43 protein-coding genes and 1 tRNA gene (2 of these 44 running past the window's edge) are annotated in these 57,671 nt (G+C 35.1%); 14 read left to right on the top strand and 30 right to left on the bottom strand.

What is annotated here, in order from left to right; genetic code table 11:
* Together EV197_RS03520 and EV197_RS03525 are read right to left on the bottom strand one after the other, a co-directional pair.
* On the bottom strand, nt 1–110 hold the 5' portion of the coding sequence (locus EV197_RS03520; RefSeq protein ID WP_130285348.1) for a UDP-2,3-diacylglucosamine diphosphatase. Its footprint begins 646 nt before the window's first position; 110 of the gene's 756 nt are visible here — the first part of the coding sequence; it begins with the start codon at nt 108–110; the stop codon falls past the left edge of the window.
* Nucleotides 111–157: 47 nt separating this feature from the next.
* Complete coding sequence (locus EV197_RS03525; protein ID WP_130285349.1) at nt 158–607, bottom strand: 6-pyruvoyl trahydropterin synthase family protein; 450 nt, start codon at nt 605–607, stop codon at nt 158–160.
* Nucleotides 608–796: 189 nt separating this feature from the next.
* On the opposite strand from EV197_RS03525, the gene EV197_RS03530 reads away from it, so the two are divergent.
* Entirely contained in the window at nt 797–1,447 is a 651-nt protein-coding gene (locus tag EV197_RS03530; protein ID WP_130285350.1) for a 2OG-Fe(II) oxygenase, read from the top strand.
* A gap of 30 nt (nt 1,448–1,477) precedes the next feature.
* Here EV197_RS03530 and EV197_RS03535 read toward each other — a convergent pair whose 3' ends face one another.
* Nucleotides 1,478–2,797, bottom strand: coding sequence for an MATE family efflux transporter (locus EV197_RS03535; RefSeq protein WP_130285351.1), 1,320 nt, complete (start codon nt 2,795–2,797; stop codon nt 1,478–1,480).
* Nucleotides 2,797–3,333 (bottom strand): GNAT family N-acetyltransferase, encoded by a 537-nt coding sequence (locus EV197_RS03540; protein WP_130285352.1) that lies wholly within the window; start codon nt 3,331–3,333, stop codon nt 2,797–2,799. The genes EV197_RS03535 and EV197_RS03540 overlap by 1 nt, the downstream gene beginning before the upstream one ends.
* A gap of 161 nt (nt 3,334–3,494) precedes the next feature.
* Here EV197_RS03540 and EV197_RS03545 point away from each other — a divergent pair, with 161 nt between their 5' ends.
* Together EV197_RS03545 and EV197_RS03550 are read left to right on the top strand one after the other, a co-directional pair.
* Nucleotides 3,495–4,295, top strand: coding sequence for a universal stress protein (locus EV197_RS03545; RefSeq protein ID WP_130285353.1), 801 nt, complete (start codon nt 3,495–3,497; stop codon nt 4,293–4,295).
* 75 nt (nt 4,296–4,370) lie between these two features.
* A tRNA-Ala gene (locus EV197_RS03550) sits at nt 4,371–4,444 on the top strand.
* A 1,671-nt stretch (nt 4,445–6,115) separates the two neighbouring features.
* Here the strand turns inward: EV197_RS03550 and EV197_RS03555 are convergent.
* The 7 genes from EV197_RS03555 to EV197_RS03580 form a co-directional block, all read right to left on the bottom strand.
* Nucleotides 6,116–6,655: a type 1 periplasmic binding fold superfamily protein gene (locus tag EV197_RS03555; RefSeq protein WP_130285354.1), complete on the bottom strand. Its 540-nt coding sequence runs from the start codon at nt 6,653–6,655 to the stop codon at nt 6,116–6,118.
* 5 nt (nt 6,656–6,660) lie between these two features.
* A complete protein-coding gene (locus tag EV197_RS03560; RefSeq protein WP_130285355.1) occupies nt 6,661–9,063 on the bottom strand; it encodes a TonB-dependent receptor in 2,403 nt (800 codons plus the stop codon).
* 428 nt (nt 9,064–9,491) lie between these two features.
* Nucleotides 9,492–10,160, bottom strand: a complete 669-nt coding sequence (locus EV197_RS03565) for an alpha/beta hydrolase family protein (RefSeq protein ID WP_341273015.1) — start codon at nt 10,158–10,160, stop codon at nt 9,492–9,494.
* 42 nt (nt 10,161–10,202) lie between these two features.
* Complete coding sequence (locus EV197_RS17255) at nt 10,203–10,337, bottom strand: hypothetical protein (protein WP_341273010.1); 135 nt, start codon at nt 10,335–10,337, stop codon at nt 10,203–10,205.
* Nucleotides 10,338–10,339: 2 nt separating this feature from the next.
* Entirely contained in the window at nt 10,340–13,087 is a 2,748-nt protein-coding gene (locus EV197_RS03570; protein ID WP_130285356.1) for a PD-(D/E)XK nuclease family protein, read from the bottom strand.
* An 89-nt stretch (nt 13,088–13,176) separates the two neighbouring features.
* Complete coding sequence (locus tag EV197_RS03575) at nt 13,177–14,574, bottom strand: OmpA family protein (protein ID WP_130285357.1); 1,398 nt, start codon at nt 14,572–14,574, stop codon at nt 13,177–13,179.
* Nucleotides 14,575–14,855: 281 nt separating this feature from the next.
* Nucleotides 14,856–18,002, bottom strand: coding sequence for a UvrD-helicase domain-containing protein (locus tag EV197_RS03580; protein WP_165388993.1), 3,147 nt, complete (start codon nt 18,000–18,002; stop codon nt 14,856–14,858).
* 185 nt (nt 18,003–18,187) lie between these two features.
* On the opposite strand from EV197_RS03580, the gene EV197_RS03585 reads away from it, so the two are divergent.
* Nucleotides 18,188–18,796 carry a superoxide dismutase gene (locus EV197_RS03585; protein WP_130285359.1) on the top strand — a complete coding sequence of 203 codons (609 nt, stop codon included), beginning with the start codon at nt 18,188–18,190 and terminating at the stop codon, nt 18,794–18,796.
* Between the two features lie 268 nt (nt 18,797–19,064).
* Here EV197_RS03585 and EV197_RS03590 read toward each other — a convergent pair whose 3' ends face one another.
* Nucleotides 19,065–20,963 carry an amidophosphoribosyltransferase gene (locus EV197_RS03590; protein WP_130285360.1) on the bottom strand — a complete coding sequence of 633 codons (1,899 nt, stop codon included), beginning with the start codon at nt 20,961–20,963 and terminating at the stop codon, nt 19,065–19,067.
* A gap of 78 nt (nt 20,964–21,041) precedes the next feature.
* Nucleotides 21,042–21,971: a PfkB family carbohydrate kinase gene (locus tag EV197_RS03595; RefSeq protein WP_130285361.1), complete on the bottom strand. Its 930-nt coding sequence runs from the start codon at nt 21,969–21,971 to the stop codon at nt 21,042–21,044.
* A 275-nt stretch (nt 21,972–22,246) separates the two neighbouring features.
* Here EV197_RS03595 and EV197_RS03600 point away from each other — a divergent pair, with 275 nt between their 5' ends.
* Nucleotides 22,247–23,320: a matrixin family metalloprotease gene (locus EV197_RS03600; protein ID WP_130285362.1), complete on the top strand. Its 1,074-nt coding sequence runs from the start codon at nt 22,247–22,249 to the stop codon at nt 23,318–23,320.
* Nucleotides 23,321–23,372: 52 nt separating this feature from the next.
* Here EV197_RS03600 and EV197_RS03605 read toward each other — a convergent pair whose 3' ends face one another.
* Both EV197_RS03605 and purN read right to left on the bottom strand, forming a co-directional pair.
* Nucleotides 23,373–24,008 carry a ribonuclease H1 domain-containing protein gene (locus tag EV197_RS03605; protein WP_130285363.1) on the bottom strand — a complete coding sequence of 212 codons (636 nt, stop codon included), beginning with the start codon at nt 24,006–24,008 and terminating at the stop codon, nt 23,373–23,375.
* Nucleotides 24,009–24,035: 27 nt separating this feature from the next.
* Nucleotides 24,036–24,611 carry a phosphoribosylglycinamide formyltransferase gene (gene purN / locus EV197_RS03610; protein WP_130285364.1) on the bottom strand — a complete coding sequence of 192 codons (576 nt, stop codon included), beginning with the start codon at nt 24,609–24,611 and terminating at the stop codon, nt 24,036–24,038.
* A gap of 184 nt (nt 24,612–24,795) precedes the next feature.
* Here purN and EV197_RS03615 point away from each other — a divergent pair, with 184 nt between their 5' ends.
* The 5 genes from EV197_RS03615 (at nt 24,796) to pyk (ending at nt 29,122) form a co-directional block, all read left to right on the top strand.
* The gene (locus tag EV197_RS03615) at nt 24,796–25,029 is read left to right on the top strand and encodes an acyl carrier protein (protein ID WP_024768509.1); all 234 of its coding nucleotides are present in this window, start codon (nt 24,796–24,798) and stop codon (nt 25,027–25,029) included.
* A 17-nt stretch (nt 25,030–25,046) separates the two neighbouring features.
* A complete protein-coding gene (gene fabF / locus EV197_RS03620; protein ID WP_130285365.1) occupies nt 25,047–26,300 on the top strand; it encodes a beta-ketoacyl-ACP synthase II in 1,254 nt (417 codons plus the stop codon).
* Nucleotides 26,300–27,034 carry a ribonuclease III gene (gene rnc / locus EV197_RS03625; protein ID WP_130285366.1) on the top strand — a complete coding sequence of 245 codons (735 nt, stop codon included), beginning with the start codon at nt 26,300–26,302 and terminating at the stop codon, nt 27,032–27,034. Before fabF ends, rnc begins: the two co-directional genes overlap by 1 nt.
* A gap of 169 nt (nt 27,035–27,203) precedes the next feature.
* Nucleotides 27,204–27,695, top strand: coding sequence for an IPExxxVDY family protein (locus EV197_RS03630; RefSeq protein WP_130285367.1), 492 nt, complete (start codon nt 27,204–27,206; stop codon nt 27,693–27,695).
* Nucleotides 27,695–29,122 carry a pyruvate kinase gene (gene pyk, locus EV197_RS03635; RefSeq protein WP_130286183.1) on the top strand — a complete coding sequence of 476 codons (1,428 nt, stop codon included), beginning with the start codon at nt 27,695–27,697 and terminating at the stop codon, nt 29,120–29,122. Before EV197_RS03630 ends, pyk begins: the two co-directional genes overlap by 1 nt.
* Nucleotides 29,123–29,144: 22 nt before the next feature.
* On the opposite strand, the gene EV197_RS03640 is transcribed toward pyk, so the two are convergent.
* The 15 genes from EV197_RS03640 to EV197_RS03705 form a co-directional block, all read right to left on the bottom strand.
* A complete protein-coding gene (locus EV197_RS03640) occupies nt 29,145–29,537 on the bottom strand; it encodes a DUF2721 domain-containing protein (protein ID WP_130285368.1) in 393 nt (130 codons plus the stop codon).
* 40 nt (nt 29,538–29,577) lie between these two features.
* Nucleotides 29,578–31,497 (bottom strand): T9SS type A sorting domain-containing protein, encoded by a 1,920-nt coding sequence (locus EV197_RS03645; protein WP_130285369.1) that lies wholly within the window; start codon nt 31,495–31,497, stop codon nt 29,578–29,580.
* A gap of 158 nt (nt 31,498–31,655) precedes the next feature.
* A complete protein-coding gene (locus tag EV197_RS03650; RefSeq protein ID WP_130285370.1) occupies nt 31,656–32,339 on the bottom strand; it encodes a hypothetical protein in 684 nt (227 codons plus the stop codon).
* A 310-nt stretch (nt 32,340–32,649) separates the two neighbouring features.
* Nucleotides 32,650–33,222 (bottom strand): collagen-like protein, encoded by a 573-nt coding sequence (locus EV197_RS03655; RefSeq protein ID WP_130285371.1) that lies wholly within the window; start codon nt 33,220–33,222, stop codon nt 32,650–32,652.
* 198 nt (nt 33,223–33,420) lie between these two features.
* Complete coding sequence (locus tag EV197_RS03660; protein WP_130285372.1) at nt 33,421–33,576, bottom strand: ComC/BlpC family leader-containing pheromone/bacteriocin; 156 nt, start codon at nt 33,574–33,576, stop codon at nt 33,421–33,423.
* 106 nt (nt 33,577–33,682) lie between these two features.
* On the bottom strand, nt 33,683–34,294 hold the full coding sequence (locus EV197_RS03665) for a hypothetical protein (RefSeq protein WP_130285373.1): 612 nt from the start codon (nt 34,292–34,294) through the stop codon (nt 33,683–33,685).
* Between the two features lie 2 nt (nt 34,295–34,296).
* Nucleotides 34,297–34,911 carry an SIMPL domain-containing protein gene (locus EV197_RS03670; RefSeq protein ID WP_130285374.1) on the bottom strand — a complete coding sequence of 205 codons (615 nt, stop codon included), beginning with the start codon at nt 34,909–34,911 and terminating at the stop codon, nt 34,297–34,299.
* Nucleotides 34,912–34,935: 24 nt separating this feature from the next.
* Nucleotides 34,936–35,076 (bottom strand): hypothetical protein, encoded by a 141-nt coding sequence (locus tag EV197_RS17000; protein ID WP_165388994.1) that lies wholly within the window; start codon nt 35,074–35,076, stop codon nt 34,936–34,938.
* A gap of 117 nt (nt 35,077–35,193) precedes the next feature.
* Nucleotides 35,194–35,400, bottom strand: a complete 207-nt coding sequence (locus EV197_RS03675) for a hypothetical protein (protein ID WP_130285375.1) — start codon at nt 35,398–35,400, stop codon at nt 35,194–35,196.
* 91 nt (nt 35,401–35,491) lie between these two features.
* Nucleotides 35,492–36,502 carry a DUF6242 domain-containing protein gene (locus EV197_RS03680; RefSeq protein WP_130285376.1) on the bottom strand — a complete coding sequence of 337 codons (1,011 nt, stop codon included), beginning with the start codon at nt 36,500–36,502 and terminating at the stop codon, nt 35,492–35,494.
* 149 nt (nt 36,503–36,651) lie between these two features.
* Complete coding sequence (locus tag EV197_RS03685; protein WP_130285377.1) at nt 36,652–37,140, bottom strand: hypothetical protein; 489 nt, start codon at nt 37,138–37,140, stop codon at nt 36,652–36,654.
* Between the two features lie 216 nt (nt 37,141–37,356).
* Nucleotides 37,357–38,967, bottom strand: a complete 1,611-nt coding sequence (locus EV197_RS03690) for a fibronectin type III domain-containing protein (protein ID WP_130285378.1) — start codon at nt 38,965–38,967, stop codon at nt 37,357–37,359.
* Between the two features lie 146 nt (nt 38,968–39,113).
* Complete coding sequence (locus tag EV197_RS03695; RefSeq protein ID WP_130285379.1) at nt 39,114–40,373, bottom strand: helix-turn-helix domain-containing protein; 1,260 nt, start codon at nt 40,371–40,373, stop codon at nt 39,114–39,116.
* 188 nt (nt 40,374–40,561) lie between these two features.
* A complete protein-coding gene (locus EV197_RS03700; RefSeq protein ID WP_130285380.1) occupies nt 40,562–44,512 on the bottom strand; it encodes a hybrid sensor histidine kinase/response regulator in 3,951 nt (1,316 codons plus the stop codon).
* A gap of 76 nt (nt 44,513–44,588) precedes the next feature.
* Nucleotides 44,589–47,438 (bottom strand): VPS10 domain-containing protein, encoded by a 2,850-nt coding sequence (locus tag EV197_RS03705; RefSeq protein ID WP_130285381.1) that lies wholly within the window; start codon nt 47,436–47,438, stop codon nt 44,589–44,591.
* Between the two features lie 126 nt (nt 47,439–47,564).
* On the opposite strand from EV197_RS03705, the gene EV197_RS03710 reads away from it, so the two are divergent.
* From EV197_RS03710 to EV197_RS03725, 4 genes are all read left to right on the top strand, one after another.
* Entirely contained in the window at nt 47,565–48,857 is a 1,293-nt protein-coding gene (locus tag EV197_RS03710) for an aminopeptidase P family protein (RefSeq protein WP_130285382.1), read from the top strand.
* Between the two features lie 406 nt (nt 48,858–49,263).
* Nucleotides 49,264–52,758 (top strand): hypothetical protein, encoded by a 3,495-nt coding sequence (locus EV197_RS03715; protein ID WP_130285383.1) that lies wholly within the window; start codon nt 49,264–49,266, stop codon nt 52,756–52,758.
* 12 nt (nt 52,759–52,770) lie between these two features.
* Nucleotides 52,771–56,283 (top strand): DUF6443 domain-containing protein, encoded by a 3,513-nt coding sequence (locus tag EV197_RS03720; RefSeq protein ID WP_130285384.1) that lies wholly within the window; start codon nt 52,771–52,773, stop codon nt 56,281–56,283.
* Nucleotides 56,284–56,306: 23 nt separating this feature from the next.
* Nucleotides 56,307–57,671: the 5' portion of an RHS repeat domain-containing protein gene (locus EV197_RS03725; protein WP_165388996.1), read on the top strand. It continues 105 nt past the right edge of the window; the window shows 1,365 of its 1,470 coding nt (coding positions 1–1,365); its start codon is at nt 56,307–56,309; its stop codon lies off the right edge, out of view.

The following is a 57,671-nucleotide window of genomic DNA, read 5'->3' on the forward strand; positions in this document are numbered from 1 at the left end:
TCCAGCCATTGAACGAACTTTAACTCTCTGGGAAAGCTCTTTTCTTTAGTAGGAGCACCTAGATGGTTATCACTGGCAAAATATATTTTTTTTCCTTCAGGAAGCTGCATTTTAGTCATGTATAGCGTGGTAAATATAGCATAAAGCTACAAATTGATTAATTATCCGCGGCAAACCACTCGGCATAGGAGGTTTCTGTCTCCTGTAATTTAAGTGAATAAAGTGCTATTTCTTTAGGGAGTCGGGCTTTAATTTTTTCAGCAAAATCAATGACCATATTTTCGCTGGTTGGTTGGTAATCTACTAAGATCACATTATGTCCTCTTGTTTCTAACTCTTTTGCCAATTCGATATGAGGCGTGTTTTTATTAAAAACAGTAGCGTGATCAAAAACATCCTCAACTTCTTCTTTGACAATTTTTTTGAGGTCACTAAAGTCGATCACCATACCTAATTTTACATGGTTGGTATCAGTAATGGGGGTTCCAATTACCGTAACACTTAATTTATAACTATGTCCGTGTACATTACGGCATTTTCCATCGTATCCGTATAATGCATGACCGGTTTCAAATGAAAACTGCTTAGTAATTCTTATCTTACTCATTCTCACTACTTATTTTTGCAAAGGTACATAAGAAAAATACGGACCGCACAGCTTTTTTTAAAATTTAGTGCTAAGGAAGCACTGAATCGTATCCTCTTTTCTTAATCCACGGTATAGAAGAAATAAATTTTTAGGTGTACAACCTATGCTTTTCTTGACTATATTCGCAGGCTTTTTTATTGGCGATAAATGATTAAAACAGAGTTATTTGAGCAGGTTGATTTTCAAGAAAATCCGCTCTACGAAAAGATCATCGATGATCTTCTTACTAAACAATATAGCATTGTGGATTCTTTTTTTAGTGCTACTGAGGTAGAGGTATTAAGGTCTTCTTTGCTGCAAAAATACAATGATGAGGAGTTTAAGAAAGCTGCGATAGGTAACCGCACCAACGAAACCATCATAAAGTCTATTCGTGGGGATTTTATCCATTGGATTAACGAGAAGGAAGCCAATACCGCTGAGTGTCTATTTTTTGGAATAATGAATACTCTTGTGGACTATCTTAATAGAACTTGTTTTTTGGGTATTTTGTTTAAAGAGTTTCATTATGCGATATACCCTAAAGGTACTTTTTACAAAAGGCACCTAGATACCTTTATGAATGATGATAGAAGAAAGCTATCTTTTGTATGTTATCTCAATGATGAAAACTGGGATAATGCAAACGGAGGTGAACTGGTAATCTATCTTAATAAAGATGGACAGGAAGTTTCTGAAGTTATTTATCCATTACCAGGGAGGGTAGTAATTTTTGAGAGTCAACTTTTAGAACATGAGGTTAAACCGGTGCTTGCCAATGAACGCTATAGTATCACAGGTTGGTTAAAAACTCGATAATAACCTGAATCTAAGTGACGAAACTTTTTTTTAGAGGTATTTATTTTTAAACTTAATCACTAAGGTTAAAGAACGTATCAGCATCCAAACCATAAATGCGATCCAGATGCCATAGAGTTTTAAACCAAAATAGTCTGAGAGTAAAAGTGTAGGTACAAAACCTAAAAAAGTAGCTATTAGCAGCACATTGCGTAAATATTTTGCTTCGCCAAGTCCTTTAAAAATACCATCAAACATAAAAGCAATTGCGTTTATAGGCTGCATCAAAAGAACCATCCAAAATACAGAACTAAACAGGCTAAGTACGGCTGCTTCTTTATTAAATAATAAGCCGATTTGATTATATAAAAGTCCACAGATTGACATTAAAATCAAGGCAATGACGATGGCATACTTACTGATATCTTTGCTTAATAACCATAGCTTACGATAGTCTTGTGCACCCAATAGTTTACCAGATATAGCATTACCTGCATTAGCGTAACCATCAATAAAAAAAGAAAAGAACAACCATATATTCATCAGTATGCTTTGTGCTGCGATATAATTATTTCCGTAATCTGTAGCGTAGGCATTTGCCATATAGATGGCAAAGTTTAAAGCAGCGGTACGTACAAACAGATTGAGACTCATGCCTATTAGGCGTTTCATTTGTGGGTTGATGTGAAAGCTTATTTTTAGGGAAAAAGGGGTTTTTGTAAAAAAGTAATAAAAAGCCATAATCAACATTGTCAGTTGTGCGGCGACACTAGCCCAGGCAGCTCCGCTGAGGTGCATAGCTGGGATAAAACCTTCAATACCATAGACAAGGGTGTAGTCTAATATAATATTAACCATAGCACCGGTCAAACTACATTTCATGGCCCATAATGTATTTTGCATACCTCTAAAAATTCCGAAAATGGCAAATGTTACTAAAGTTAGTGGATATCCGATCGCTCTGATTTGATAGTAACTTTCTGTATATTGTAGTAATACTCCTTCTGCATTATATAAGTTAAAAATACCTTTAGCAAGGAAGTAGGTAGAAAAATAGATAATTAAACTTAATACAAAATTAAGCAGAATCGCTTGGGGCACTAAGGTTTTAACTGCGTGAAGCCTCTTCGCTCCGTAATGTTGCGATACAATAGCAGATATTGCAGTTTTAGTTTGTGCTACTATCCAGATGATCGCGGATAAAAAGGAGCCAACGATACCTGCAGCAGCTAAGGATTCTACAGGATTTTCTTCAACATTACCTATGACCGCTATATCCGTAAGTGAAATAAGGGGTTCCGCAATACCTGCTATTATTGCTGGTATCGCTAATTGGTTAATTTCCTTAAAACTTATTTTAGAATTGGACATTAGGTGTTATTGGATTTAGCATCTTGTCGCTGAGCAACAAGAGGAAGCTCATAACAATAAAAAGGAAACTTACTTTGTTTAGGGAAATATATTTCTTCAAGACGTTGGTATCCTCTTTGCTCATAAAAAGAGATATTTCGTTGATTTTGACTAAACGTATCTAATCGTACTGATTTGAATTCTTGTTTACTAGCAAATTCTTCTGCAAAGCTCATGAGTCGTTGACCAATTCCTATACCCCAGCTTGCTGGATGTACTGCTAATCGATGAATATATAAATTGTTTTGATTTGGCGTTAACCAAGATACCGGATAGTATTCATCGTCCATCTTTTCGGTAAGTACTATGATTCCTTTTATCTTTTTTTGCTCGTAATACATATACAGTTCTTCGGCTTTAATATCTTGTTCCAAGCGTTTTTTGCCTGGATATTTATCGTTCCACTGATAGATACCTAATTTGATCATCGCTTGGGCACAGGCTTGAGTTAATGTAAGTATTTCTTCCAGGTGATATGAGGCAGCTTTAAGAATCATAGTTTTAAAAAGTTTAAAAATACTAACTTTTTGTACTTCATAAAGTGATAATAAGAAGCTGTTAACAATTGTGTAGTCAATTTTTGCTTTTATTACCATTTGAAATAAATTGTAGTCAATAACAATATTGTATTTTTGCGGACATAAACACAAATCTAAACATGAAGAATATATTAGTCCCATTAGGACTTTCAGAGGATAATGTTTCTAGATCGAGATTGCAATACTGTATTCAATTGATAAAGGAAACAGGCGGTAAGATTTTTGTGGTTAAGGAATTTAAACAGTTACCCAGAACAGGAAGTTTACCTACAGCAAACAAAACCCTAAGAGAGATCACCATTGCAGAAATTCAAAAGGAAATTGCTAAAGTTGAAGCTTATGGAGTAACGATAGAGGCCTTACCGATTGAAGGGGAGCTGCTGGAGGAAATACCGGCATTTAATCTAGAAAATTCCATAGATATGTTAGTACTGGGGGCTGAATCTACAGATATTTCTAATCCTTATTTTTTAAATGAAACAGCTGGCAGTTTGGTTAAAATGACAGAAATACCAGTATTAATTGTGCCTGAAAATTATGAGTATAAGAAAATTGATAAGGTTTTAATGGCGGTAAAATCTGGAGTGATAAAAAAGAATAACGCCTTATCACCAGTACAAGAAATTTTGAGTACATTTGGAGCAGATTTAAAACTTTTATTGGTAAAGACAAATAGCTATTTACCCGAGTATTCTAAAATAGACGAGGAGTTAAAAGAAGTAGTTGACACCTATAAAAGCACTGAAAACGCAACCTTATTTCAGGGGTTATTAGAACATTTAAATGAAAATAATCCTGATTTAGTGTGTGTCTTTAGAAGAAAAAGAGGTTTTTTTGAAAAGCTATGGGAAGATAATACCGTGCTAAAAAAGGATTTCGAAAGTAGAGTCCCTCTATTAGTATTAAGAGGTTCTGATTAACATAAATGGGGATGTAGCTTCCTCCTTTGCTTCGCTTCGGCGGACAGGCGCTTCGCTACATTTAAATTATATTTCGGGGATGTAGCTCAGCTGGCTAGAGTGCTTGACTGGCAGTCAAGAGGTCGTGGGTTCGAGTCCCATCTTCTCCACAGATGAATGAAAGCCTGTACAGATGCGTACGGGCTTTTTGTTTGCGAAAAAACATAAAACAATAGTTTTTTTGTTTTGAAGCGTACAAAAAGAAGGTGAAATTTAAATCTTTAGGAGATTCATTCTCTAAATGTGGTCTATGTGACCAACGGAGTTAATCCCATCTTCTCCACAGATGCGTACGGGCTTTTTGTTTATAATATTGCTAACCTAATAGTTTACACTTTTGGAGCAAACAAAAGTATTTAACTATTAAAACCTAAACTGTTTGTTCTATTTAAACGACTAAATCGACTACATCAAGTTCAACATGTAGGTATACATTAAAATGTGATCTAGTATTACGTAGCGCTATTTTTTGAACTGCTTGGGATAATTTACTTCTTTTGAGGTCTTCGGTTACCGTAAAAACTTAAAAATTTTTATAGAGTACAATTAATTGAAAATGAGTTGATTGTATTATTTAATTTAAAAATTAAAGTATAATTTTTTAAAAAAATTCATTTTTTAAAAGGAGTTTTGAGCTTGAGGTTGTTTTTATAATAGAAGCGGATGTTAAACTTTATAAATAACAAGCTATGCAAAAGGTTAGAAGATATTTGGAAGATAAAATGTTACTAGGCGGAGTGTCTATCATTTTGTATTGTATAGCTGTTACACTGGTATTGATCCAGAAATATCCGATCGTTTAAATTTAGAACAAAAAAGGGAAATTTTGTTATATAGTCTATTTTAAGGGAACTAAATAGAGTTCGTTATTAACACTTGAAAAAGCCTCCGTAAAGGAGGCTTTTTTATTTGCGCATAGTTTATAATTTCAACTATAGGAATATGATTTTCAAAAGCTTGTCATTTTTTTAAAAAAAGTGAACTTTTTTAAAGGAGTTTTGAGCTTGAGGTTGTTTTTATAATAGAAGCGGATGTCAAACTTTATATATAACAAGCTATGCAAAAAGTTGGAAGATTTATGAAAGATAAGATGATACTAGGCGGAATGTTCATCATTCTGTATTGTATAGCTGTTACACTGGTATTGATCCAGAAATATCCGATCGTTTAAATTTAGAACAAAAAAGGGAAATTTTGTTATATAGTCTATTTTAAGGGAACTAAATAGAGTTCGTTATTAACACTTGAAAAAGCCTCCGCTAAGGAGGCTTTTTTATGTATATACATAACTAAATATTTATAGAAAAGTATAAAAAAAGCAACCCTGGGTTAACTACTCCCAGGGTCTGAATTGAAACTTAATTGTATTTAACACAAACTCAACTTATACTAATTATGAAAGCTTCAATTTTATTGTTTGTTTTCTATTATGGTATCAAATTATGCTGCGAATATAATAGCTAAACTCGAATTAAATAAACATTTTTCTTATGGTAATTAAGATTTAATAATGTCATAATATCCTCTTAATTATTTTGGATTTAACCCACTGTTTATCAGTTATTGTATAACATTTTAAAGTTTAATCGCTTCTTTTGTTATCAAATTCTCAGTCTATTTTTATACTATAGCTGTATTTTTTAAAAATTCATTAATGTCAAACATTGATTTTAACACTTTTAAAAGTTTTTTTTAGAACTTCCCTTACCCTATAGTAAGGGAAGTTTTGGACTAAATTAAATACAAACTCAACTTATTATTTTACCCCAGTCCTTAAGATTTTATTGAACAGTAGTGGTAAACTCAACCTCGATATCCGTTTCTCCTCCAAAATCAGCTCTGCTGTCTCCGGTTTTTGTGGTTGGCTCGTGTATTAAGTAAGCTCTGATAATACCTGTTCCTGCACTTCCTGTAGTCCAGTCTGTCGAAACATTTATAGATATATCGTTGCTATCTTGTGTATCGTCAGCAGCACTTTGGAAAACAAGACCAGTTACGGTATTTTCATAAAAAACATAGTGCTCATCTGCTTCTGCGATTACCTCTGCAGTAATGTCTTCTACATCATCAGGGTTAGATTCGTCAAGGAATTCAATAGTAAAATTATAAGTTGTATTGGCTTGTAAGGTAATAGGGTCTTGACTATCCTCTGTCCAGGTGTATTCGGTACTGGTTGTACTACCAGACTCCGTTACGGTTAATTTTACGGTTGTAATGGTTTCTTCTTCATTGATCACTGCAGGATCATCGTCGTCTGAACATGATAGCACAGTGATGGATAAAAATAAAATGGTTAAATACTTTAATGTTACATTTTTCATAGTAATTAAAATTTAAAATTGAAATTAAGTGTAAAGTTTCGTCCTATATTATCAGCAAAGAATCGTTGCCGATTGAGGTAATCTCTATAGGAAGTATTAAAAATATTAGTGATTGTTAAGCCTAGGCTTAAGTCTTCTGTATTCCATAATGAGAATTTGTAAGTACCAGCCAGGTCAAAAAGAGTATACCCTTTTGGTGGTGTAGAAACATCCACAAAAACCGTTTGGATAGCACCATCCTCGATAAAATCATCGGTAAAATTATTATCGGGAAATCTATTTTGCTGTAAAACCGTGGTGTTTACCAATTTAAGATTCCAAAGCTCTTGATCAAAAATAAGTTCAGATCTGAAGCTTGGAGCAGGCATATTGATAATAGGTTCATTATTCTCAATATCCTGGCCATAGATGTATGAGAATCCGGTGTTAAAACCGACATTCTCTGTTAAGTCAACTCCGTAATTAATATCAACTCCCCATAAGATTGCATCGGTTTGCCGGTATTCCCAGCGTGGAAAATCACCACGTGTAGTTAATTCCACACTACCTGAGGGTTCTAAAAATATATAGTTGTTGATGAAATTTACATATGGCGATATGGTTATGTAATCGTTTCCTAACAATTTGTGACTTTCATTGGACAATGAAAGTTTAAGTGCATTTTCTTGTTTAGTACGTAAATCACCTATTTCAATAATTGCTGCACTATGATGTAGTCCATCACTAAATAATTCAACAGGGTTGGGGGCCCTATTGGCTAACGAGAGATTGATCAAAAACTTATCCTGATCTTTATAGCTAAAATTTAAACCTCCAGAAATCGCAAAGCTATGAAAATCGAGTACGGGGTTGGTTAACCATTGGTCTCCCTCATCCGCAATGATTAAGTCATTAAATTCAGTATCATATCCGCGATCCTCCCAAAAGTCCTTATCATAGAATTTTTTTGCATCGATGTTTACAAAATCATATCGTATTCCTGCGTCTAGTGTAATATTATCCTTTAAATCGTAGGTGGCAATGGCAAAAAGACCAGCTTGAACCCGTTTGTAGTCCGGTATTAATCTTTTAATTCCAGTTTCTGGATCTGGAATGTTTTCCTGAAACGTCAATTGAAAACCTACTGTCTTTTTAAATCGCGCATTTGCATCAAATAAAAATGAACTTTCTAGTGCGTTGGTAAATAAATCAAGATCTAGGCTAGGCTTGTCCCTGTCATCACCTCTTCGAATATCAAATTCTTTTCTGTTATTGTATTGAAAGGAATACTGAGCTGTAAGCTTACCAAGATTCTTAAATCTTTTGTACCCTTTAATTTTAGCTAAGTGATGCTGGGTTTCTTGCTTTGGAGCATTGATATCATAGGTAAACGGATTAATTATAAGTGGCACAGGACTATTAACTGCCCTGGCATAATCACCCCTATTGCCCAGATGTGATGCTCTTAAGATACCTTGAGTGGCATTAAAAAAGCTATAATATAATTCCAATCCACCGGTAAATCCAGTATAACCTAATCCTGCGGAAAAATTTTGTTCTGAAACGCCAGTATTACTTAAAATATAGTCAGGGGCCTCACTATCTCCAAATCGTTTGATACTTGTTTGAAATTTTGAACTCCACCCTTTGTTAAATCCTAGGTTAATACTTGCACTGGCACCACCACCTCTACCATTACTACTCGCTGCGATTTGTGTTCTACCAAATACGGTGTCTTTAAGGGAGGTTAATTTGTTTTCTGCTACTACAACTCCTCCTATGGCATTCCCTCCATATTGTAAAGCTCCTGATCCTTTTATAACCCGTATTTTATTAAAGGCATTAATATCTAGATTAGGCGCATGTTCTTCTCCCCATTCTTGATCTTCTTGTCTTACTCCATTATTCATTATAATGATACGGCTACTGTGTAGTCCTTGTATAACCGGTTTTACAATAGTATTACCTGATGATAAACTGGTTACACCAGATATTTCTTTTAAAGCGTCACCTAGGGTTAGACTACTATATTTTTCTAGGTCTGACTTACTGAGTTGATCTTCCGTTTGACTATTTGTGTCTCTGATTTCATTAGTGGTTTCTAAAGTAACTTCCTCTAGATCGCTATAATGATGCTCTAAATATATAACCTTGTTGGTAACCTCAGATATATCGACAGTTACTACCTGAGAATTACAATCCGGGTGCGAGATTGTAAAGGCATATGAAATAGGACAAAGTCCGGTAATTTTAAAGTTACCCTGTTTATCCGATTTTATAGTGGTATTATTAAAGGTAATTGTAGCGTTGTTTAAAGGAACACCGTCGTGAAAATCTAATATCTTTCCTGTAAATTCCTTAGAACAGTCCTGACCATAACAAATTATGCTCTGGAATAGCACTACAATTATTAGTGCTGCGTTCTTCATCAATAAATAAATGAGTGATTGTTTATTGCATAAACTGTTTAAAGCTTACGTCTTACTATAATGATTGTTTAATGACTAAAATAGGGCGGGGGGTGCCTTATTCGTATTTTGATTACCAGTATATTTGTTGGTAATGTGAATTGATGTAAAACCTGAAATTGGTTTTTTAAATGTAGGATTGTGTTCTGTTAGCGTGTAGTTGAGATCATTGTTTAAAAAAAGATCTTCGCTGTGCTCTGATGAATAAGAAAGTTGGCAAACAATGCAATCGGTATCATCCACCTCGTGCTGCAACACATGTAAATCGACTAATTGCATAACTGCAAATAGTACTAAACATACTGAAGCTATATATTGTTTACACCTCTTCATCTACGCAAAATAACAAAAAAAATATATTTCTAAGATTTAAATTTCATTATTAACTGTTAATTTATTGCAAATTGAAATGTGTAATCTACAGTTTGTTGCAGTTTAATTGGCAGTTCTTCAAGATCCCAAGGATGTTTTGCACCGAATACGTGATCTGTATCAGGGATAACTTTTAGTCGACCTTGCTTACTCCATTTTTGTAAATGATAGGCTTCTTTAACGTCAACCGTGGGATCATCTGCACCGTGAATAATTAAATAGGGAATATTTAATTTTTTCACTGCATTTGCTATATTAAGTCCTTCTTCTTCTGCCTTAAAAGAGGAATAAAATTGATAATAATGTGGCATTTGTTGTTTAGTGCGTCCATTTTCTATATACATTACTCCTTCTTCTTTCCATTTTTCTAATGCTTCGCCTTTAGGGAACCTGGCTTTAAAATCAGATACTCCAGCCCAGGTAATAACTTTATTTATTCGCTGATCTTCGGAAGCTTTTATAGTTACGATGCCTCCTCCTCTTGAGTGTCCAATGAGTATAATTTTTGAAGGATCAATTTCTTTTCGCGCAATAAAAGATTCTGAACAGACCCAGTCTATGATGGTTTGTAGATCATTTAATTCTTTTCTGTAATTATTATGTCCAAATGCTTCTAAATCTGGAAAATCAATGGGTTGCTTAGAAGTACCCCCATTATGAGAAAAATTAAATTTTATAAACAGCAGTTGCGCAGCAGCAAAGGTTTTAGCAACTAAGTTCCAGGCACCTCAATCTTTAAAACCTTTATATCCGTGACAAAAAACAACTACTGGTTTCTGTTGTTGGTTAGGTACATAAAATACATCAGTTAGAATAGGTTTACTATGTTTACCTGGGATAATTAGGTTTTTTTCTATGTTCATATTTAAACTTCTTTTTCTGTAAAAGGAATTGAGGTGTCGTATAGTTCGAGTATTAATTTTTTAATTTCTACTAAGTAGCTTTTAAAGACTTCTTCAGTGATTGTTGTATTCGGGCTTGCATCTCGTGGACTTTTCTTAACTCCAAATTTTAAAAATCCTGTTTTTAAATTTCTAAAGGAGATAATACCGGCTTCAAAGGGTTCTTTGATTTGAGCGTTTTGATTGAACATATAAGCATAGGCTAACACTTGTATGATTTTGCTGTACTTATAGTCGGAAACAAGAGGTTCCCAATTTAATACATTAACGTCACCTTTTTGAACATTCCCGGTTTTATAATCAATAACTCTAAGTTGACCATTATAATTATCTATTCTATCGACCTTACCTCTTAAAAATACAGTTTTATTGAGTTCTTCTATGTATAAAGGAGCTTTGAGCTCAGCTTCTACTGCGATAATTTTTAGGGTATTACCTTCTTCTATGCTTCTTTTCTCATAAGAAAGAAAATTTTGAATATATCGTTTAGCCACTTCAAAGATGAGTCTGTTTTTACCTTTTTCATAGCTCAATGCGGGATATTCTTTATCAAACTGGTAGCGAACTGCCTTATCTAAATTCCTTTGCATAAGATCAATATGCGCTACTAATAGCTCTTTGCCTTCATACGGTTTGTAATATTCTTCTAAGACATTATGTATAATAGTACCCAGTGTGTTTAAAGCCACAGTTTCTTCTACCTCGTCTATTTCTCTTATTTTTAAAATATATTGATAATAAAAGTCAATAGGGTTTCTTATATAGTTGGTTAGTGCGGAGGGTGAAAATCCTTTTTCTGCAAGTGTATCCAATGAGCTAATGGTAGCGCTGTTTTTTTCAATTTGGGTTAGCTTTTTTGGAGTATTCTCAGTTGGAGCACTAACAATGTATTTTTGAATGGTATGATTGGGTCTTTTATCAATTTCGAGCTGCCGCAAAAAACGACTTTTTTCACCCCCACCAACACCTTCGTTCTCTGTGTTATAGATAAGGTATATGTTTTTTGCCCGATGCATCAAACGATAAAAATGATAGGTGTAGATAGCGTCTTTTTCTTTGTATGTAGGCAGTTCATACGTTCTTTTTAAATCGTATGGGATAAAGGAGTTATTACTTTTGCCAGCAGGTAGTATACCTTCATTCATAGAGGTAATGATAACGGTGTCAAAATCTAAGCAACGAGACTCCAACATTCCCATGAGCTGAAGTCCTTGATAAGGCTCGCCAATAAAATCTAGATTTTCCTGTGAGATTAAATCTCGGTATACATGATATAACCCTTGAATGGAATTTAAGCGTTTATAGGATGTATGTATGGACGCTATTTTATTGAATAAACTATTAAAATGAAATAAATATTCTAGGATAAGGGTATTGTTCTCTTCTTGATAGCGTTCTTTTAAAGAACCAATGAGGTTTTGACAAGTATTTATGGCCTTACTTACATTTTTCCAAGGTGTAAACAGTAAGCGCAAATCGTCTTGCGTAGATTTTTTTACTTTAGCTTCAATATCAGCTAGTTTAACATAAATTATATTTTGCTGATTGATGGCCTTGGCTATTAGTGTGGCATCACTTCCTAAGAGTTTTTGAGTGGTAGGTAAGGCAAGTAACTCTAGTACTTCTTGAAAATAAAAGGTGTCTCCTTTTTGCTTTTTGTGAAGCGTAAACAGGGTTTCAAAGAAAGGATTCACCGGTAGCTCTTTTATTGGCAGCCCCATGGTAATATTTACGTTGCTAATGGTATCTGGCAAAAAGGAAAGTACAGGTGATAGAAGGGATTCATCAGCAAGTACTAGTGCAGTATTGCTTAATTCAGCTTTTGGTATTTTTTTTAAAATTTGCCCTGCGATTATTGCTTGACTTACGTTTTTTGGTGTGCCTAGCAGCTGTATGTTTTTAGTATCAGAAAATGATTCATTGACCCACTTAAAAGGTTTGTTTTTGAAATATTGCCAATCGTTACTATACTTTTTTAGAAATAAAGAGGCATCGTGATAGGCACTATCCATAAAAAACGCATCGGTATCCCAATAAATTTTGCCTAAATCATTATCTAAAAGGGTTTGAAATATTATTTGTTCTGCTGTATTGAGTGCATTAAAACCAACTAGGATGTGTTTGGTTGTTGTTGTTTTGATGTACTCATTTATTTTTTCTGATGCTATCCGGTAGCATAATCCTTGATAAGCAATTCCTTTTTGAAGCAATCGTGCTTTAAAGGCTTTGTAATAGTCTAATAGTTTGTCCCAAAAAGCAATGTAGTTCTTAACTAAAGCGGTTTTGTCTTTTTGTACGTACCAATGTTTTAGTTCCGTAATCCGGGTTAAATAAGTAAATATACTATTGTGGTCTATGCAATACCTGTCAATTTCATTGAAATCGTGTATTAAGGTTTGTCCCCAGGTCATAAAGCTATCAAAATCTTCTTTTTCCAGTTCTGGAAATAATTGAAGATAGGTTTCATAAAACTCGAATAATGTCTGGGTATTGTCTATAGTTACTAAACCGCATAACTGTTCAATAAATTCTTCGGTACTGAGTATTTTGGGACAGATAAAAGTTAAATCTCCATATATTTCAATGAGATATCTTTTTAGAAATATACCTGCTCTTTTACTAGGTACTATAAAAGTTAGTTTACTAATGGGCTCTTTTTCAGCTTGAAGATCAAGAAGAACATCTTTTAGAAATGCATTCGTTTTTTTCATAGACACACAAAGTTCGCAATACTACAAAATAAAAAACGTCCCGATATTTCGGGACGTTTCTTAGTTATATTTTGAGAATTAACTTTGTATTATTCTTTTACTAAGTTAATTTCTACACGTCTGTTTTTAGCTCTACCTGCTCTAGTGTTGTTAGTAGCGATAGGTCTAGACTCTCCATATCCGATAGCAGATAATCTGAACTTATCTACACCATTTTCAACAAGGTAAGTCTTTACAGAGTTAGCTCTTGTATCAGATAGTCTTTGATTTAATTTTTCACTACCTACACTATCAGTGTGACCTTCTACAGTAAACTTAGCGTTAGGATACTCATTAAGTATTTTAATGATCTCAGCTAATTTATCTTCAGAAACTTTCTTGATAGAAGATTTACCAGAGTCAAATAAGATTTGAGCAGCGTACTCGTTAAGAGTTTCTTGAACTTCCTCAGTAACTTCTGGACAACCGTTGTTTGCAACAGTACCAACTACATCAGGACAGTTATCATCTTTGTCTAATACTCCGTCACCATCTTTATCTTGGTAAGGACATCCATTGTTTTCAGCAGGACCTGCTTCGTTAGGACAACCATCGTTAGCGTCAGTGATTCCGTCACCGTCAGCATCAGGACATCCATTTAACGCTGCTAAACCAGCAACTGTAGGACACTCATCTTTAGGATCAGCTACACCATCACCATCAGTATCAGGACATCCGTTAAATTCAGCTGTACCAGCAACATCTGGACAATCGTCTTTAGCATCAGTGATTCCGTCACCATCAGTATCAGGACATCCGTTGAATTCCTCTAAACCAGGAACTTCTGGACATTCATCATCTTTGTCATATATTCCATCACCATCAGTATCTTTACCTCCGAAAGCGAAAGTAAGACCAGCAGAGTGTTGGAAGTGAGTTGGAGGGTAATTAGAAGCAGCGTAATCTTCGAATACGTGCTTATATGTAGATTGTACATTGAAAGCTAAGTTTTCAGTAATCCAAAAATTCAATCCAAGTGAACCATTGAATGTACCAGCTCCAATTTCGTCTACCCAAGTATAACCTCCACCTACACCTAGGTAAGGGTCTAACCAGCTAGAACTTAAAAGGTTTTTAAAACTGTAGCTAACTCTACCGTCTACAGCGTAGTAAGATAGATCATCTACACCAACGTTTGTACCATCAGGTAACTCTCCAGCTTTGGTAATTTTGTTTACAGAACCAGAAGCAGTGAAAGAAAAACCGTCTCCGATATATCTTCCTACAGACAATTTAGAAACAGATGGAAGAATATTCCAGTGGTCGTTAGCATTAAAATACTCGTCAAAGATTTCTCCTTGAACTGGCAAGTCACCTCCTGTAGGGAAGATGTCCACAGCATTTACGCCAATCGATACCGCCCATGGGTTATTTTCATCTTGTGCGTTCGCCGTACTTAACCCAAGTACTAGTAACGAAGCCGCTAAAAATCTGCTAAGATGTTTCATATTCAATAATTTAATTTTTAAGTGTTAATTTGAGCAAATGTAATATGTTAAAAATTACTGTCAAAGACAAATCTAATAAAATTTTCTTAATAGGCCAGTGTATATCGAAGGTTTCAAAGGTTTGAAGTACTTTGTGATAAGTGCGTTTTTACCCTTATTTGTTCAAATAATGATTTGGCTTTTTGCGAAAATGATATTAAAAGTCTCTCTTAAGACGGTACAATTATACTATAAAAAAACTTTTTATCACCATTTTTGGCAAAGGAATTATAAAAAATCTTTCAACTGCGTATGGGTTTCACTGTTATTTCTTGATCAATATACGTTAAATAACCATCAACTTTTGAATATCCCATCTTTTCCAGAATTATTATATAATTTTGAATCTGATTTAGGTGCGAAGTGTTGAATTCACCGGTCTTATAATCTATTACGGTAACTTCGTTGTTTGTATTAATAGTTATTCTATCAGGTCTAAAAAGTTGTCCCTGATATAGTAGGTCTGCTTCATTATATACTTGGATGTTGGAGCGATAATATTTTTGTAAGGTTGGATGTTCTGTTACTTTTTTTAAGATATTACGGTATGTTGGAATACTGTCCATGGTAATGATTCCCTTTTTTTCATTGCTTAAAAGTACTTTTTCAATGTCTGTAACAGTGAATACTTCCGACAGCAGCTTATGAATTAAAGTACCGGCAGAGATGGCTTTTTCTTGTGGGGTGTCCCATAAAGCACCACTGGTAGTAGATATTTTTAATTTGTTGTATTGAGTAGGTCTTACGTCTCCTAATAAAAGGCTTTTGTTCGCTTTATTTACTTTGAGCTGATTAGTTAAGCCTTTCCTTTCAGTACCAAAACTGTAGGATAAGCTATTTTCCTTCCATAATTGTTTTTGCTGTAAGAAATGCACAAATTTACTGGAAAAGTAATCTTCCTTTATCTCACCTTTTGCAGTAATTTCCAATTGCGAAATGATATATAGTTCTTCAATGGCTCTAGTTAAAGCAACATATAGAAGATTATAATTATCAAGTTGTAACTGTGCTTGTCGCTGCTCTACTAATGCTTTGGTGTTTTGGTTGATTTCAGCTAAATTTTTATGATAATTAATGTAAATGTCATCAAAACCATTAAATTCTTCTGGGGGCACACTAATCCAAGTCATTGGTTCAACCTCATTGTAAATATTAGTATTGGCATAGGGGTAAATTACGCAGCGAAATTCTAGTCCTTTCGCTTTGTGTATGGTCATTATTTGAACCGCATCACTACCCTCAGGAGCAATGATATTCAAGCTGTCTTTTTTTACATTCCAAAAGTTTAAAAATCCGATAATTCCATCTGCATTTTTTTGAACATAATCGAATAGCGTATCTAGGAAAAATTGTACATAGCAATTGACAGGTAGATCAAAACTATTTATCAAATAGATCACACTTTCATACAACTGAAGAGCTGCAAATTCTTGAAGATTAAATTTTATATCGAATTCAGCTAAGGTTTTGAAAATCCTTGCACTGGTATGGTGTATATTTTCTTCAAGGAAAGTATTAGGAATATTAGATTTTTCTTTGCTGATATGATGAAAAAACTGAGCTAAGGACAATTTGTCTTCATTATTTATATACCATGATAAGAAATCTATTATAGCAACTACTTCCTCAGCATTTTGTAGAAGTAGCGTTTCTGAGGAAATGATAGGAATGTCATTTTCTGCTAAATAATTAGCAATCACACTACCCTCTTTTTGTTTGCGTACTAAAATACAAATATCACTAAGGTTAAATCCTTTTTGTGTTACCTCCCTAATCGTATTCAAGACTTCTACAGGATAGGTTTCATCTTCTTCCTTTTTATTGGCTGCTTCAATAAACTGTAAAGAAACATAGCCGCCTTCTTTGGTATTGAGCTCTTGCTGGTTACCTTCTAAATAAATAGAACCATATTGAGATGAAATAAATTCTGAGGATAGCCAACTGAAGAACTCGTTATTAAACGTAATGATATTGCTATAACTTCTGTAATTTTTGGGCAAATTATGCACGCTTTTTTCAGGAATGGCAAAGGGATTTTCTTGATTACTTAAGTCAATAAATTGTTCTGCTTTACCGCCTCGCCATCTGTAGATTGCTTGTTTTGCATCACCTACGATAGTAAGACTTCCCTTTTTGCCGGTTAATGTTTCCGTTGCCAACGCATTATCAATTAAAGGTATTAGATTATTCCATTGTAGCTCAGAGGTATCTTGGAATTCATCTATAAAATAATCCTTATAGCGTTCTCCCAATCTCTCGTAGATAAAAGGAGCAGGTTGTCCTTTTATGGCATTACTAATGATGGTATTAAACTCTGAAATCAGTAAAATATTCCTCTCTTTTTTAATCTCCTCCAAGGCTCTATTTAAGATCGTCAATACGGATAGTGGAGTACTGTTTTTAATTAGGTTTTTAGTCAGCTGTATCTCTAAGAGTATTCTTTTTGTTTGGTTATATACGTTCTCAATTTCTGGACGCAGGTTGTCAATAGTAGACTTTTTATCAGCATCGAGCTTTTGCGTGTACAATTTAGCTTCGGCTATATTTGCTGTCCAAGTTGGTGGTTTGCTGGTTGGCTTTTTCCCAGCTGCTATGCTGTTGAAATAGTTAGGCACTGAACCCCGGTTAAAATCTGCTGTAACTAATCCTTTTGCTTCAAAAACAGCTAAAAGAGCTTTAGATGCATTGATTAACTGATCGGATAGCAACTGTAGCTTTTTCTTTTGTTCTTTTTTAAGGGTTTCAAAATCTTCAATAGTTTTGCTGGAGAGTTTTTGAATATGAGCACGATCATTTTCACTATGGATCAGTTTGCCTATTTGAAATAATTCTGTAGAAATATCCCAGCTTTTATCTTCATCTTGTTTTTCAAAAGCAAAATCAATAATTGTACGGGTTATTTTTTCATCTGTTCCAATTTTGGATAATACCACATCTACCGCTTCTCGTAATAATAGTTGAGTGTCCATCTCAATTTCAAAATTCATAGGAATGCCCAGGTCAAAAGCAAAGGTTCTTATAATCCTATGCGTAAATGTATCAATGGTAACTACATCAAAAGAAGCATAATTGTGTAAAATGCTTTTTAATATGCGCTCAGCTTTTTTACGTAATTTCTGTTCTTCAATATTAGTTTCTTCAACTAAAGTTGCTACTAAATCTATTGTTTTTTCATTGTCGCCCAAGCCACTGATACTGCTAAGGTTCTCTAAGATCCTAGATTTCATTTCTGCTACGGCTTTGTTGGTAAAGGTTATAGCCAAAATATTTTTGTAGCCATCCTTATAATCATAGCTCAGCAAAGCACTAAGATATTCCTTAACAAGCGTATAGGTTTTACCAGCTCCCGCTGCGGCATTATAAATTGTAAAGGCGTTTTTTGGGTCCAAGCTTGTTTTTTTGATTAAATGTAACAATTAGATTTGTAAGTGTAGCGGTTAGCTCGGCATTATGTTATTTTGGATTGAAGTAGCTAGCTGTTTTTAATTAATTTATAACACTTATAAATTTTAATTAGTCCCCCTAATTGTTAAATTTGACTTCATTCATTTTTATTAATTATAAAAAATTACATATGTCATTTGAATTACCAAAATTAGACTACGCTTTTGATGCGTTAGAACCACATATAGATGCTAGAACCATGGAAATCCATCACGATAAGCATCACGCGGGTTATACAAATAAATTAAATGCTGCGATTGAAGGAACTGATTTAGACGGAAAAGAAATAGAAGATATCCTTACCAATTTAGATATGTCTAATGCAGCCGTAAGAAATAACGGAGGAGGTTATTACAATCACAGTCTCTTTTGGAAAGTAATGAGTCCAAATGGAGGAGGAGTGCCTACCGGAGCTTTGGCAGATGCTATAAATGCTGCTTATGGTTCATTTGATGGATTTAAAAAAGAATTTAGTGCTGCTGCAGGATCTAGATTTGGATCAGGATGGGCCTGGTTATGTGTTCATAAAGGTGGAAAAGTAGAAGTATGTTCAACACCAAATCAAGATAATCCATTGATGCCAGATATCGGTTGTGGAGGTTCTCCAATTTTAGGTTTAGATGTATGGGAACACGCTTATTATTTAAATTATCAAAATAGAAGACCAGATTATATTGATGCCTTTTTTAATGTAATTAACTGGGAAGAAGTTTCAAAGCGTTATGAAGATGGTAAATAAAGCCTGAATAAACATCATATTATAAAAGAGAAAAGCTGCAAAATTTTGCAGCTTTTTTTATATAAAATTTCCAAATGTGTGTAAAATAAAAAAAGGTGGAAGTTCCACCTTTTTTTGCCCCAAATCTACCATGAACTTAACCTACTTATGCTATGGCTTTGCTAATATATGGTGATATTTCATTGTGAAAAAATGTTTTAGATGAAAAGCTCAAATACTTGTTGAAATGCACAAATTAACCCTTTTTAACAGTTGGTTTTAGAGCAGTTTAATAGGCTCTTTCGTCTTTCCCTTCAAAGAAGTTGATAAACGCTTTATTAACAACTCTGTTTCCACCTACTGTAGGATAATCTCCGGTAAAATACCAGTCTCCTAAATTTTCTGGACAGGCTTTATGCAAATTAGCTACAGATTGGTAAATTATCTTTACATCTGCATTAACTGAAGAGTCGGATAAAAGCTCCGCAATTTTATCACTGATTTCTTGATCCGTAAAGCTGTCATAAATTTCTTTGACGTAATTTTTTACTTCTTTATCTTCTAAATTCTCTTGCGCTTTACACTTTTTATATACGTCTTCAACGACGTGATAGTTTCCTTGTTCTTCTAACAAGGTGAGTGCTGCTTTGAATGCAATAAGACCTTCTAAACGAGCCATATCGATTCCATAACAGTCTGGGTACCTAATTTGAGGCGCAGAAGAAACTACAATAATTTTTTTAGGTTTCAGTCGATCTAACATTTTGATGATACTCTTTTTTAAAGTAGTACCTCTTACAATACTATCGTCAATAACTACCAAGTTGTCATTAGACTGTACTACTCCATAAGTTACATCATATACGTGAGCTACTAAATCGTCCCTGCTACTATCTTCAGTGATAAAAGTTCGGAGTTTTGCATCTTTAATCGCTATTTTCTCAGTTCTTAACTTATAGGAAAGAATTTCGGTTAAGCGCTCGTTAGTTAGATTCTCCTTTTCTCTAAGGATAGTATCAGTTTTTTGCTTGTTTAGTTCGTCCTGTGCCGCTTCTACCATTCCATAAAAAGAGGTTTCGGCAGTATTTGGGATGAATGAAAACACTGTATTTAGAGTGTCGTAATTGATCTCTTCAAGAACTTGTGGCATGATAAGACGCCCGAGGTTTTTGCGCTCTTGATAGATTTCAGCGTCACTTCCCCTTGAAAAATAAATTCTTTCGAAAGAACAGGCTTTTCGTTCTAAGGGTTTTATGATTTCTTTTATAGCGGTTTCACCATTTTTTTTGATGATGATGGCATTACCAGGATCCAATTCAGTTACCTGGTCAAAAGGTACGTTAAATACGGTTTGGATTACGGGACGTTCTGAAGCTACCACAACAACTTCGTCGTCTTGATAGTAGTATGCAGGTCTGATACCAGCAGGATCTCTTAGTACAAAGGCATCTCCATGACCCAACATACCTGCCATGGCATACCCGCCGTCCCAGTCTTTAGAGGATTTTCTTAATATTTTAGCTACATTAAGTCGTTCCACGATTTTAGGTGACGCATCTATTTTATTGTACCCCTCTTTTTTGAGTTTTTTGTAGAGCTTGGCAACTTCAGAGTCTAAGAAATGACCAATTTTTTCCATCACAGTAACCGTGTCTACTTTATCTTTTGGGTGCTGACCTAAGCGCACCAAATTATCAAACAATACATTATTGTTGGTCATATTGAAGTTACCTGCGACAATCAAATTACGATGCATCCAGTTATTTTGCCTCAAGAAAGGGTGAACACTTTCTACACTATTTTTACCAAAGGTTCCATAACGTACATGTCCTAGAAGTACTTCGCCGATATAAGGAATATTTTCTTTCTGTAATTGTACATCGTCACTATATTCTGGGTGGGCTTCGAACTCTGTATTAATACGGGCATTGATTTGCGAAAAAATATCTTGTATAGGCTGTGCTTCAATGGACCGAACTCTACTGATATAACGTTGTCCTGGAGGAACATCCAATTTAACACTCGCAAATCCAGCACCATCTTGACCACGATTGTGCTGTTTTTCCATCATTAGATACATTTTATTTACACCATAAAATGCACTGCCATATTTTTCTTTATAATAGGATAGTGGTTTTAAAAGTCTAATTAGTGCAATTCCACATTCGTGTTTTAAAGCGTCGCTCATGGTATTTAGGGTATATGCTGTTGTTGTGTTGGTAAACCAATATTAATAGTTCTATTTCCTAGCTTAGCGTATTCTATTTTAAGCTAATTTTATATCAAATTGTGTTAGTTCCTTAAATTCTTGTAGTCTTTTTTGAAGCTCTTCTTCATTTAAGCTTTCCATACGCTCCGTTCCAAACTTCTCTACACAGAAGGAAGCTAAATTTGAACCATGGATTATGGCTGCTTTCATATTTTCAAAAGAGATATTTTCGGTTTTTGTCAGAAAACCTGAAAAACCGCCAGCAAAAGTATCTCCTGCACCAGTAGGGTCAAAAACCTCTTCGAGTGGTAATGCTGGGGCAAAGAATACCTGATCTTTATGAAATAACAATGCTCCGTGTTCTCCTTTTTTGATCACTACATACTTAGGCCCCATATCCTCAATGACTCGAGCTGCTTTTACTAAAGAATATTCTCCACTTAATTGTCTGGCCTCTTCATCATTAATCGTTATAACATCAACTTTGGCGATTACTTTTTTTAGATCTTCTATAAAAGCGTCTTCCATCCAAAAATTCATGGTGTCTAAAATAGCCAGCTTTGGAGGAGTAGTCATTTGCTCTAAAACGCTTAACTGAACTAATGGGTGTAGATTGCCAAGCATTACTATCTCTGCGTCCTTATAATCCTCAGGCACTACAGGATTGAAATCTGCTAAAACATTTAGTTGAGTATCTAAAGTATCTCTTGAATTTAAGTCATTGTGATATCTACCGCTCCAAAAGAAGGTTTTACCTCCAGGAACAACTTCTATGGCAGATGTGTCTATATTTCTTTCTTGTAGCATGGTAATATGCTTTTTTGGGAAATCCTCTCCAACCACAGACACTATAGCGGATGGAATATTAAAATTTGAAGCGGACAACCCAATATATGTTGCGGCTCCACCTAAAATTTTGTCTGTTTTTCCAAATGGAGTCTCAATAGCATCAAAAGCTACAGTTCCAACTATCAGTAATTTGCTCATAAACTAGCGTTCTAATTTTTTTGCAAATATACGTTTTAGTTTTAAGTACTTGGGATAATATGGTCAAGTACTGTGTATTACTTTTATCTAATTTTTGATAAATGGTAGTTTTATCAAGTCATTTATTTTAATAAATCTGCAATGTTTTTACGCTTTTACCACAAAAAATAAGCGATTTGCCAAAAAACATGAATTATTAATAATAAAATTAACTTTTCCTTGTTAGGTAATAACGCGAATATATCGCAGTGTTAATACGAACCAATATCAAAATTATGAAAAATCTAAAGGTAACCGTACTCGTAACTGGAGTACTGCTGGCATTTGCTTTGCTAAGTTGCGAAAAGGAAGAATTAACAACTTTGGAGCCAGAAGCAATAGCGACTGAAAAAGGCTTAAAAGTGTGTGTTGAGAAATGGGATACAGATACTGACTTATCCAAAGCAGCTACATTAAAAGCTAAACAATGGAATCCTGGTCAGGTCATCAGAGTAAAATTTCTAAATGGAAACAGCTATGTGCAGTCTAAGGTAAGACAGTATGCAAAAGCTTGGGAAGACCACGCTAATATTACTTTTCAATTCGTGTCTACCAACAGTAGTGCTAATATAAAAATTAGTTTTAGAGAGGGTCAATACGCCAATGATGGTGGATCCTGGTCTTATTTAGGGACCGATGCCAATAATTATTCGAGGACTATGCATTATGGATGGTTTAATGATAATACTAGTGAAACCGATTTTAGAACTACAACAATACACGAGTTTGGTCATGCTTTAGGATTAATCCACGAGCATCAAAATCCTGTTGCTGGCATCAATTGGGATAGAGAAGCGGTTTATGCCTATTATGCTGGACCGCCAAATTATTGGAGTAGAGCGCAGGTGGATAATAATTTATTTAGAAGATACGAAGCTAGTACCTCTAATTACAGTGCATATGATCCTGCTTCTATTATGCACTATCCGATACCGGCTGAGCATACACTAGACGGCTTTTCTGTGGGTACGAATACGAACTTATCTGATACCGATAAATCTTTTATCGCTACCGTGTATCCTGGGGATACTGGCGGAGATGACATTTGTAGTGGGGTTTCGCCTTATGTTAATGGCGAAAGCTATAGTGTAGGCGATCAAGTGACGTATCAAGGTTATTTATTTGAAAGAACTGCATCAGGATGGACCAATCTTGGTGAGTGTGGAGCACCTCCTGCTGATATTTGCGCCGGTGTAGATCCTTATGTTGGTGGACAGTTTTATGCTGTTGGAGATCAAGTGACTTATCAAGGCTATTTATTTGAAAGAACTACGACCGGTTGGACAAATCTGGGACAGTGTGGTAGCTAGTAACTATTTTAAAAAATATAAGATTACCCTGGTATATATGTGCCGGGGTAATTTATTTTCTACCAAAATCAGCAGGAATTTCTCCCCAGGCTTTTGTCTCCCACTTTACAATTTTGGTTAAGTATGTATTTTGTTTCAACCAAACTACAGCGCGATCTACCAAATCAAACATAGCCGCATTTTTAGCGTTTCTTTGGAGTTTTGTTTTACACGCTTTCTTTTTAACCCATCCTATTGCAATCTTGGAGTCCGAATAAATTAGGCGATCACTATTTTTTTGCTTTAAGTAAGCTAATCCGTGGACTAATGCTAAAAACTCGCCAATATTATTAGTGCCTTGTTGAAAAGGTCCTTGATGAAACAGTTGTTTACCAGTTTGGGTGTCTACGCCTCTGTATTCCATTTTACCTGGGTTGCCGCTTGAGGCAGCATCAACCGCAATGGAATATAAATTAGGTTCTCCTATTTTTTCAAGTTCAGCGCTAGATAAGGTTTTTTTTGTCTTTGCCTTGCCTTTGTAATCATTGTAGTTTCCATTGTAGGCTTTTTTTGCCTCAGCAAAATCTTCAAAGGATTTGTACTTTGCACCCGAATATCCTTTTACAGCAGCTTTGCAATCATCCCATTTGGTGTATATACCAGGTCGATTGCCTTCCCAAACTACATAAAACTTTTCTTTTTTGGCCATATTGCTTAATCACTGTTCTTAGAAATTCTATTTCGATTCTAATCCTAATACTTTTTCAATAACGGGTGGAAAGTGTTTATATTCTAAATTATGGATAGCCTTTGCTAAATCTTCAGGTGTAAAAGATTCTTTAATTTCGGTTTTAGCCTGAAATATTACGGCACCTTCATCATAATTTTCATTTACATAATGAATCGTTATGCCGCTTTCCTTTTCTCCATTTTGGATAATAGCTTCGTGTACTCTACTGCCGTACATGCCTTTACCTCCATATTTGGGGAGTAACGCAGGATGAATATTAATAACTTTATCCGGAAAAGCATCAATAATTTTCTTTGGGAAAATCCACAAAAAGCCAGCCAAGACAATTAAATCAGGATTTGCATCTTTTAAAATATGCAACACTTCATTGGTATCATAAAACGATTCTCGGTCAAAATGTAGTGCCTTCACTTTGAGATCGTGAGCTCTTTTAAGCACTTTAGCGCCCAATTTATTAGAAAAAACATGGGTTACAACTGCATTCTTCTTGTTTTGAAAATATTTGATGATATTTTCAGCGTTTGTTCCCGAGCCCGAAGCGAAAATGATGATTTTTTTCATAATATGTGTCTGGTTGGCGTTATAAATAAATGCAAAAAAAATAATAATTGTTAATTATTACGTAGTAAAAACCTAGATACTTCCCTATATTTGAAAAATACAAACACATTTTTTAGGGATTGTGGGGTTTTAAAATAAAGTTTTTTATTTTTGCCACCTAAATTAAAAATTAAAATTAAACATTATGTCAGACATTGCATCAAGAGTTAAAGCGATTATCGTTGACAAATTAGGAGTGGACGAAAACGAAGTTGTAAATGAAGCAAGCTTCACAAACGACTTAGGCGCTGATTCACTAGACACTGTTGAGTTAATCATGGAGTTTGAAAAAGAATTTGATATTCAGATTCCTGATGATCAAGCAGAAAATATTGCCACTGTAGGTCAAGCAATATCTTACATCGAAGACGCAAAGTAATAACTTCACAAGATTATATGGGCTTAAAGCGAGTTGTAGTCACAGGACTTGGTGCATTGACACCAATAGGTAATACTATTGAAGAATATTGGGATGGGTTAGCAAACGGCAAAAGCGGTTGTGCTCCGATAACGTATTTTGATACCGAAAAATTCAAGACTAAATTTGCTTGTGAGATCAAAAACTATAACCCAACTGATTTTTTTGATAGGAAAGAAGCCAGAAAATTAGATAAATTTGCTCAATATGCTATTATCTCTTCCGAAGAAGCGATAAAAGATTCGGCTATTGATCTTGATAAGATCGATAAGTTTAGAGTAGGTGTTATCTGGGGTGCAGGTATTGGAGGATTAGAAACTTTTCAGGAAGAAGTGATTGGATTTGCTAATGGAGATGGAACTCCACGCTTCAATCCATTTTTTATTCCTAAAATGATTGCTGATATTGCACCAGGCCATATTTCTATACGAAATGGATTCATGGGACCCAACTATACTACAGTTTCGGCATGTGCTTCATCAGCAAATGCGCTGATCGATGCATTAAACTATATCCGATTAGGGCATTGCGATGTCATTGTAACCGGAGGTAGTGAAGCAGCAGTTACTATAGCTGGTATGGGAGGGTTCAACTCAATGCACGCGCTATCTACAAGAAATGAAAGTCCCGAAACAGCATCCAGACCTTTTGACGCTACCAGAGATGGTTTTGTATTAGGAGAAGGTGCAGGAGCTTTAATTTTAGAGGAGTATGAGCATGCAAAGGCACGTGGAGCCAAGATTTACGCAGAAGTTGTGGGTGGTGGAATGTCCAGTGATGCATATCACATGACAGCTCCGCATCCTGATGGAATTGGCGTAGTTCGGGTTATGGAAAATTGTTTAAGAGATGCCGGTGTAAACCCAGAGCAAGTTGATGCCATAAACACGCATGGAACCTCCACACCATTAGGAGATGTAGCAGAATTGAAGGCTATCAGCAACGTTTTTGGAGATCACGCACCGAATATCAACATAAATTCAACGAAGTCTATGACAGGGCATCTTTTGGGTGCAGCAGGAGCTATAGAGGCAATTGCCTCCATATTAGCGATGAATAATAATCTAGTTCCTCCTACAATCAATCATACAACGGTTGATGAAAACATAGATCCTTCTTTAAATTTAACCTTAAACAAAGCTCAAAAGCGCGAAATTAAGTATGCTATGAGCAATACTTTTGGTTTTGGAGGCCATAATGCTTGTGTTTTATTCAAAAAATTAGACGAATAATGAGTGTTATTCGTAACATATTAAATTCCCGCTCTGAAAAGAACGGGAATTTTTTTATCCAAATTCAAAAAATTGTTGGCTTTAAGCCCAAAAACATAAAGCATTACGAAAAAGCATTTACCCATAGATCCATGAATTTAAAGGATAAAAAGGGTAATGCGATTAACTATGAAAGATTAGAATTTTTAGGCGATGCTATGCTTAGCAGTGTGATTGCTGCCCATTTATTTATGGAAGTGCCGGAGGGTAATGAAGGATACTTAACTAAAATGCGTGCAAAGGTCGTCAGTCGAAAACACCTTAATGAATTAGGTAAGGATTTAAAACTTATCGAATTGGTACGTACCAATATTCCAAAATCCCAGTTTGGGGTCAATATCCACGGAAACTTATTCGAAGCTCTTATAGGTGCTATTTATCTCGATAGGGGGTTTGTTTATTGCGAACGTTTTATACAAGAAGCAGTAATCAATCCTTATGTTGATATCGAAAGTTTAGAGGGTCAGATCATAAGCTATAAAAGTTTACTTATTGAGTGGTGCCAAAAGGAAAAAAATAGTTTTGAGTACGAGGTATACGAGGATACTGGTAGAGATGAAATAAAACACTTTGCTGTAAAATTATGGATTGATGAAAAAGTAGTGGCTAAAGCAAGGGCAACTTCCAAGAAAAAAGCAGAAGAAAAAGCTTCAAGAAGAGCTTACTTTGCGTTACAATCCAAAATTAATCATTGATAAAGCCGCTTAAAACTAAAACACTTATCCAATTTCTAACTTTTTTATTCATTTGATTTTATAAATGATTAACTCAATCGTTTTCGCTTAATATCTTTAGTTTTATTTAAAATATTACCTGATATTTATTCGTATCTTTCCATAAGAATCGGAAAAATATGTTTAAAAAATGGCTGTTCAGCGTTTAATTTTAGATTCGCTTGAAGACGAAAATTTCGAATTAATTGCGATCCACTGTTCATTAGCTCCTTATCGGCTTGCTTATTTAATTAATAAACATTTAGATATTAAATTAGCCAGAACCTCAAAGGATGTTTTATTTGACTTTAAGGATACGACAGCAAGTTTTCAACGCTATACTTATTATGATGAATTTAGTGATGTAACCTTTGACCTTATTACTAATATTCATAAATCTGAAGCAGAGATCAGTACTGGAAATACCTCTAATTTATTTGAAGAGGATTCCAAAAAGATGTTTGTTAAACAGCTTATTCCTGAATATAAGTCAGTTGATTTTTTTATTAAAGTCACCTCTGAGTCGGATCAATTTTTGGCAAAGTCTTTATTATCTAAGCTTCAAAACATCACTCAGATTATAACTGCGTATAGCATAGATAAATCCGGTCTTAAATCAAAAAATAACTTAATATTTGAATGATGCCTAAACGTAAAAAAACTAAAATAGTAGCAACTCTGGGACCAGCAACGAGTAGTAAGGAGATCTTACAACAAATGTTGGACGCAGGGGTCAATGTTTTTAGAATAAATTTTTCGCATGCGGATTATGCCGATGTGGAGGAACGCATTAAGATGATTAGGGCTCTCAATGATGAATTTGGTTATAATGCAGCTATCTTAGCTGATCTTCAGGGTCCTAAACTTAGAGTCGGGGTAATGAAGGGCGATGTGGTCGTAGCTAAAGGAGATGAATTAAACTTTGTAACAGGAAAACCCTTTGAAGGAAGTCATAACAAAGTATATATGAATTATGATACCTTTCCAAAAGATGTAAAACCTGGTGAACGTATATTATTGGATGACGGAAAATTAATTTTTGAAGTAATAAGTACGAATGGAAAAGATACTGTACGTGCAAAAGTCATTCAAGGAGGTCCTTTAAAATCAAAAAAAGGAGTTAACCTTCCAAATACTAATATCTCCTTACCTGCATTGACTGAAAAGGATATAAAAGACGCCATTTTTGCGTGTAAGCAAGATGTAGATTGGATTGCACTCTCCTTTGTGCGTCACGCCAAGGATTTAATGCAATTACAAGATCTAATCAAAGAAAATAGCGACAATAAAATTCCAATAATAGCAAAGATTGAAAAACCTGAAGGCGTAGAAAATATTGATAAGATTGTTGCCTATTGCGATGGCTTAATGGTGGCTAGGGGAGATCTTGGAGTTGAAATACCCGCTCAAGAAGTTCCATTAATTCAAAAGAAACTGGTTTGGAAAGCTAAGATGGCGAGAATCCCTGTGATTATAGCAACTCAGATGATGGAGACGATGATCGATAGTTTAACGCCAACCCGAGCAGAGGTAAACGATGTGGCGAACTCGGTTATGGATGGAGCAGATGCGGTGATGTTATCAGGTGAAACCTCGGTTGGTAAATATCCTGTACAGGTAATTGAAACTATGTCTAAGGTTATTAAAAGTGTAGAGTCTTCAGAGTTAATTAGTGTTCCGCAAAACCCACCACATATTAGGACCAACCGTTTTATCACCAAATCAATCTGTTACCACGCCGCACTGATGGCTAATGAAATAGACGCTAAGGCTATATGTACTTTAACCAATAGTGGGTATACAGCATTTCAAATTTCTGCCTGGAGACCTGGGGCACATATTTTGGTATTTACCAGTAATAAGCGAATTCTTTCGCAATTGAGCTTGCTATGGGGCGTAAAGGCATTTTATTATGATAAGTATGTGTCGACAGATGAAACTGTAGATGATGTCAATAAATTGGCGACAAGTAGAGGTTTTGTTCAAAAGGGTGACATGCTCATCAATTTGGCTGCAATGCCAGTATCAGAAAAAGGGATGGTGAATACGCTTAGAGTTTCTCAAGTATAATACCTTAAACTTGAATACAAACTCAATCTCGTTCCATCGTATGTAACCGTATGGAAAGCGCTTTAGTGGATATTTGAACCTCAATAAAAGACAAAATTAAAGATACCATAAGGGCCAGCAAGCTAATGCCAAAAACGACGTTGGCCCAATCTATAAATTCTACATATAACAAAAACATAGTAATTACGCTCCCCAAAAAGCTTAAGATAGCAATGGCTTGCATATTTCTAATTAGTGCCAGTCTCTTCTTAAGATTTTTAATTTGAAGGCTGATGTTTGTTGAGGAAGTTTCCAGGAATTCAGAATGTAACTGCCGTATTAATGCTGCAATGGCTAAATATCTGGCATTATAGGCAAGCATAGTTAAAGAAATAGCAGGAAACAGCAATGCAGGTATTCCCATTGTAAGTGTCATATTGTTATTTTTGACATTAAATGTAATTGATTTTTTTGGATCATTTTATGAATTTCAAGGTTCGTTTTAAAATGCCTCGCTGTACAATTATAAAATAAATTCCTTTTTTTAAGTCTTTAATGTATACTGGAAATTTAGCTTTTGATTTTTCAATTACTTTCTTTCCTACTCCGTTATAAATGGTTATTTGGTCATACCAATTTTTATCTGAACAGTATAGGTAGTCTTTTGAAGGGATAGGAAAAATTACGATCGAACTATTGTTTTGATCTTCTACAGCTAAGGTGGGATTATATTCAAAAGCTCCTAAATCTTTGGAAGTGCCAACAGGCCTGGAGGTATTAAAAATATCGTAAAAAACGGGAGTAGCCGTACCTCCCTGATCGATCATAGGGCTATTTTGCGTTGTCTGATAATTAAGATAAGTATTTTCGTCAGCAGCAGAACCAGGTAATGTTTCTGCAATGTAATGAGGTGAATCTGTGATTAAGTTATTCAAGACAATTATGTTTGTACTCATATCATCCTGAGAAAGTATTTCACCTTCATTTTCATTAGGTGCCGATATTATGTTATTGCTTATGCTAACATCAAATGCATCTCTTACCCTAACGGCTCTACCCGAGGTTCCGCTTTGAGGAGAAACAGGCCTCCAATTAACGGTATTATGATGAATATCAACTAGCCCAGAGAGTACTCCATTACCGTCATTACCTACAAATATTGCATTTCTATAACCATCGATTACATTATTTCTAATACCGATATGTGTTGCTTCGATATTGATACCATTATTTGAAGGTTCAAATGATTGCCCTACATAATCCGGATTTTGACCTATATAATTTGCTTCTATGACTACATCTCTTATCGCGGCTATAGTCTGTGCATTTTGAGGATTAATCCCTAGTAGTCTATCCATGATATTTTGATAGATCATAACGTGTCTTTGACCATCACCTCTAATTGTTAATGCGGTTTTGGTATCCGCCAAATTGGTAAAATTATTTTGAGCGATAAATTGCTTTTCTCCTCCCTGAACACGAACCCCATGCTCTGGTTGAGGAGCCCCTATAAGATTATTCACGCTATTGGATACAAATGAAAACCGATTACTCCTACCTGAATAAACTCCAATAACCCCAAAATCATGTATGCTAGAATTAAAAACACCAAAAACATCAGATTCATCCTGAAATATAGCTCTTCCAGTAGTTTGCTCTATCTCTATTCTTAATGCTAAAATATGAGAAGAATTATTGACAACAGATAATCCTCCTGCTCCAAAGGGTCCGGTACCATAGGGTATCAAATGTAAATCCATCAATTTTATATCTGAAGAATTTCGTATTCTTAATACTTCTTGTCCATCAGAGATTAAAATTGGCAATGCTCCGGATCCATACGACCCTAAAATTTTTGCATCACCTTGAAGATTCAAAATATCTTGCCCCTGAGTATCAAAAGTATCTCCCCTATGAAACAATAATCGAGTATTGTCTGTTAGTTGTTGTAGTGCAAAATCTGCAGTTAACCACGCGGAATCGACACTTAATCCATCATTAGCATTATCCCCATTATTGGCTACATAATAGGTTGTACCTATAAATGGCGATACAGTTACAGATATGATTTCCTCTTCTGTACTGGCATCAGGAAATGTAGCCCTACATAACACGTTATAGGTGCCGGGATTTTCAAAGACATAACCAGCTACCATTCCTTTGGTGAAAGGTTGCTCCTCTATGGGTAGAGTGTCATCAAATTCAAAATACCAGGTAAAATCGGTATTTACTAAATCATTGTCATTGTCTAGGCCTAAAGACGTGGTCGCATCAAAAAAAACATAGAAAGGTGCAGTTCCTGTGGATTCTGATACTTCTACAATTAGATCGTATTGTGCTATACTAGTTGCAGGCAATAGAAAGCAAATCAAGATAATATTTCTAAAGTTTTTCATAGCATTTGTTTTTGTAGTGCAAATGATTACTTGTTAAAGATGGTGGGATAATCTGTTTACCTTAATTGCTAGCTATCAAATAGGATTTTATTGCAACAAAGCTTTTTATAGTATGGATAATATAGCTGAACAATTAAACTTATTGCGCAAATTTATTATCAGGGAGACTTTTCATATTTAAGTTCGAATGTATTGTTTGTCGGTATAGGTAGGCCCAAATCATAAGTGCCTGTTAAGAATACATCATCGCCTATATATTCTAATGTAGCGTTATAATTGTTGGTATTGGTTGAGGTTTCAAATTCTAAGAATCCTGTAAAATTAATACTTCCATTATCACCGTACCATTCTCCAGTAAAATCAAATGGCCCTTGTTGTACCCCATCAGAATCTATATATTGGGTATAACCTGTAATGATACCTTCTTCCGTAAAAACTAGTTCCATTTCATAAGAAGAATTTCCTTCTTGAGAAATACCAGGGCTATATGTGCCTTTAAAAGTAGCATTTAGCGTATTATGAATTTCAACTGAAGCGTCATAGCTACCAGCCATATTGGTAGCAACAATCTTTAGCGTATAGTTTCCCCATGGTAGTGATGTATCCCAGGAGATAACTCCAGAGTTTTTATCAATTGAGACTCCCTGAAGAGTATTTTCAATTGAAAAACTTCCCCTGTTTCCATTCCAGTTTACGTTAGGTGCAGTAGTATTACCCATAGTAAAAGCGGAGGTTGTTATATCATTTGCATACTCAAAAACAGGAGCGGTTGCAGGACCATTGTCATCATTAGAGCAAGCTATTACTACACAAGTCAGGATGATCAGTATCGTTTTTTTCATAATTTGATTTCTTTGTTTTCATTAAGTTGAACAAATCTTTTGGTTTGTAGATTGAGATATCACTTTGTTCCCATCTGCATTGTTACTTAATTGAAAAGTTAAGTTACAAACTTAGGTTCTGTAGTTTTTTTCGTGTCCGGGATATTTGAAATTCAAAAAATCCGGACGTATTTATGAAAAACTAAAGCAGCAAACTCTTGTTAAAGTTTACTGCTTATTGCATAGAGGAAAATAACTCTATTCACAAACTAACTTATTGTAATGATATATGATTACAGTATTATTACCTTAAAGGATTTTGTACTACTGCTTATTTATCGATATTATAAAGGTCTGCAACTTCTTCATAAGACATTTTATTTAAGTTCTCCACAGACCTTCCTGCGGCTTGACCTCCAGGGATAATTACATATCTAAAGTCGTTAAAAAAGGTGAAATTATTCGTGCCTCCATCTGTAGTGTTGACTCTAACCTGTATGCTTGTTTCTCCTGCTCCTTCAAATAATCCAAATGTATAATTTTCATTTTGAGAAGATAAAAGATAGGGAAGAATATAAACTCCATCAGTACTGCTATCTGTAGCTCTTCTACCATATACAAAAACTGCATCTGTGTTGGCGTTAAACTCAGTATCGCTAATTGCACCCAGACCCATAAGGTTTGTTTCTTGTGCCCCATCTAACAAGAAATCTCTAGGTATCCAGTCCGAATAGATTACATTAGCAGTCCCTGGATCCCCTTGATCACCTTGAGGTCCCTGATCACCTTGTGGACCTTGTTCTCCCTGAGGACCAATAGGTCCTGCCGGTCCGTCTTCTCCTTCGCAAGAAAAGATCGTTATTGATACTAAAACTAGAGCTGTGTACCGAATTAAATTTTTCATCGCTTTCATTTTTTATGTTTTTAAAAGTTATGATACAAACATATAGTGGGGTACTGATCTCTATGTCCGACATGTTTGAAATTCAAAAAATTCGGACGTCTTACTATAGTTGTAGTTCATTTTTAATTGATCACCCTGAATAGGCTTAAAAAAAAGGAGATACTTATGGTTCTCCTTTTTTATAGCAATTCTTTATTTTTAATTTACTCCCCTGGTAGCCATAATTGCGGCTATATAATAACACTCTGGACATAGGAAAAAAGGGACAGGTTCTGGTTGCCTATTATCCTGTCCTCCTTTTATGCAGGCTAATTCCTTTCTGTTCAATTTTTTAAAGTTTTCAAGATTTTTCATTTCTAAATAGTTTTGATTAATATTAAAATCATATTTCTTAATAAACTTAGAAGAATGGAGTGTTTTAATATCCTAAAATTTTGAAATTCAATAAAACAGGACACCTTCAGTTAAACATTTTTTTGCAATTAAGTATCTGTTGGAGGTCATCTCCAAGACCTTCCTTAGTCCATAGCTCAAGGTCTTCTAAGATAATCAGAGGGTTTTGATCAGCTTCTATATATTTTGCTATTGAAATTACGAGAGGATCTTTAAAATCACTTATCTTAATTATTGATTTACCTCCTGGGATCGACAATTTTTTTTGATATAGGTAACAAAAGACCATAACTAAATCTCCCTCTTTAGCTTTTACATCTCTAAAACAATCAGAACTTAGGGAAGAAATGTTTTTGACCTGTAGCAGGTTCTTTTGATCATATAATACACTATCGATCCTTATTAATCCTTTTTTAAAATGGTAGTTTTTCTTTTGTATAGAATGTTGAAGATCAGTTATTGTTCCTAAAACAACCAGACCGTATTTTTCCCCACAGTTACCTATAAATGGCCCTGTTTGGTTCCACCAGTAGGTATAATTAATACTTATAACATTAGCGCCGGGATTTATGGTTTTACTGAGTTCACTTTTAGGGACATTACAATAAAAGAAACAAAGACTTACTATAATTAGTGCAATAAGGGTAATCAATACTATGGATTTTTTAAAGGAATGCATGGCTAATCTTCTAGTAAGAAGGTAACCTTTATATGATACTTGGTTGGCTGTTTCATGCTACCAATGTAGAAGCCCTGATTTCTATGATTTGAGTTTTCAATAGCCACAACCTTCCCTATTTTTCGTCCTATATTTGATGCAATAATCATTGCCTGACTTTTTGCATCTTCAGTAGCTTTTTTACATAGTTCGCCTATTTCCTTATCAGATAGTTCCTCTGCATATACGTCTACTCTAGTGTTGATAACACCCTCTACTTTTTGGCTTAAAATACGCTTTACTTCATCCATAGAATTTGTATGATAAATATAAAACTCGGAGGTGTTATAGGCGTATGATGAGAGACGGTACAGCACATCTTCTTCAAACTGACTAAAATCAATATTTACTTTACTTAGAGCGGATGCATATTCCTTTTTTACCTGGTCAATTGTTTTACCGTCTACATTGCGGTAATTATCCGGGTAAATCTCCCTAAATTCTATGTTAACTATATAATCTTTTATTTTATTTTTTTTAATTGTTTCTCCAAAGACAGTTATAGTGTTTTTTTGTTGTGCATTCATTACGCAAAGACTTAAAAAAAGGATTAGTGTTATTGTTTTAATAGATTTCATGCTAAGTATATTTTAAATTTAATTTTATGGGAAAACAGTTTCTTTGAGGCACCATTGGTCAGAAAAGTTAAGATGCTGTTGAATAAAATCGTCAGTGCCAAATTGTAATGGGCAATAGGCAAGGTTTTGATTGTCATTGATTTGAAGTTCAATTCTGTTATTCACACCAACTGTTCCTATACTTTGGTCTATTGCTATCTGATCTCCTACAGCGACTGCTACATTTAAAACGTGGTCATAGATGATAAGCCAATTGGGTAGCTCAGATGGTTTGATCCATATCTAATAATCATCAATATTAGGGTTGTTCCTAATGTCTACTACAACTCCTTCCGAAACTGATTGTACAGAAACAGCTGCCTGATTTGTAAAATATTCTATGGCCGGATTTTTTTGTGAAGGAGTAAGGTCTGCCCCAAAAGGAATGATGGTATCTACGTGACCTAAGGCTACTGGCGGTATATTTAACACAGGTGGATTAGTATCCATTTCATCACTATTGCATCCTTTAAGAAGTATAAGCAATAGGATGAACCCCTTTTTTATAAAGAGACTTTTATAATTTATATTTTTTAAAATCTTAATCATACCCCCAGATATATTGATAAAAGATAGTATCTGGTTCAAAACTAAACCCATTAAGTATCCAGAGCTTATTGTTAAAATGTAGAGAAGTATGATAAGCTCTGGGGCTAAAGTTTTTAGGATGGGTTACAATTTCCCAGTTGATCCCATCCTGACTAAACCAAATGTCATTAAAAAAGTTTTGATTAGGCCCTGCACCTGCAGTCAACCACATTCCTTTTTCATTAGCGGTAAGTCCCTGATTTCTCCTTGGAGCGAATTGAGCTCCAGGAGTAGCTAAATTCCATACAAATCCGTTATCAGAATACCATACATCATTAAGGTAGTTATTGTTTTGGTCAAGTCCGCCAATCACCCAGATACGATTATTATATACGACAGTTGTATGACCGGTTCTTCTTCCGAAAGGAGCAAAGTTGGTAACAAGGTTCCAATGGGTGCCATCGGTTACCCATATGTCTGCATTAACAGTTCCCTGACTACGCCCTCCTATAAGAAACATTCTACCGTTAAAGGTTGTAAATGAATGAAACCTTCTTGGAGAAAAAGGAGCATTTGCCGTGGTCTGAACCCAATTTTTTCCATCTTTACTTTGCCATACATCATTGAACAGCGTTGCCCCTTGCATACCCCCTGTGATCCACATGCTATTTTTTGTAGGGGTCATCGCGTGTCCATATCTCGGCTCAAAGTTGGCCGAAGGATTAACAATTTTCCAATTTGTACCATCTTCGCTACACCATACATCGTTAAACGAAGTTTGACTTTCAATACCTCCTGTAACCCACATCTTTTTATTGAATATAGTAGAAGTATGTGATGCTCTTCCTCCATAGGGAGCTTCTTGATTTACAGTAATACCTGATTTATTACTATTTTTATAAAATTCAGTGTTTTCATTTGTTAATTGTGAAGTATCAGTGTTGTATACTTCTTCGGGTTCGCAACCGACAATTAAAAGAGATAATAGAAGGAATCGATATAGTTGATAATAGCTATTTTTCATTAGTATCTTTTTTATTATTAATTGAAAGTGTATAGAGAAACTGCTTATAATATTGGGTCCTTAATGAAGAGAAAAATCTAATCTCTGTATTTAGAAATATATAATTAGAACCAAACAGTTTGAATTTTTCAAACTGTTTGGTAATACTTTTAATTAGTAATTAAAACATCTTTAAATTTTGAATCAACAAACTCCCCTGTCTTTTTATTATATACCATATACTCCAGACGCCATCTAGTCGTTTTACCACTACCATAAATAGGAAATTCAACTCCTGAAGTGCTAGCTCCCGCATTTTCAGTTTCTATAAGGTCCAGGAAACCAGGATAATTCTCTGCCCAAAAACGTATTTTAAAATCCCTTAAATGACTAGGAAGTTCAGCAAGAACATCTTTAGGAAGGAAATAGGAATAAATCCCTTTCTCGTAAGCGTCTAAAGCGGAAGGTCCAAATACTCCGGGAATATGGGGGTTTTGCAATTCATCGTCCCCAGGGAATCCCCAGTCTTTTCCATTTTCTACAATTTCGATTTGTGGTGTAGAAAGATTTTCATCTTCGTTTTCGATTTCAGGTTTAGTACAAGATGCCAGAAGCACTATAGTACATAATACAGTAATTTTTTTAATTTGTTTTTTCATAATTGAAACATATTTAAGTTAATAAGCTTAAAGGTATAATCGATACGGTTATTGAATATCCAGTATGTTTGAATTTCAAAAAATCAGGACAAATAATTAGGGTAAAAAAGGATCCTCACTCCGTAGTTGATTAGCTTAGATAATGAGGATCCTGGTGTAATGAAAAGCAATTCGACAAAAAACCTAATCATTACTTGGCTTAATCGAAGATGATTCTTACTCAAGTTTTACTACCCAATAATCCCAACTTCCTTTACCTGTACCACCAATATCTCCTCCGGGACCTTGTGTATATCCTGCAAGGATATATCCATCATTGGTTTGTTGTATTGCATTTGCATAGTCTGATAGAGGACCACCTAGACTAATCTCCCACATTAACACTCCGGTATCATTTATTTTTAATACCCAGTAATCTAGAGCTCCTAAATTAGTACTGGTATCAAAGTCGTTAGAGGCAGAGTTGCCTGCTATGATATAACCTTGATCTGAGGTCTGCTGAATTGAGCTGGCTGTATCGCTTTCTGATCCTCCTATATTGTTTTCCCAAACGATGCCTCCAGAAATATCAAGTTTTACGATCCAAAAGTCCCTTCCTCCGTGGTTATCAGTAACATCGATATCTGAGGATTCAGAATATCCAGCGATAATATAACCTTGATCTAATGTTTGTTCGATGTCATAAGCCAAATCTTCAGATGATCCCCCTAAATTTGTTTCCCACACCAGATTACCTGAAGCATCGAGCTTTACAACCCAATAGTCTTCTTCTCCGTAGTTAGTACCCACATCACCATCTGAAGATGCAGATGATCCGGCAACGATGTATCCTCCATCATTTGTTTGCTCAATTGCTCTTGCGATATCGATCCCACTACCACCAAGGTTTTTCTCCCACACTAAGCTACCTGTAGTATCTAATTTTATAATCCAATAATCAAGACTCCCATTATTTCCTCCAACGTCGCCATTTGAAGATGACGTAAAGCCTGCTACTATATAACCTTCATCCATTGTTTGCTGAATGGAATTAGCTCCTTCATTTCCACCACCTCCATAATTAACCTCCCAATCCAGAATGCCATTCTGGTCCAATTTTACCACCCAAAAATCTACAAAGGAACTATCTCCACTAATATCCTGATCACTAGAGTTAGAGGATCCCGCAATTATAAATCCATTATCTGACGTTTGTCGAATGCTATTTCCACGTTCATCAAGAGATCCACCCAGGTTTGTTTCCCATATCAAATCACCAGAACTATCTAACCTGATAACCCAAATGTCTCCGCCTAAGTAACCATCATTATCATTATTGCTTTCTACATCTCCGTCGTCAGAATAGGATGTGCCTACAATGGCGTATCCACCATCTTGTGTAAGTACTACAGCATTGGCTTCATCAATTTGAGAACCACCAAAGGACCTTTCCCAAGCTATAGAAGGTTGTTCATTTGTTGTCTCACCTTCTGACGTTGTAAAATCAAATGTATTCTCAGAGGTACCTCCGTTACTATCAGAAGCCACTACTTTACCGTTATAATTCGTTTGTGCAATAAGGCTTTCTAAGAGGAATTCCGTAGTTTCTATATTTGACTGTATTTCGGTATCTCCCAGAAACACGGTGTAGGTCACTAAATCATCATCAGGATTAACTGCAGCATTCCAAGATAATAGTGCAGTATTATTTGTGATTTGGTCAACTTCTATATTAATATTCCCAGGTCTTTGATTTTGTGGATTCGTTGTGGTTTCGTCATCATTGTTACATCCCAAAAACCATAGACAAATGATAATAAGATTTGCTAAATAAACTTTCTTTTTCATAAATCTCGCTTTTTCGTTATACACAGTCTTATTAATCGTATAAGAATCATAGCCTTTTTACAATTGTTGACTGGGTAACATTAAAAGTATAAGAGCAGCGCGTGATGGTTGTCCAGAAAATTTGAATTTCAAAGAATTCGGACAACTTACCCTTCTTGTCTATATGTGCTAGGTGATTTTCCTGCTAGTTTTTTAAAAGCACTATAGAATGTAGATTTTGAATTAAAACCAGATTCTAGACCTATGCCTACAATTGTGTAATTAGAATAGTTTTTATTGGTAAGTTTCAGTTTGGCATCTTCAACTCTAAAGGTATTAATGTAATCTGTAAAGTTTTTTCCTGTAAGTTTATTTACTAGTTGAGATAAATAATTACTGCTTATTTTAATTTTATGAGCAACACTACAAAGCCCTAAGTTCGGGTCTCTGTATATTTTAGCTTCTTTCATTAATTGCTCAAGTTCTTTAAAATAAGAGTTATCGTTGTTTAAAGAAGAAACGCCACTATTGTTATAGATGTGCGTAAGCTTTTTTTCCGTGAGTTTTGCTATTAATTGAAACAGAAAGATATGATCTTTAGTAAAAAAGTTCGCTTGGGAATGCTCTGAATCCAGAACACCAATAACTTTACCTTTAATATAAATAGGTACTGACAATTCAGATTTCCTTACTGCATCATCTACAATATATGCTTTGTTGCTAGTAACATCCTTTATACATTGGTATTTTCCGGTTTGTGCTACTTTACCTACGATGCCATTTCCAATCTTTATTTGGATTGGACTTACAATTTTTTTCTCTCCATTATTTTTGTTGCCAAAAGCAGCTTTTTGAATCAAAGTCTTATTTTCTTTATCAAGCATATATATTACACAATCTTCGAGATTTAGGTAAGCAATACAATTTTCTACAATATCCCAAAGTACTTCATCTTTATTGTTTTTTTCGAACAATGAAGTAGCAAAATAACTTAACACAGAAATTGTTTGTACTGGTGACCTTCTTAGAATGTCAGCATCTAATTCTTCAAAATTTTCCTTTAAATATGGAATACTATCTTGATTATTGTTTTTTGCTGATGACTCTTTTCTGCTAGAAATTCTCTTTGACTTTCTGGTAGAATTCTTAACGGATACGTCACTGTAAGCATCAAACTTTTGATGAATTAAATTGTTTTGATTAAGATGAATATCCGATGTATGTTGCAATACGATCTGCGTTTTATGGTATCCTTTTTTAGAAGATTGTAAGGTGGTGTAGCTAGCTATAATTAAACCCAATGCTATACTGAAAAATAGGATTTGATTAGTAAATAATGCAATTATTAGTATGCTTATGAATACCCCTTCAAATAAATGATCTGTGCTTAAAGTGCTTCTGAATTGTTTAAATTTTAGAAAGTCCATTTCAACTGTTTTTTGTCTTTCAAATAGTGTCTAACCTCATAGTTTAAGAATGAGGATCATATATTTGATTGCTTTTGATTACACTAGCAAGATAGAATGGGAGTCAAAATTAGGATTGTACTATAGTTACAAAGACTTGTACTTCTGTTACATTTTGCTGTAAATAGCCTAAAATCAATAGTTTTGTGCTACTTTCTAAAGTCTGAAGGAGGTTTGCCAAATTCTTCTACGTAAACTCTTGTAAAATAAGCTGGATCTTTAAAACCGGTCATGTAGGCTATTTCTGAAATGCTTAGCTCGTTTTTTATAATCAATTCCTCAGCTTTTTGTAATCGAATTTTTCTGATAAACTTAGTAGGAGATAAGCCGGTTAGATTTTTAAGTTTTCGATATAAATGCACTCTACTTATGTTTAGATTTTCGGCTAATTGAGGTACTCCAAATTCATCATTGTCTAATTCTTTTTTGATAGTTTCTATGACTTTCTTCATAAACTGATCAATAACCTTATGATTAGGAGTAATCGTGACATCACCACTCTGATACTTTTGCTGTAGTTTTTTTCGCGTGCTAATTAGGTTGTTTACTCTAACTAGCAATTCATTACGATCAAAAGGTTTCGTAAGATACGCTTCTGCTCCAATTTTTAACCCTTCTAACTGATTTGCTTGTCCAGACTTTGCGGTAAGTAGAATGAATGGAATATGATCAGTTTCAACGTGTTTTCTAATTTCAGTACCTAAACGGATTCCATCCCAATTAGGCATGGTGATATCTGAGATAACTAGATCAGGTATGTGCTTTTTACATAATTTCCAGGCATCCAGACCGTTTTTTGCTTCTAACACAAAAAAATTGTCTTCTAAACAGAATTTAATATAATCTCTTACCTCTTTATGGTCTTCAGCAATTAAAACTATGGGGTTGGAGTTGTCCTCAATAGCAATGAAATCTGCCTGTACAGGCTTATCATCTTCATTAATTAATAAGTCAATTGGAGCATTGATAACGAAAGTGGAACCTTTATTCTTTTTGCTTTGTACGCCAATCGTACCCCCTAATAGTTGAACTAGTTCTCTGGTTAAGGTTAATCCTAAGCCTACGCCTTCAGCATTGCCTGGGCTTTCTTTTGAGAAAGGTTCAAATAATCGAGAAACATATGGTTTGCTAATGCCAACACCTGTATCTGTAACAGAAAGATTAACCATAGCATTTTCAACATCCACCGCTATATTTAGTGTTATAGTTCCCCCTATTTTATTATACTTTATGGCATTCGAAATTAAATTATAAGTGATTTTTTTCCATTTATCTTCATCGTAAGATGCAAAAATTGATTGATGGGAAGTTATAAATTTTAATTCAAGGTTTTTTTGTTTTGCTAAGGAGGTAAAGGATTGAAATAGGTACTTTTGAAAAGCTATAAAATCACCATTGTCTAACTGCATGTCAAGTTGCTTATCCTGCATCTGGGCTATTTCTAAAATCTTTTGTACTTGATTAGAAAGATGATTAGTTTGATCTTCTATTTGATTTAGATGACTAGTAGCTAAGCTGATTTTTTGATGCTTTAGTTTAGCTTTAATTTGATCTGTGGCTCCCAGAATGACAGTTAATGGTGTTCTGAACTCGTGTGCAATAAGGTTGAACCATCTTGATTTGACTTTAGACAAATCACTAATGTATTCTCGTTCTGCTTCAGCAATTTTTCTACGTAATTGAATTCTGTAAATTAGCCAAATCATTGCTGCTGCTAGTAAAGAATATAGTATGTATGCAAAGTTGGTTTTATACCATACTGGATACACTACTATTGGGATTGCAGTATACATTGCCTCCTGCTGATCTTCAAAAGTAGCTTTAACTTTGAGCTGATATTTTCCCTTTGGAATGTATGATAACCTCAGGTCTCCGTCTTTTTGTGGAGGAAGCCAGTCTTTGTGATAATTTCCCAATTTGAATTGATACCTAACCTTATCTTGTTTTTCAAAGGTTAGGGCTCGGAACTTAAAGTTTATACTTTGATCTTCAGGATAGATTTCAATTTTTTTGTCACCCAATTTATTTTTTGAAGGAAATTTATAATGTAAGGTAGTATCCGCCCTGAATTTGGTGTACGATTCCCAAATCATATTTGGAGATTTCTTGATTGAAGAAACCAATTTATCAGGATGAAAATATTGTAAACCACTTTCACTACCCATCCAGATAAAATCATTCTTATCAATGTGAGCAGAACCAATGAGCATAGAGTTATCATAGAGCCCATCGGTCGTCATAAAGTTATCAAATTGTCCGGATTCAATATCGTAGCTTAAAATTCCATCACTTATTGTACCTAACCATAATTTCCCTTTTTTATCACTGATTACATTTAAAATTTTGTCATTAGGCATTTCCTCACTCCTGAGAAATCTCTTAAATTTTTTAGTTTCAATATCTAAACTATTAAGGCCTCCGTCTGTACCTATCCATAAAGTTCCTTTCTCATCCTGTGCTATGGATTGTACAAGGTTAGAACTAATACTATTAGGGTCCTTAGGGTTATATTCGTATATGGTGTAGGTGTAGTTAGTACCCTTTTTTATTTCGCTAGCGTTAGTGATCTTTAGTAAGCCTTTGCCAAGGCTACCGATCCACATATTATCCAGTTTGTCGTAATACAAATCTATTACACCTGTGTTTTCACTAAATAGAGGTATTCCAAAATAACTTTGATTTTTAAGATCATGGATAATAATGTTGTCCCATTGAGCTATCCACAGCCTTTGATTTTTATCCTCTGTGATACTCCAAGTATCACTGGGGGTAAATTCTAAATCCTGAAAATAAAAGTACTCTTCAGATGTATTGTGAGGATTGATTTTAATTAGGTCGGTCTTTTTTTCAGTATCTGAAGCAAAAATGTATACGAAACCATCACTACCACAAGTCATCGCATAAATGGTATGATTATTTATTTTTTCAATAGGATTGCTACTATTTCTATCCCATCGATATACCCCATCAGTTAACGCAAACCAAACTTGATCATCACAATCAATAATTTCTCTGACTTGTCCAACTTTTCCTAATATTGGGTGATGAAATGGTTTGTGCTTTATCAGTTGAAAAGCTCCTAGATTAGTGCCAATCCAGTAATTGTCCTCGTTGTCTTGAAACATGCAGTTAGCTCTCACTTGAGAAGTAGGAGGAAGCCCTAAAAGCTTTCCTAATGTAATTACATCTCTTTTTTGATAATTAGATGAAAACCTATAAACTTTATCTCCTCCATTTACCCATACCCGATTTTTTTTATCTTTAAAAATAAAGGGACGATCATTTAGTGAACTTTTATACGTACTTTCAAAATTCAGTTTTTTTCTAAAAACACTATCGCCTTTATGATTTTGTATTAACAGCTCGTTAGTTTTATAAATTAATAGACTATCTTTTGATATTGATAGCATATTGAGAATATCGTTTATGTCTTTATCATAGGATATTCGTTTAATACTATCATTCATTACCCTAAAAATAGAAGCCTGATCCTGCTGATTCTCTAGATTTTGATATTTCTTTTTACCCAGTATAAGTATCGTTCCATCACTGGAGATACTTATGTTGTCAGTTCCCTTAGTATAGAAGCTGGTTAATGTACTGTCAGCTATATTAAATCGAAATGTACCCGTTAACCCTGATATCCAAATATTATTACCTTTATCTGTAATTAACTTTTTTGTTTTATTAATAACATTTGAATTGTAGTCTATGGTATCCGGAAGAATTTTTAATTCTGTAAACTTTTCTTGATAAGGATCAAGTATCATAACACCTCCTCCGAAGGTTCCTATGCCTATTTTACCATCTTTTAGTTGAGATATGCTTCTTACCCAGTTACCTTTAAGTGAACTGGAGTCTCCAGCTTTGTAGGTGAATTTTTTAAAGTTTTTTCCGTCAAATCGATTGATTCCATATTGGGTAGCAAACCATAAAAAACCATCTTCATCTTGATGGATGTCAGTTATCCAATTGTTAGACAAGCCATCAAAAATAGTATAACGCTTTACCTCAAACGATGTTCGATTTTGAGCATAAATATTACCACAGTAAACCAAGATAAAAGTGTACAAGTATACAACAATAGTGATTGGCTTCATGGAATATTCAGCGTAAGAAAGGTTAAGTACTGCTAATATACTATATACCTTATAAATACGTGATAAATGTATGAGACTATTTGATCTCTAGGTTGATTACCTCTGATTTATTAGCTTCAAGTTGCACCTTATAATTTCCTACCGGAAGATAAATCACGTCATTTTTACTTTTGGTAATTTCGTCATCTGGAAACTCTTTTTCTAAATAGGATTTACCTTTTTCTGTTATGGAAAGATCGTAATCAATATAGTTTAAGCCCTTTTCAAGAGAAACAGGTATTGTTTGTACTACTTTTTCCTCTGGCGAAGTAATTAACACATTACTTTTTACAGCCTTAGATGAGTATATCTTAAGAGTCACTGAGGGTTCATAAGGCTCAAGCCATTTGCTCCAGGTGTTTCCCCATTGGGGTGACTTTTTAATACTTTCAATTGTGAAAAAATGAACATCTTTGGCTAATATCTTTTCGTTTAATTGTTGTAATGGTGCTATGTTAGCTAAGTAGATACTACGTCCGTGAGTCCCTAGCAACAGATCATTTTCTCTAGGGTGTACAACTAAATCGTGTATTGCTACGTTAGGTAGATTGCTTTGAAATGCTTGCCAAGACTCACCGCGATCAAAAGAAACATAAGCTCCATTGTCTGTACCCACATAAAGAACATTTTCATTTTTTGGATCTTCTTTGATAACATTGATGGGAGACATCGGAATGGTTTTGCCAATTTCCTTCCAATTAGCACCGTAATCTTCACTTACATAAAGATAGGGTGTAAAATCGTCCCATCGATACCCATTCAACGCTACATAAACGCGTTCCTTTTTATGTGATGAGGCAATTACTCTGGACACCCATAGGTCTTTAGAAAATGAATTTGATATTTTGGTCCAATCTCCACCGCTGTTTTTAGACACATACACCAATCCATCATCGCTACCAGTGTATAACAATCCAAATTGAAAAGGAGATTCTGCTATAGTCGCTATTGTTCCATAGGCTACATTTCCTTTTTTACCACCAGTAGTAAGATCCCCAGAAATAGCCGTCCAATTATCTCCTTGATCCATGGATCGCATTAATTTATTGCCCCCTAAATACAATATGTCTTGGTTATGCGAAGAAAGTAATATAGGTGTTTGCCAGTTAAAGCGATATGGTGATTCGCCTAACTCATGTTTTGGTTGTATGTACGTTCGTTTTTTGGTATCTAAATTTAGCCTATAATAATTACCAAATTGAAATCCTGTATAGACAACATTACTGTTTCGATGATCAACTTGTACTTGCATTCCATCACCTCCCATAATTGACCTCCACGGATATTGACCACTCTGATGCCAATAGCTATTTTCTTCTGCATTATGAGGACCTACCCATACGCCATTATCTTGTAATCCTCCATACACATTGTAAGGTTTTTCAAAGTCAATGTTGATGGCATAAAATTGACCAACATTTGGCTGATTGGCTTTAATCCAATTTTCTCCATCGTCGTAGGTAATATTGACACCCCCATCATTACCATTGATTAAATGTTCGGGATTATTGGGGTCTATCCACAAGGCATGATGATCCGCGTGAACATTTTCTTTATTTATACTTTCAAAGGTTTTACCTCCATCTTTTGATTTTAAGATGGGAACTCCAGCGATATAAATGTGATCTTTATTTTTTGGACTTACTCTTATCTGTGCAAAGTAATAGCCGTAACTATAGAACAAATCATCAAGATAGTCTTTATGCGTTTTTTTCCACGATTTTCCCCCATCGTCGCTTCGATATACTTCTGCACCTACGACCGGGGTATCGAACAATAGCGAATTGGCATCTTCTAAATAATTAGCTAAATCAACAGGAACAACAGTTCCACTGCGCACCATTTGTTTGATATTCTCAGCCCTATATTTTTCTTGAAACCCATTTTTCTTTAAAAATACATTTAGCTTTTTATCATCCAAACTTAGAAATTCTTCTTTGGTCATCTTTTTGAAATCGTCTTTCGACAATCCGGTGGAGGCTTTTTCATCTTTTTCTTTTGCCCTTCTAAACTGACTATCGTGTATAAGATAGACTGTATTTTCATTAAACACGGCTAGTCCTATACGACCTACTCCTTCACCAGTAGGCAAGCCACTTCCTTCAATTGAAATTTTTGTCCATGTATTTCCCGCATCCGTACTTTTGTACACTGCTGATCCCGGTCCGCTACCTGCGAAGTTCCATGCTTTTCGATCTTTATCCCAGGCAGCTGCGTACATGGTTTTGAAATTACCAGGTGTAGCAGCTAAATCAATGATACCTGTTTCATCATTTATAAAAAGCGTTTGTTTCCACGATTTTCCCCCATCTGTAGTTCTGTAAATGCCTCTTTCGGTATTGGTAGAGTATAAATGCCCGGTAACACCAACTACTACTTCTTCAGGATTATCAGGGTTTAGCAAAATTCTACCTATATGGTGAGAGTCCTTCAGCCCCATATTGGTCCAGGTTTTACCTTTGTCTGTAGATTTGTATACGCCAACACCAGCATAGGATGATCTCGAGGAGTTATTTTCTCCTGTACCCACCCAAATAATATTATTTTTCCAATCTACCGCAATGTCTCCCACATTAATGGTCTCCGCGTTATCCATAATTGGGGTAAACGTAGTACCATTATTTTCTGTGTACCATAGTCCACCCGAAGCATAACCAACATAAAACTCTGAAGGTTTGTTGGGGTTGACATCGAGATCCACTACTCTACCACTCATCACCGAAGGCCCTATATTTTTAAAAGGAACGTTTTTGACAAGCGAATTTTGTTCGAGTTGTTTTCTTTGTTCAAAGCCTCTGGATATGGCGTCAGCTGAAGTAGAAGGCTGTTGTGCCTGGATAGTTAAAAAAGTAAATAAAAGCGTGACTAAAGATAGACGAGTTTTCATGAAATTCTTATTTGAAGAGCTGAAAGTATTGATTGTTAAAATAAAGAAAAAATTTTTAGACATTGTTTAACAATAGATGCTTTTTGCTTTAGTATTTTTGGAAAAATTCAAAATTTATAACTACGAATGAAGTATCATCCCATTGACAAGAAGCTTTTTATAAAAAATAGAAAAAATTTCACCAGCCAAATGAAACCCAGCAGTATTGCTGTATTTAACAGTAATGATATCTATCCAATAGGAGCAGATAGTACAATGCCCTTTCAGCAGGCTCGTGATTTGTTTTATTTAAGCGGTGTGGATCAAGAAGAAAGTATTTTAATTCTTTTTCCGGACGCACCCCATGATAAGCACAAAGAAATGTTATTTCTAAAAGAGACGAATGAACATATTGCAGTTTGGGAAGGAGAAAAATTAACTAAAGAAAGAGCTTTTGAGGTTTCTGGAATTAAAAATGTGTTTTGGTTAAAAGATTTTGAAAAAGTGTTTTTTGAAATCATGACACAGTGCGATACCGTATATGTAAATACCAATGAACACTATAGGGCAAATGTGGAGACAGAAACCAGAGAAGATCGTTTTACAAAATGGTGGAAATCAAAGTATCCTGCACATGCTGTAGCTAAAAGCAATCCTATTTTGCAACGCTTACGATCTATCAAGGATCCAATCGAGTTAGAGATTATGCAAACCGCTTGTAATATCACTGAAAAAGGATTTAGGAGGTTACTTAATTTCGTAAAGCCTGGTGTGATGGAATATAATCTTGAGGCTGAATTATTGCACGAGTTCATCAATAATAGATCCAGAGGATTTGCGTATACTCCGATAATCGCAAGTGGCAATAATGCCAATGTATTACACTATATAGAAAATAATCAAGAGTGTAAAGCTGGAGATTTAATTTTGATCGATGCCGGAGCAGAATACGCCAACTACTCTAGTGATTTATCAAGAACGATCCCTGTTTCGGGTACCTTTACAAAACGACAAAAAGAGGTATATAATGCGGTGTTGAAGGTAAAAAATGACGCTACCAAAATGCTAGTGCCAGGAGCTATCTGGGCAGATTACCATGTGGAGGTAGGTAAATTAATGACTTCAGCACTGTTGGATCTTGGTCTATTGGACAAAGCTGATGTACAAAATGAAGATCCAGATTGGCCAGCATATAAGAAATACTTTATGCACGGCACTTCCCATCATATAGGTCTAGACACTCACGATTATGGAATCCTTACAGAGCCAATGCAACCTAATATGGTGTTTACGGTAGAGCCTGGTATTTATATCCCTGATGAAGGTTTTGGTATTCGACTAGAAGATGATGTCGTTGTACAGGCAAATGGAGAGCCGGTAAATCTGATGGGTAATATTCCTATCGAAGCTGACGAAATTGAAGAACTAATGAATTTTTAATAGAGTTTAAGAAAAATTAAAAAAGGCATCTTGATTAGATGCCTTTTTTTGTTGTATGTGATGGGGTAGAATTAGGTAAACTATTATTTCGTATAAAATTGTTCCTTACCTAAGAGGCTACGTGATATTGAAGAATTTTTCATTTTTCATTTTTATAAAAAAAAGTTAAAAAAACTTCCATTTTATAAATAAGTGTCTTACATTTAAGTACTTAACAACAACCTCACACAATGAAATCAATTAGCAAACTTCCACAACCACTGCGGAAAACTTTCCTTGTTTCCCCATTATTACTAAAGTTTAATTCTTGTATATTCTTTAGTTCTTAGGATTATTTAGGCTTTTATTAAAGCCCAATTTCACACATTCAGTACACAATTCATTTTAAAACTCAATTCACATCACAATGAAAAAGTTGAAGCTTTGTATCGTTTTGATACAATTATCTTCCTATTTGGTAATTGCTCAGAACGATCCGTTTAAAGTCAATGTCATTCCCCCATCACCAGAAGCAGCTCAATTAGCTAAATATGCAGATATCCCGGTAAGTTTGTATACTGGTACTCCTAATATCAGTATACCGCTATATACTATTCAAGAACGAGGCATCACCTTACCTATTTCCTTAAGTTATCATGCTTCCGCGCATAAAGTTGAAACCGTTGCTCCAAGAACTGGATTAGGATGGAGTTTGAATGCAGGAGGCGTCATTACTCGAAGTGTAAGAGGTGTTCCGGATGAATACGATTCGGGTCAGATAACGGGATTTTTAGCTCAAGCCCAACAAATGCGAGCTATGGATTCAATTTGTTCTAAAGACCCCTCGCTTTGCGTAGAAGCTTATACCAGAATTGAGGATAACAATCTTAAGGCAGAGTTGCTCGATTATTTAACAAGAGGATGTAGAGATGCTGAGCCTGATCTTTTCTATTTTAATGTTAGCGGTTACACGGGTAGTTTTCAGTTTGATTGGGAAGGTAATATTATAATCGCTTCAGAGGATCCAATTAAGATTGAACCCATAGGATTGGCTCCAAACAATGATCAATTTATTTCAGGTTGGGAACTCACAGCCCCCAATGGGATTAAGTACTTATTTACGGCGATAGAAACTCAGCGAAATTTTGAACTTATTGATATAAACGATATTTGCCGTTCTTTTTTAAACGATATACGGCCTCCACAGGGATGGTTTTTAACCGAAATAAATGACCCCAATACGGATAGTACAATTAATTTTGATTATGAACCTTATTATCAGAAAACGTATGTTCAGTCTATGTCATCAAGGACGCATGACTTTATTTATTTTGACATACAGAATGATTATTCCAGTAGTGAGCGAAAACTAAGGGTAGATATTGATGGTCAGTATTTAAAACGAATAACGACTTCTTCTGGATTAACAACTATCGATTTTTTTCAGGATCGATCTTTTCGAAGAACTGATTTTGGTATAGGTAATGGGGATAATGAATTGTATCCTCTAGGGGGACTAGCTGTTACTGATAGCAGGGATAAAGTTGTAGATAATTGGAAATTTGGTTATGATAATTCTACGGGAAGACTGACCCTAAAGTCAGTACAAAAAATTTCAGAAAATAACATACCGCCCTATCAATTTGAATATAAAGGTTCCCTGCCTCCGACTACTTCATTTCAGAGGGATCATTGGGGGTTTTACAATGATAATAGCGCTAAAACCTTTGTACCTCACACGATGTTTGGAGATCGTGAGCTACCAGGGGCAGATCGTTCACCTCACCCAACAAAGGTTACCCAAGGACTAATTCAAAAAATTATTTATCCAACTGGTGGTTACGATGCATTTACTTTTGAGCCACACGACTATAGTTACAAACAAGGTACTGAACTGATTAAAGAAGAAACTATTCCTTACACATACAATGCGTCAGCACCAGATTACCCCAGAAATATAGGTCTCAATGAAATGGTAACTCCGTTTACTAAGAATGATGATAGTCCAGTAAAACTAACGATTAATGCTACTTATCTTAATGGGGACATATTTGGCCCCTTTAGACATAACGTAACAGTTAAAATAGTAGATGATAAAAATGAGATAGCTTGCGATCAGTGTTACTTTTTTCAACCTGGATTTTATTCTGAACCTGAGTTTGAAGATGAAGAAAGAATAGATCAACGTGTGAGTGTAATTATCAAAGATTTATATCCAGGAGATTACCAATTAGTTGTCTCTACTGAAATTCCTCAAGGCACAGATCTGAACGGTTTAGTCGAAGCAGCAAGCGCTAATGTTTTTTGGGAGTCAGGTACCGGCAATTTTTTTACGGAAATAAGACAAGGGGGTGGATCGCGAATTGCAAAAATTCAACGTCATTATGGTTATAGCAATGAGGATAAAATTTTGAAATATGATTATAGAAAAGAAGAAGATGGAGCAAATAAGTCAACAGGTTCTCTTCTGGAATTTAAGCAAATTTATGAAGATGTAGTAAATTATTGTGTAGTTTCTGGTCCATTTGGTGACATATGTCAGGATGATCAAAAGTTGGTTCGATCTGCTCAAAATCGATCTGCATTAGGTTCCACTCAAGGAAGCCATGTTGGATATCAAAGTGTTGCCATACGATACGGAAATCAAGCAGAAAACGGTAAATCGGTTCATTACTTTACCTCTCCACATATCTATGGAGATACCAGGAAAGATGAAGTACCTTTTCCTCCAGCTATTAGTTTTGATTATAAAAGAGGGTTACAAACGGGATTGGAAGATTACAATGCCAATGGTGATTTAGTTCGAAAGTTAAAAAACGACTACAAGTTTGAGCAAACTTGGATTAGAGCTTTGAAAATGGGTTGGAAAAGGCCAAGAACTAGTCCTCAATACGCTAGAAATTTTACTATGCTACAGGATTTGGCTTGGGGTAGATATGCTAATGTTTTAGGGTTTTCGCAATTGAAAAAAACAGAGGAAACATTATATCTCGGTGAAAACTTTGATAAAGAATTTACAACCGTAAAAGAATATACATACTACAATACCCATAACCAATTGTTTGAAGAATCGACTACGGATAGTGAGAACAAAAAAATCATAACACAATATAAATACCCACTCGATTACGCAAGAGGTACTTCTGCTGTTTTGGATGCGATGCAGGATAGAAATTTAATTGCAGGTGTTGTGGAAAAAGTGGTATTTGAAGAGAGTGAAACGGGTACAAAAAGATTGCTTTCCGCCCAAAAAACAGATCATAAGTTTTATTCAGGCAATATATATCCTCATACAATTCATACCGCTAAGGTCAACGAACCTATTACTACATTAAGTCCTTTCTTTACTGCAAAATATTTATACGAACCTAGATATGAATTTAAGGAGTATAGCACCTATGGTAATCTATTAGAGCAAGCTGAACTTTATGGTAATATTACTGCTTATATCTGGGATAATGATGGAGTATATCCTATAGCTAAGGCAATTAATGCAGAAAGAAATGAAATTTTCTACACTAGTTTTGAAGCAAACGGTGATTTAGGAAATGCTAAAACCGGAGCCAGGTATTTAAATGGAAGTAGTTATACCATTCCACCCGCTCAAAGACCCTATGGAAATAATCTGGTAATGACTTATTGGTATTATCAAAATGGGCAATGGCAATTACAAAATGAGATTCCTTATCAATCGACCATTTCACATTATGGGGCTAGTAGATTAGATGAGATACGCGTATATCCGGAAGATGCACACATGTCAACTTTTACTTACCAAAATCTCGTAGGCGTCAATACGGTATCAGATCCTAACAATACTACAACCTATTATGGGTACGATGACCAGAAAAGATTGAAAACAATAAGGGATCAGGAATACAATATACTGGAACAGTATGAATACAATTTTAATAAGCAATAAATCGAAATAGTTATGAATAATTCAACAAGACTTGATAGTTTACCTATTCAATTTATAATCATTGTATTGCTGTTGACGACTATTTCGGTTAGCGCGCAGTATATCACTGGACCTTCTACGGTTAATAGAGGTAGTAAAACCATACATACTTATTATCCCCCATCAGGGACCATACCTTTTAATTACCGCTGGGAAATTACCGGGGACCAATCTTATCGATCATTAGGAGGATATAGCATTGAAGTCACCTGGTCTAACTATGCCTCATCAGGACTTATAAAGTTCGTTTCTTTTACGGGTAATGCACAGCAAAGTGTTACTATTGTTGCTCCACCACCACCGCCACCGCCACCGGTGGTTACGAACACCAAAAAATGCGGATTAGGAACATTAACCATGGTGGCTTCAGGTGCACCCTATGGGGGTTCTTACAGATGGTATAATAGTAATAACGTTTACTTGGGGAGTGGACAAACCAGAAGTACTACGTTTTCTTTCAGCCTTGGTAATCCAATACAAGAAAGAATATTTTATGTCAGTACTTATAAGAATGGGGTAGAAAGTGCAAAAACTCAAGTCACAGCTCGCTCTTATCCTTTGCCCTCATCTGTTAGTGCAGGAGCAGATAGTACTTTTTGCATAACTGATTCATTTCATTTTTTACAAGGGTATCCATCAGGTGGGACATGGTCAGGAAATGGGGTTTTCGGATTCTTTTCTAGCTATTATTTTAGTCCAGGAACTGCTACATCAGGTCAACATACGTTAACCTATACCTATACCAATCAGTATGGTTGTAGTCGCTCTGATACAAAAATTGTGACGGTTAGAGAGCTACCTATAGTTTACGCTGGCGAAGATTTAGGCCTGTTTAAAGATGGTGGAAGATACAACCTATCAAGAGTATTGGGGATTACTGAATCGGTACAGACGAATAGTTTTCAACTACAAAATAATAATACTACTTCAGTAGGAATATGGAGTGGAAATGGAGTGGTAGAAGATGGTCCTTGGTTTAACCCATCTATAGTCAATGGTACTAGTGTAGTTACCTATACGTATTCAGATGGCTATTGCAGCAATTCTGACAATAGAATTATAACTACCTATGACCCGCCTGAGATTACTTATCAGGGAGATTTAGTGCTAACTGACGACGAACCTACTGAAAAATTATCTTCTAACCAGGATTATCCGAGTTACCAATGGTATAAGGATAATATTCCAATTAGTGGCGCGATTAATAAAGACTATATCCTATCTGAACCAGGTAACTATTCGTTGAAAATCACTCTTCAGGGTGGAACCACCAGGTTTACTGATCCTGTGGTAGTGTATAAAAACAGTGATTTGGTGAATTATGTAAGGGTGCGCTCCGTGCAGCAGGAAGGATTTATGTCAGAATTATCGGTTCAACAGGCACCTGTATCACAAGTCAAAACTGTAACAAATTATCTGGATTACATGGGTAGGGCATTACAATCGGTGACTAAACAGTTTTCTCCTCAAAAAAAGGACTTGGTAACGGTAGCTACCTATGATCAATTCGGAAGACAAACAATAAAATATTTGCCTTATGTAGCTAGTTATGGGAGTGGAGCATTTAAACAGTTTGATGTTAGAGATCTTAGCTCAAGTCCACAGTATTTATTTTATCAAAATACAACCGATAAAATAGCCAATACCAAAGATCCCTGGTCAAAAAGTAGGGTGGAAGCTTCTCCATTGAATAGGGTAATAGAACAAGGTGCGGTTGGGGAGGATTGGCAACTGAGATCAGGACACACCATTAGGATGGATTATGCTACCAATTCTGACCTGGATGATATACCTATATGGGTAAAAACAGCAGAAGGTTTGAAGGCCAGTAAAAAATATGATCTTAATACATTAACACTGAATCAAACCACTAATGAGAACGGTCACTTAACTAGGACTTTTACTGACAAAAGAGGCAATAAACTTTTAGAAGAAACAGAGGATGGTCGGGGATGGAGAAACATAAATTATGTATTTGACAGCAAGGGCAGAATGACCTATGTAATTCCACCACAGACTATGGATATGTTAGTTTCCTCCTATCCCAAATTCATACCTAATACCGTTCTTGAGCAAGAATGTTATCGCTATGAATATGACTACCGCGATAGAGTTATTGTCAAACAACTTCCTGGTGCTGCCCCAATTTTTATGGTGTATGATCGGTGGGATCGATTAGTACTTTCTCAAGATGGTAATCAGCGAATTAATGACCAATGGAGTTTTACAAAATACGACGCTCTTAATCGACCAGTTATGACGGGTGTTACTGTGTTGTCAGGTGATAGAGCTTTCGTTCAGCAGCAGGTAGATCAGTTCTATGACCAAGTTCAAGTTAATGATTATTTAAGATACGAAGAATTAGGAGCACATCAGCATGGGTATACGAATCAGTCTTTTCCGACTATTAATGCTATCTCTGATGTAATTCTATCAGTAACCTACTATGATAATTATGATTTTGTATATCAACCCGGATGGCAAGGGCCGATGGGTATTGTAAAATTTATACCTGAGTTAGCTATTGATGAATATCTCAGTAGACCCAAAGGTAAAGTGACAGGAACTAAAATTAACATCTTGGGCTCTCAAGATTATGTGTACTATGTAAGTTTTTATGATGATAAGTATCGATTGATACAAAGCACTTCAACCAATCATTTAAATGGAACAGATAGGTATACAACCAGCTATGATTTTGTGGGAAAGGTTTTGCAAGAAAAAAGAACCCATCAAGCGCTAAATGATCAATTAATTATTCACAAAGAATTCACCTATGATCATCATGGCAGACCTCTGAAAACCTATCATACTATAAATGATGGAGATAAAATTTTGTTGTCTGATAATCAGTATAACGAAATAGGGGAATTGATAGAGAAAAACTTACATTCGACTGATAATGGAGCTAACTTTTTACAAAGTATAGATTATCGTTACAACATTAGGGGTTGGCTTAAAACGATCAATAATCCTCAATTAACGTTTAATCCTGAAAATAATGATGATACCAACGATCTCTTTGGTATGGAACTATACTATAATGATAGGGAGGCAACTTTAAACAATTCGCCCAGTTATAACAAAAATATTTCTGCCGTTACATGGAAAAGTGCAGCGCAGCAAGAAGAACAAGGATATGTATATACCTATGATCGCTCGAATAGACTAAAAACAGCATCCTATATAAACCTTTCGGATCCTTTAAAAAACGGCAGGTATTCTGTCGGAGGTTTACAAGGAATTATCGAGGATACCGGAATAAGCTATGATAAGAACGGTAATATATTGCATTTAAAGCGATATGGACTTTTAGCAGGTAATACTGGTGTAATAGATGATTTATTTTATCAATATAATGGTAATCAGTTGATTTCCGTAGATGATAGTGGCGACGCCTCGTTAGGATATAAAACCTCTGGTAGTATACAAAACGCAAACATACCCGCGCCAAATACCTTTTTGGGTACAGGAACCAATCGTTAAAAGGGTATATGAAAATAGTTATAATGAGATTCATACATAAATATATAGTGTTCTTTGTTGGGCTAGCATTACAAAACTTGGTAACCGGACAGATATTACCTGAGTCTACCTTTAATTATGATGATAATGGTAATTTGATCGTTGATACCAATAAAAATATTGTTTCCATCACCTACAATATTCTGAACTTACCAGAAGAAATTACTTTTTCAGATGGGCGAAAAATTCGAAATACGTACGATGCCAGTGGAAATAAACTATCACAAAAAGTAATCCTGGAAAATGGTAGCCAGCAATTAAAAAAAGATTATGTAAAAGCAATAATCTATAGCTCTAATTCATTGGAGTTTATACATACGACAGAAGGATATGTAGAACCGGATAATGATCGATTTATATATGTGTATCAGTATAAGGATTTGGTGAAAAACATTCGGTCTTCATTTAGTGATACCGATCGCGATGGGCACATTGATACCGTGGTAGGATACGTGGATAAAGATGGTGATGGTGATTTTAGTCAAGAGGTAAAAGAAGAGAAGGATTATTATCCTTTTGGACTTAAAATGCTAACGGAAACGAATGTAATCCGAGGTAGAAAACATGAGTATGGCTTTGCCGGCAAAGAAGAAATTGAAGCTTTTGATTTAGATTGGAATGACTTTGGAGCCAGAATGTATGAGAGCGCTTTAGGAAGATGGCATAGTATTGATCCCTTAGCAGAGAAATATCTTGGGATATCGATTTACAGCTATACTGCAAACAATCCAATAAAATATTATGATCCCGATGGCATGAGGATCGCAGAGGGTAGTATTTTTAAATGGAAAATAGAAAAGACAAAAATAATAGTAAAACGTGCCTTACTACAAGTTGCTGAAAAGGCTGTAAAAGCTACAAATCAAAATAAAGCACTCGGTAAAAATTTAAGTGATCGGGTTGCAGTTCTAGGAGAAACAATAAGTAATTTAAATACACTGGAGAAAAGCTCACAAGTTTATAGCTTAAATACAGGAAAAGAAGAAAATGGTGTTTCTTATGATTTATCTACAGGAAATATAAACATAGATTATACAAGTACAGCTACATTTGCTCATGAAACTAGACATGCCGGCCATTTTGAAACAAGAAGATTAGGTTTTGATAAATCATCTGGTAATACTGTGGCACAAGATACTCATGATGAAGTAGATGGATTTCAGTCGCAATGGGCTTATGATCCGTCTAGTCTTCCATCAAAAGTGAATTCAAAAGCGGATATTACACCTAAGTGGGTACAACTTCAACGTAATCCAACAACAGGAGATATGCCATACAGGCTTGGAGGAAGTGCCAACACAGGTCAAAGTCCTTTAAATATTGATTCAACAAGATATGAATTTATTAAA

The organism is Aquimarina brevivitae (genome assembly GCF_004216895.1).
Classification (GTDB): Bacteria; Bacteroidota; Bacteroidia; order Flavobacteriales; family Flavobacteriaceae; genus Aquimarina; species Aquimarina brevivitae.

Excerpts from the sequence above, each read along its gene's own strand:
- EV197_RS03530 (WP_130285350.1), top strand. The coding sequence starts at position 797 with ATGATTAAAACAGAGTTATTTGAGCAGGTTGATTTTCAAGAAAATCCG.
- EV197_RS03720 (WP_130285384.1), top strand. The coding sequence starts at position 52,771 with ATGAATAATTCAACAAGACTTGATAGTTTACCTATTCAATTTATAATC.
- EV197_RS03600 (WP_130285362.1), top strand. The coding sequence starts at position 22,247 with ATGAAAAATCTAAAGGTAACCGTACTCGTAACTGGAGTACTGCTGGCA.
- EV197_RS03685 (WP_130285377.1), bottom strand. The coding sequence starts at position 37,140 with ATGAAAAAACAAATTAAAAAAATTACTGTATTATGTACTATAGTGCTT.
- EV197_RS03540 (WP_130285352.1), bottom strand. The coding sequence starts at position 3,333 with ATGATTCTTAAAGCTGCCTCATATCACCTGGAAGAAATACTTACATTA.
- fabF (WP_130285365.1), top strand. The coding sequence starts at position 25,047 with ATGGGCTTAAAGCGAGTTGTAGTCACAGGACTTGGTGCATTGACACCA.
- EV197_RS03525 (WP_130285349.1), bottom strand. The coding sequence starts at position 607 with ATGAGTAAGATAAGAATTACTAAGCAGTTTTCATTTGAAACCGGTCAT.
- EV197_RS03660 (WP_130285372.1), bottom strand. The coding sequence starts at position 33,576 with ATGAAAAATCTTGAAAACTTTAAAAAATTGAACAGAAAGGAATTAGCC.
- EV197_RS03705 (WP_130285381.1), bottom strand. The coding sequence starts at position 47,438 with ATGAAAACTCGTCTATCTTTAGTCACGCTTTTATTTACTTTTTTAACT.
- EV197_RS03650 (WP_130285370.1), bottom strand. The coding sequence starts at position 32,339 with ATGAAAAAAACGATACTGATCATCCTGACTTGTGTAGTAATAGCTTGC.
- EV197_RS03630 (WP_130285367.1), top strand. The coding sequence starts at position 27,204 with ATGGCTGTTCAGCGTTTAATTTTAGATTCGCTTGAAGACGAAAATTTC.
- EV197_RS03585 (WP_130285359.1), top strand. The coding sequence starts at position 18,188 with ATGTCATTTGAATTACCAAAATTAGACTACGCTTTTGATGCGTTAGAA.
- EV197_RS03590 (WP_130285360.1), bottom strand. The coding sequence starts at position 20,963 with ATGAGCGACGCTTTAAAACACGAATGTGGAATTGCACTAATTAGACTT.
- EV197_RS03640 (WP_130285368.1), bottom strand. The coding sequence starts at position 29,537 with ATGACACTTACAATGGGAATACCTGCATTGCTGTTTCCTGCTATTTCT.
- EV197_RS03605 (WP_130285363.1), bottom strand. The coding sequence starts at position 24,008 with ATGGCCAAAAAAGAAAAGTTTTATGTAGTTTGGGAAGGCAATCGACCT.
- EV197_RS03700 (WP_130285380.1), bottom strand. The coding sequence starts at position 44,512 with ATGAAGCCAATCACTATTGTTGTATACTTGTACACTTTTATCTTGGTT.
- rnc (WP_130285366.1), top strand. The coding sequence starts at position 26,300 with ATGAGTGTTATTCGTAACATATTAAATTCCCGCTCTGAAAAGAACGGG.
- EV197_RS03575 (WP_130285357.1), bottom strand. The coding sequence starts at position 14,574 with ATGAAACATCTTAGCAGATTTTTAGCGGCTTCGTTACTAGTACTTGGG.
- EV197_RS03715 (WP_130285383.1), top strand. The coding sequence starts at position 49,264 with ATGAAAAAGTTGAAGCTTTGTATCGTTTTGATACAATTATCTTCCTAT.
- purN (WP_130285364.1), bottom strand. The coding sequence starts at position 24,611 with ATGAAAAAAATCATCATTTTCGCTTCGGGCTCGGGAACAAACGCTGAA.
- EV197_RS03545 (WP_130285353.1), top strand. The coding sequence starts at position 3,495 with ATGAAGAATATATTAGTCCCATTAGGACTTTCAGAGGATAATGTTTCT.
- EV197_RS03665 (WP_130285373.1), bottom strand. The coding sequence starts at position 34,294 with ATGCATTCCTTTAAAAAATCCATAGTATTGATTACCCTTATTGCACTA.
- EV197_RS03535 (WP_130285351.1), bottom strand. The coding sequence starts at position 2,797 with ATGTCCAATTCTAAAATAAGTTTTAAGGAAATTAACCAATTAGCGATA.
- EV197_RS03595 (WP_130285361.1), bottom strand. The coding sequence starts at position 21,971 with ATGAGCAAATTACTGATAGTTGGAACTGTAGCTTTTGATGCTATTGAG.
- EV197_RS03560 (WP_130285355.1), bottom strand. The coding sequence starts at position 9,063 with ATGAAGAACGCAGCACTAATAATTGTAGTGCTATTCCAGAGCATAATT.
- EV197_RS03570 (WP_130285356.1), bottom strand. The coding sequence starts at position 13,087 with ATGAAAAAAACGAATGCATTTCTAAAAGATGTTCTTCTTGATCTTCAA.
- EV197_RS03645 (WP_130285369.1), bottom strand. The coding sequence starts at position 31,497 with ATGAAAAACTTTAGAAATATTATCTTGATTTGCTTTCTATTGCCTGCA.
- EV197_RS03670 (WP_130285374.1), bottom strand. The coding sequence starts at position 34,911 with ATGAAATCTATTAAAACAATAACACTAATCCTTTTTTTAAGTCTTTGC.
- EV197_RS03690 (WP_130285378.1), bottom strand. The coding sequence starts at position 38,967 with ATGAAAAAGAAAGTTTATTTAGCAAATCTTATTATCATTTGTCTATGG.
- EV197_RS03680 (WP_130285376.1), bottom strand. The coding sequence starts at position 36,502 with ATGAAAAATAGCTATTATCAACTATATCGATTCCTTCTATTATCTCTT.
- EV197_RS03615 (WP_024768509.1), top strand. The coding sequence starts at position 24,796 with ATGTCAGACATTGCATCAAGAGTTAAAGCGATTATCGTTGACAAATTA.
- EV197_RS03695 (WP_130285379.1), bottom strand. The coding sequence starts at position 40,373 with ATGGACTTTCTAAAATTTAAACAATTCAGAAGCACTTTAAGCACAGAT.
- EV197_RS03655 (WP_130285371.1), bottom strand. The coding sequence starts at position 33,222 with ATGAAAAATTTAATTCGGTACACAGCTCTAGTTTTAGTATCAATAACG.
- EV197_RS03555 (WP_130285354.1), bottom strand. The coding sequence starts at position 6,655 with ATGAAAAATGTAACATTAAAGTATTTAACCATTTTATTTTTATCCATC.
- EV197_RS03675 (WP_130285375.1), bottom strand. The coding sequence starts at position 35,400 with ATGGATACTAATCCACCTGTGTTAAATATACCGCCAGTAGCCTTAGGT.
- pyk (WP_130286183.1), top strand. The coding sequence starts at position 27,695 with ATGCCTAAACGTAAAAAAACTAAAATAGTAGCAACTCTGGGACCAGCA.
- EV197_RS03710 (WP_130285382.1), top strand. The coding sequence starts at position 47,565 with ATGAAGTATCATCCCATTGACAAGAAGCTTTTTATAAAAAATAGAAAA.
- EV197_RS17255 (WP_341273010.1), bottom strand. The coding sequence starts at position 10,337 with ATGAACATAGAAAAAAACCTAATTATCCCAGGTAAACATAGTAAACCT.